A 56,827-nucleotide genomic window follows, 5' to 3' on the forward strand; every position below is an offset into this window, starting at 1 on the left:
CTCCAGATGCTGCTGCACGGTGCGGCTGTCAGTGCAGCCGCAGGCATCGAGTGCCAGGTTGTAGCGCGAATGGTCATCGAGCACGGTCAATGGCGAACAGCGTCGTCCGTCCTGCAGCGCGAACCACCCCTTGAAATCCATCTGCCAGAGTTCGTTGGGCTGCGCATGCTCGAAGCGCTGCCAGGGTGTCGCGGCCGCGGATGCCGCGTCCTCGATCAGGCCGTGGCGATGCAGGATGCCCGTCACCGTGCTAGGGGCGGGCACGTCCATATGACCCTGGTCGCGCAGGCGCCGGCTGCGCCCGAAGTGTTACCCATGTCCCGGCACACCTGTTACCCATGTCTGCGGTCCATACACTGCTGCAAAGAAAGTAGGTGCCGCCCCGCACAGGGGCAACGCCAATAGACCGACAAGACAACAAGGAAAGGCCAACAAGGCCAGAACAACGAAAAAACAGGCCCCGCCAAGGCCCCTCCGTAATAAGAACTTCTCGTGACTGTCACGGCAGAGTCACTCGCGCCTGGCTCAATACGGGCACCGCCACTCGACGCGTGAGCCATGGACCCCAATACGTCCGCGACTTCCCTGTTTCGTCAAACCGGACCGAGCGTCGACCCCGTCGCGTTCCGGCCCGCCCCGGGTTCTACTCATCACGGCCTGCCGCTGCCGGCAACGCCATCACTCGATGCCCACGCCGATCATCCCGATGACGGTCACGACGATCCGCATCGCTATCGCACGATCTGGCTGTCGGATATCCATCTCGGCTCGAGCGGCTGCCAGGCGGGTTATCTGCTCGACTTCCTGCGCCACAACGAATCGGAGTACCTGTACCTCGTCGGCGACATCATCGACGGCTGGCAGTTGAAGAAAGGCTGGTACTGGCCGCAGGCCCACAACGACGTCGTGCAGAAAGTGCTGCGCAAAGCGCGCAAAGGCACCCAGGTGATCTACGTGCCCGGCAATCACGATGAAGCCGCGCGCCAGTTCTGCGACCTCGCGTTCGGCGACATCCACGTGCGCGGCGAAGCGTTCCACACCACGCTCGCCGGCAAACGGCTGTGGATCGTGCACGGCGATCTGTTCGACGGCGTGATCCAGCATGCGAAATGGCTCGCCTATCTCGGCGACACGCTGTACACGATGATCCTGGTGCTGAACCGCTGGTTCAACCGCATTCGCAGCAAGCTCGGCTTCCCGTACTGGTCGCTGTCGCAATACCTGAAGCATCAGGTCAAGAACGCGGTCAACTTCATCTCGTCGTTCGAAACTGTGATGACCGACGAAGCGCGTCGCCGCGGCTGCGACGGTGTCGTCTGCGGGCACATCCACAAGGCCGAGATGCGCGAGATCGACGGCGTGCTCTATTGCAACGACGGCGATTGGGTCGAGAGTCTGTCGGCGCTCGTCGAGACCTATGAAGGCGAACTCAAGGTGATCTTCTGGACCGCGCTGCGCGCCCCCCAGGCGCGCGCGCAAAAAGCCCGCGCCACTGCCTGAGCACTTCCACTGTCCACTTCCACAGGGCCCGCAGCGATGAACAACGCGATGAAGATCATGATCGTCACCGACGCATGGGAGCCGCAGGTCAACGGCGTCGTGCGCACGCTGAAGAACACCCGGCGCGAACTCACCGCGCTCGGCCATCAGGTCGATCTACTGACACCGCTCGAATTCCGCACCATCCCGTGCCCGACCTATCCGGAGATACGCCTGTCGCTGCTGCCGCGCCGCCGGCTGCGCGAGCGCATCGACCGTTTCGCGCCCGATGCGTTGCACATCGCGACCGAAGGTCCGCTCGGCATGGCCGCGCGCGCGTATGCGCTGGAGCACAAGCTGCCGTTCACGACCGCGTATCACACGCGCTTTCCCGAGTACGTGCAGGCGCGCTTTCGCATCCGGCTCTCGGCGACCTACAAGTTTCTGCACTGGTTCCACAAGCCGTCGCTCGCGGTGATGGCGCCGACGCCCGTCGTCAAACACGACCTGGAAAAGTTCGGCTTCACCAACGTCGTGCTGTGGACGCGCGGCGTCGATCTCGAGATCTTCCGTCCGATGGACTCGAAGGTGCTCAATACCGCCCGGCCGATCTTCCTGTACGTGGGACGCGTGGCGGTCGAGAAAAACGTCGAGGCATTCTTGCAGCTCGATCTGCCCGGCTCGAAGTGGGTCGCGGGCGAAGGTCCGGCGCTCGCCGAGTTGAAGTCGCGCTATCCGCAGGTCAACTATCTGGGCGTGCTGTCGCAGGCCGAACTCGCGAAGGTCTACGCGGCCGCCGACGTCTTCGTGTTTCCGAGCCGCACCGACACGTTCGGGCTCGTGCTGCTCGAAGCGCTCGCATGCGGCACGCCGGTCGCCGCCTATCCGGTCACGGGCCCGATCGACGTGCTCGGCGACGGCGGCGCCGGAGCGATGCACGAGGATCTGCGCGAAGCCTGTCTGGAGGCACTGAAGATCGATCGAGCCCATGCGCGCGCATGGGCCGAACGCTTCTCGTGGGCAGCGGCGTCCGCACAATTCGCCGCGCATTTGAAGCCACTGCGCGGCACGGCGTATCGTGAGGAAAGCGCCGCTGCGTGATGCGGCGCGCGGAGCTATCCATGCGAAGCAGTCGATCCAGCGCCGAAGGCCCGTCGAACGGCGCACTGCGCGCCGTCGAGTCCAGCCGCGACACCGCAAGCATCGAACCGTTCGACGATGTCCGCGAGCCCGGTGTCGCCGGGCATGCGGATAGCGTCCATCGGGTGAACGGCGCGAGAATTAAGAGCGGCAGCGCCAACGTCTCGGGCGGCGTACAACACGACGCCACCCACGACACAACTCGCGACTCAAGCCACGACGCCCTCAACGAACCGCTCAGCCCCGACGACCCGCTCGCCCCGCTGCCCTTCAACCCCTACAAGGGCAACCGCGGCCTTACGCGCGCATGGCACGCGATGAAAAACTCGCTGGCCGGTTTTCGCGTCGCGATTCGCGAGGAAAGTGCGTTCCGTCAGGAACTCACGCTGGCCGCGATCCTGATTCCGGGCGGCCTCGTGGTGCCCGTCGATCCCGTGTCCCGCGTGCTGCTGCTCGGCTCGGTACTGCTCGTGCTGATCGTCGAGCTGCTCAATTCGAGCGTCGAAGCGGCAATCGACCGGATCTCGCTCGAACGTCACGAGTTGTCGCGCCGCGCGAAGGATCTTGGCAGCGCCGCCGTGATGGTCGCGCTCGGCATGTGTGTGATGACGTGGGGGGTGATCGTCGGGCCGCTGGTCGTCGGCTGGGTTCGCGCGTGGCTTTGAGTCTCGACGCGGGTTGGAGCGCACGCCTTGCCACGTTCAACAAGACGAATATCCGCGCAGGCGGTTGGGTATTGGAACGCTCGGTTTATAATCGTTTAACGATCTGACAGGAAAGTGCTCGCGCAAACGTATCCGCGCCTCGTTTCATCCTGCCCTTTCGGGGGGCCCGCCGCATGTCGGCGGGTTCGGAAGAGCTCAATATACCAACCGCATCCGGGTGGAACACGCAGCGGCGGCACGCCGCCACGCGCCCAGCCCGGCATAACCAGGGCCGGACGACATGGAAGCCAAACCTCCCCGCCGCACGCGCGAACGGATTCTCGAACTGTCGTTGAAGCTGTTCAACGAAATCGGCGAGCCGAACGTCACGACGACGACGATCGCCGAGGAAATGGAAATCAGCCCAGGCAACCTGTACTACCACTTCCGCAACAAAGACGACATCATCAACAGCATCTTCAGCCAGTTCGAGCAGGAGATCGAGAAGCGTCTGCGTTTCCCCGACGACCATCGCGCGACCATCGACGAAATGTGGTCGTATCTGCAGTACATGGTCGATTTCACGTGGCGCTACCGCTTCCTGTATCGCGACCTGAACGACCTGCTCGCGCGCAACCGCACCCTCGAGACACACTTCAAGCAGATCATCAGCCACAAGGTGCGCTTCGCGAGCCAGTTCTGCGAACAGCTCGTCGCCGACGGCGAAATGGTCGCGACGCCGCAGGAGATGCAGGTGATCGCGACCAACGTCGGCGTGATCGGCACGTACTGGCTGTCATATCAGTTCGTGATGAATCCGCGCAAATACAACGAGCAGGAAGCGATCCGCGAGGAACTGCATCAGGTCAGCGTGCAGATCGTCTCGCTGATGGCGCCCTACCTGCGCGGCCGCTCGCGGCAGCTGTTCGACGACCTCGTATCGGGCACGTTGCCCAAGCGCGAGTTCTACGACTACTTGCCGCCGCGTGAAGGCGCCGCGCCTCGCAACGAATCGAAGGAAAGTTGAGTATGAAGTCGGTGTGTGTCTATTGCGGCTCCTCCATGGGAGCCAACCCGTTGTATGCGCACGCGGCGCGCGCATTCGGGCGCGCCCTCGTCGAGGCCGATCTCGCGCTCGTATTCGGCGGCGGCAAAGTGGGACTGATGGGCGTGATTGCCGATACCGTGATGGCCGAAGGCGGCCGCGCGATCGGCGTGATTCCCGAGCTGCTCGTCAGCAAGGAAGTGGGTCATAACGGCCTGACCGAGCTGCACGTGGTGCCCGACATGCATCATCGCAAGAAGATGATGGCCGAGCTGTCCGATGCGTTCGTCGCGATGCCGGGCGGCGCGGGCACGCTCGAGGAGCTGTTCGAGGTCTTCACGTGGGCGCAGCTCGGCTATCACGGCAAGCCGGTCGCGCTGCTGAACACCGGCGGCTTCTACGAGCCGCTGATCGGCCTGCTCCAGCACACGGTCGACGAAGGCTTCCTGCGCAAGACCTATCTCGACATGCTGCAGATCGACGCCGATCCGCTCGCGTTGATCGGCAAGCTGAAACGTTACGCGCCGCCCGCGCGCGACAAATGGGCGGCGGTGCAAAGCGACGCGATCTGAATCCTGGTCCACCGAAACTCGAACTCGAGCGCGGACCGCCGCGCACGCATCACCCAAACGACGAGGTTGCGATGACGAAAGCTGTTTTGATCACCGGCGGCAGCCGCGGCATTGGCCGAGCCACCGCGCGGCTGCTTGGCGCGCGCGGCTGGTGCGTCGGCGTGAACTACGTGCGTGACCTCGCCGCCGCGCAGCAGACGGTCGCCGAGGTCGAACAAGCGGGCGGCCGCGCGCTGCGGATCGCCGGCGATGTCGCGAACGAAGCGGACGTGACCGGCATGTTCGATACGCTGCAGCAATCCTTCGGCCGTATCGATGCGCTCGTCAACAACGCCGGCATCGTCGCGCCATCGAGCCAACTCGCCGACATGGACTTCGCGCGTCTGAAACGCGTGTTCGATGTCAACGTGCTCGGCGCCTATCTGTGCGCGCGCGAAGCGGCGCGGCGCATGTCGACCCAGCGCGGCGGCATGGGCGGCGCGATCGTCAATGTTTCGTCGGCGGCGGCGCGGCTCGGTTCGCCGAACGAATACGTCGACTACGCGGGGGCGAAAGGCGCAATCGACACGATGACGCTCGGCCTCGCAAAAGAACTCGGCCCGCAGGGCGTGCGCGTGAACGCGGTGCGTCCGGGTCTGATCGACACCGAGATCCACGCGAGCGGCGGCAAGCCCGAACGCGCCGCACAACTGGGCGTGACCACGCCGCTCGGCCGCCCTGGCCGCGCCGACGAAGTCGCCGAAGCCATCGTATGGCTGCTCAGCGACGCGTCGTCATATGTGACGGGCGCGCTGTTCGACGTCGCCGGCGGTCGTTGAGCGAACGTCGCGTGCAGCGCGACATGCAAGCCTCAAGCGCATAGCGCGGTCCGCTACGACCGCGCCTTTTTCAGCACTCCACCCCACCTCTCGTTCCACGAATCGCCATCGATTTTTCGAGGAACCGACATAGCCGCGCATTAAATGCGCGCGCCTTTCCGCACCTGTAATCTTCCGTAATAATGCGGCGCTACAATCGACCGGATCGAATGCATTCGCAGGCGATGTAAGCAAAACATAAGTACGAGGCCGAGGCCGTCACGTACGTTGATAGAGACTTTCATGCAAGACGAGCAGTCCACGCGCTGGCGCGCGCACAATGCGAGCGCGACGGCCGCGACCTCGGCCGCTCCAGCAGGCAGTGCGCAAGAGGCCGCGCTTAGCGCCAGCACCGCCCACCCATCGGGCTCAGCCGTTTCCGCCGACCGCGCGACGCGCGGTCTTCAGCGTTGGCGCGCGCTCGCGGCGATCCGTCCGCTGCTGTGGTTCGTCGCGCTGGCGATCCTGTGCGCGTGGCTCGTCCCCGGCATTCTCGGCCACGAACCGTGGAAGCAGGACGAAACCTACACATTCGGCATCGTCCAGCACATGCTCGATACCGGCGATCTCGTCGTGCCGACCAATGCCGGCCAGCCCTTTGTCGAAAAGCCGCCGATCTACGACTGGGTCGCCACCGGCCTCGCGTGGATGTTCGGCCGCTATCTGCCGCTGCACGATGCGGCGCGGCTCGCGAGCGCGCTATTCGCGGGCCTGACGGTGTACTACACCGCGCGCGTCGCGCGTCGCGCGGTCGCGGCATCGAGCTGGTTCGACCTGCGCGTGATCGGTACGCTCGCGCTGTTCGGCGGCACGCTCGTCGTCGTCAAGCACGTGCACGACATGATGACCGACGTCGCGCTGATGGCCGGCGCCGCGCTCGGCTTTTGCGGACTGTTCGAACTCGTGCTCGTGCATCTGCGTGACGATCCGCGCGCGGCCTCATATTTCGCGATGCATGCTCAGGCCGCCCGGCAGATCAAACCGCTCGATGCCCCCGCGCGGCGTCACGCGATCCTCAGCGGCGCGACGATGTTCGGCGCGGGCGTCGGCGTGTCGCTGCTCGCCAAGGGGCTATTCGTGCCGCTCGTGTTCGGCGCCACCGCCTGCGCGGCGCTGCTGCTCTATCCCGCATGCCGCAGCCGCGGCTTCGCGGGCGCGCTGGGCCTCGCCGCGCTCGTCTGCGCGCCGTTCGCGCTGATCTGGCCGATCTGCTTCTACCTGCGCTCCGAAGCACTTTTCAAGGTGTGGCTGTGGGATAACAACGTCGGGCGCTTCTTCGGTTTTTCGGTCGCCGAACTCGGCTCCGAAAACGAGAGCCATCTGTTCGTGCTGCGCACCGTGCTGAGCGTCGGCTTTCCGGTCGTGCCGCTGGTGCTGGCCGCGCTCGCCGGTGGCGCGTGGCGGCGCTGGCGCGATCCGCGCGTGGCGTTGCCGCTGCTGTTCGCGGGCATCGGTTTCGCGGTACTGCAAAGCTCGGCGACGGTCCGCGAGCTCTACATCCTGCCGTTCATCGCGCCGCTCGCGCTGGTCGCGATGCAGGGCGTCGAGCGCTTGCCCGCGCGCCTGCATACCGGCTGGGATATGACGAGCCGCGTGCTGTTCGGCAGCGCGGCCGCGCTGGTGTGGATCGTCTGGTCGACGATGACGACTCCCGCGAGCACGCATACGTCGCTGCATCTGCTCGGCCGCTGGCTGCCGCTCGACTGGGTGCTGCCGATTTCGCCCGCGCTGATCATCGGCGCGCTGGTGCTGACGATCGGCTGGCTGTGGCTGCTGCCGTCATTCAAGTACGCGGGCAAATGGCGCGGCGCGCTCAGCTGGTGTGCTGGCGCGATGCTCGTTTGGGGGCTCGTCAGCACGCTGCTTCTGCCGTGGCTCGACTACGCGAAAAGCTACCGCTCGGTGTTCCGGGATCTCGGCGCGAAGATGGATATCGAATGGAACGACGGCGACTGCATGGCAAGCTCCGGTCTCGGCGAATCCGAAGCGCCGATGCTCTTCTACTACACGGGCATCGTGCATCAGCCGAGCGAAGATCCTCGCACGACGGCCTGCACGTGGCTGATCGAGGAAAGCCGCCGCAACAACGCGCGGCCGCCGGCCGGCGAATGGAGGCTGTTCTGGTCCGGCGCACGGCCAGGCGATTCGGATGAGCTATTGCGCGTATTCGTGCGCACGCCGGTGGCGGGCAAGATACGCGGCGACGAGTAAAGCCGTGCAATACATTGCGCCGGCCGAGTGCTTCGCGTGCGCGTCCGTGCTGATTCAGAACCTCGAACCGGGTTCGCGCAGAAACGCGATCTCCTCGTCGCTCGATTCGCGTCCGAGCAACACGTTGCGATGTGGAAAGCGGCCAAATCGCTCGATCACTTTCGCGTGGCGCAGCGCGTATCGATAGTAGCCCTCACCGCCCTGCTCCTGCGCAAGCTGTTTGAAGAGGCGCAGCGACTCGTGCTGGCTCGCGAGCGTTTCATCGTGCTCGAACGGCAAATACGCGAACGCGCGATGCTGCACGCTTGGCAACAGCCGATCGGCGCCGCTCGCGACCATCCGTTGCGCGGCTTGCAGCGCCTTGCTGTCGGTCGCAAAGGCGCGCGGCGTCCCACGATGGCAGTTGCGCGAAAACTGGTCCAGCACGATCACGAGCGCCAACGCGCCCAACGGCGTGGCCTGCCATGCGTCAAGCTCACCCGCGTTCGCCGCATCGATCAGGTTGCCGAAACGGTCGCGCAGCATCGCATCGACGGCGTCATTGCGCTTGAACCAGAGCTTGCGCTGCGTGCCGTGCTCCGGCGTGCCCGGTGCGCCGAACCAGCAGTCGAGAACGTCGCGCGCCCGCGGCTCGAGCGCCGCATAGTCGGCGTCGAACGAGTACGGTGCAGAGGCGGCGTGCGGCAGCGTGTCAGCCATTGCGGTTGCGCATCCAGTCGGCGGTTTCGAAGAACGAACCGAGCAGGCGCTCGCGCAGCGGCTCCGGCAAGCCGATATCCTCCATCGCCCACGCCATGCACCTCAACCACTGGTCGCGCTCGCTCGACGCGATCGCAAACGGCAAATGCCGCGCGCGTAGACGGGGATGCCCAAAGCGGCTGATGTAATGATCGGGACCGCCTAGCCAACCGCACAAGAACCAGAACAGCTTGTCGCGCGAGCCGTCGAGCGATGCCGGATGCAGCGCGCGAATCCCGGCGAAATCCGCCTCGAGATCCATCAGGTCGTAAAACCGGTCGACCAGTTCGCGCACACGCGCCTCGCCGCCCACCAGTTCGAAGGCGGTCGGCTTGTCCGAGGACACTTCGTCATTCAAATCGCTCATACCCTGCTCAACAGCAAATAAACATCACAAAGAAAACTCACGCATCACGCAGCGATTGCAGCGCGGGCCGCGCCAACACATGCCGCAGACTCAGCCACCCGCCGACGCCGGCACACGCAATGCCGGCGCCAATGCCCGCCGGCAGCAGCCACGGATCGAAATCCAGATAAAACTCGAACACATGCGTGGCCAGCATCGAGCCGATGACCTGCGCGCCGACCGCCGCCATCAGGCCGGCCAGCGCACCGACCGCGACGAATTCGGCCACCTGCACCGCCCGCACCTGACGATGCGATGCGCCCAGCGCGCGCAGCAGCGCGGATTCTCGCATACGCTCGTCGCGCGTGCCCGCAAGCGCCGCGTACAGCACCAGCACGCCGGCCGCGAGCGTGAACGCGAACAGGAACTGCACCGCGCCGATCACCTGCTGCAACACGCGCTGCACCTGCGCGAGGATCGGGCCGGTATCGATCGCGGTCAGATTGGGATACGCGGCGATCAGGCCGTCGATCGTCGACTGTTTATCCGCGGGCAGATGGAAGCTCGTGATGAATGTCGCCGGGAAGTCCTGCAACGCAGCGGGCGGCATCAGCACGAAGAAGTTGACCTTGAACGACCCCCAGTCGAGCTTGCGCACGCTCGTCACCGGCGCCTCGATGGTCAGTCCCGTCACGTCGAAGCGCAGCACGTCGCCGGGCTTCACGTCGATCAGCTTCGCGAGACCCTGCTCGATCGAAATCTGCGGCTTCGTCGTATCGCCGAACCAGCTGCCGGCGGCGATCCGGTTGTCGTCGGGCAGTTGCGTCGTGTACGACAGGTTGAATTCGCGGTCCACCAGGCGCCGCGCGTCCGCGCCCTTGAACGAGTCCGGGTTGACTGCCGTGCCGTTGATCGCGATGAGCCGCCCGCGCACCATCGGCGACAACTCCACGCCGGCGACGCCGTGCGCGTCCAGATACTGTGTGACCGCGTCGCGCTGATCGGGCTGGATGTCGATGATGAACTCGTTGGGTGCATCGGGCGGCGTCGATTTGCGCCAACCCTGCACGAGATCGTTGCGCGTCATCGCGATCAGCAGCAGGCACATCAGGCCGATGCCGAGCGCGGTGATCTGCAGCGCGCTAGTGCTGCTGCGCCGCTCCAGCGACGCGAGCGCATAGCGCCAGCCGATGCCCGCATTGACCCGCTCGCTGCGCACCACGCGCGCCGCGCCCCACAATGCGAGCCGCGCGATTCCAGCGAACACCAGCAGCCCGCCCGCGAATCCACCCGCGACGATGCCGCCGAGCTTCAATTCACCGGCGGCGAGAATCAGCAGCCCCGCGAACAGCACGATGCCGAACGCGTAGGCGGCCCACGCGGTGCGCCCCTCGTCGCCCCATTCGCGTCGCAGCACGCGCACCGGCGGCACGCGCGTGAGCGGCAATAGCGGCGGCAGCGCGAAACCGAGCAGCAGCACGAGGCCGGCCGCGATTCCTTCGAGCGCGGGCCACAGCGTCGGCTGCGGCAACACCACGTCGATCAGGCCGCCGAGCCACGTCAGCAGCGCGAGATGCCCCAGAAAACCGAGCGCCACGCCGAGCACCCCGCCGACCACGCCGAGCCCGACGAATTCGAGCGTGAATAACGCGCGCAGCGCGGACTGGCTCACGCCCAGACAGCGCATCGCCGCGCAGCCGTCGAGATGCCGGCGCATGAAGCGGTGCGCGGCCATCGCGATCGCGACGGCCGCTAGCAGCGCGGTCAACAGCGACACGAGCGTCAGGAAATGGCCCGCGCGATCGAGCGTCTGACGCACCTGCGGCTGGCCGTCCTGCAGCGACTCGAGCGCGACGCCGCGCATCTTGCCGGCGTCGACGCGGTCATGCGCGAACTGCGCGAAGCGCGCGACCGCATCGTCGGACCCGGCGACCAGCAACCGGTACGTGACCCGGCTGCCATACGTGATCAGCCCGGTCGACTGCACTTCGTCGGCGCGCAGCATCAGGCGCGGCGAAAAGTTGACGAACGAGAAGCCGCGATCGAGCTCGCGCGTGATCAGCGCGCCGACCGTGAAGCTGCGATTGCCGACCTTCACCGCATCGCCGATCTTCAGCTTCAGCGCGTCGAGCAGCTCCTGGTCGACCCACACGGTGCCCGGCGCCGGAATCGACGTCGCCGGATGATCGGCCGCACCCGGCGCCGCCGCGATGCGCACCGCGCCGCGCAACGGATAGCCCGTCGACACCGCCTTGACGGCGGCGAGCCGCGACGCCGGCTGCGCGCCGGTCGAGTTGATCATGCTGGGAAAGATCGCCGTGGTGGCGGTTCGCAGACCGAGCGCGTGCGCCTCGGCGGCGAATTGCGGGTCGACCGGATGATCCGCGCGCACGATGAAGTCGGCGGCGATCATGCGTCGCGCATCGCGCTCGAGCCCCTGATGCAGCCGGTCGCCCAGAAACCCGACGCTCGACAACGCCGAGACCGCCAGCACGAGCGCGAGCAGCAACATCGTCAGTTCGCCCGCGCGCCAGTCGCGCGCCGTCATCCGCATGGCCTGGCGCACCAGATCGATGCCGCCGAGCCGGCGCGCCGGTCTGGTGTCGGCGCGCGTTCTTGAACCCGCCTTAGATCCTGGTAGTGCTTCGCTCAATCGTGCCTGCTCCTCGCCAATCGCGACACCATGTGCGTAGCCATGCCGCGAAAACCGCCCTGCACGCCACGCCACAATCGCGGCAATGCCCACGCCGCGAGTAGCAGAAAGCCTACCATCAAGACCAGAAACGCGAGTGGCACGAATAGCGCCAGCAGTACCCCGCCGACCGCGAGGCCGTCTTCGGCGGTCGACGTGACGACGTTCGACACCGGCTCCGGCGACAGATTGATCAGCGCGCGGGTGCCCGCCTTCGCGAGATGCGCAGTGCCGGCGAGCGTGCCGCCCGCGAGCGCGGCGACGGTCAGCAGCGTCGGATCGGCGTGGCCTAGCGCGCCGGCGGCCAGCACGGCGCCGGCCGGAATGCGGATGAAGGTGTGGATCGCGTCCCACAGCGAATCGAACGCGGGGATCTTGTCGGCGAGGAATTCGGCCAACGTCAGCACGGCCGCCGCGCCGATCACCCATGGCGATGACAGTGCGGACAACGTGTTCGGCAAGTGGATCAGGCCAAGACGTTCTAATACGCCGGCCAAAAGGACCGTTAGATAGAGGCGCAAACCGCTGCCCCATGAAAGGCCCGCTGCAAGCGAAAGTGATTCAAGCATGGCCGCCTCCACGCGCTTTGTGCTTGCCTGAAGCCGCGGCGGGAAACCAGTGGGGGATTCCGCGCCGAAGCCGTCAGGCTTGCCAAGCCGGCCGCGCCAGCCAGGCCGCGGGCAATCTCAACGTCGTTGCTGTCTCATTATAGCTACGATGATTCGCAGAACGTAGAGCGGCGAGGCCGCGCTGTGGCTTGCAGGCCATGGCGGCCGCGCGCCGGCCGGACGTGGCCGAAGAGTCAGTGCCCCGACGACAGCTTCAGGCCGACGAGGCCGATCACGATCAGCGACGCACTGGCGACGCGCGCGACCGTCAACGCCTCGCCCATCATCACGACGCCGAAGATGAACGCGCCGACCGCGCCAATCCCTGTCCACACCGCATAGGCCGTGCCGAGCGGCAACTGGCGCATCGCGAGCGCGAGCAGCGCGAAGCTGCCGAGCGCGGTCACGACCGTGAAGACCGACGGCCACAAGCGGGTGAAACTTTCGGAAGTTTTGAGACCGGCCGCCCACGCGACTTCGAGCAGACCGGCGATCAACAGAAGAAACCAGGACATCGAGCAGCTCCATGAAAAATGGGGCCGTCCCCGATGATTGACAGAAGCGTAAGGTCGTCCTTACGTCGGCAAATTATAACGGAGCGGCATCGCGGACGAACTCACGCCGCGCCCACCAGCCGATACCCGACGCCCGTCTCCGTGACGATATGCTCCGGCTGCGCCGGATCGCGCTCGAGCTTGCCGCGCAGGTGTGCCATGTAGATGCGCAAATAGTGGTGACTCTCGACATGCGACGGGCCCCACACGTCGCGCAGCAACTGCCGGTGCGTGAGCACGCGGCCGGCGTGGCGCACGAGCGTCGCGAGCAGCCGGTATTCGATCGGCGTCAGATGCACCGCGGCGCCGTCGCGCGTGACCTGGCGCAGCGCGAGGTCGACGGTGACCGCGCCGAAGCGCACCTGCGGCGATTCGTTCGCGCCGCCGTGATTGCGCCGCCGCAGATGCGCGCGAATGCGCGCGAGCAACTCGGACACGCCGAACGGCTTGGTCAGGTAGTCGTCGGCGCCGGCGTCGAGCGCGGCGACCTTTTCGCTTTCCTGGGTGCGCGCCGATAGCACAATTACCGGCGACTCGCTCCAGCCACGCAGCTCCCGGATCACGTCGAGGCCGTCGGTGTCGGGCAGGCCCAGATCGACGATCACCAGATCGGGCTTGCGCGTCGCCGCTTCGACGAGCCCTTGCTTGCCGGTCTCGGCGTCGTACACGGCGATTCCCTCGCCTTCGAGCGCCGTGCGCACGAAGCGGCGTATCTGCTTTTCGTCTTCGATCAGAACGACGGTAATGCTCAGGTCACTCATGGGCGGGTCGGGTGAGCGGGTTGAGGTCGGCGGCGGTGTCGGCGGGGGTGTCTTCGTCTTCGAGCGTATCGAACGTCTCGGGGGCCTCGGGCGGCGTCTTGACCGGCAGCGTGAACCAGAAGCGCGCGCCCTCGACATGGCCATCCGCGGCGATCCGGTTGAGCGCGCCGATTGTACCGCCGTGCGCCTCGACGATCGCGCGGCAGATCGCGAGCCCAAGGCCGATGCCCGGTTTCGCCGATTCCTTCTCGCCGCGCGTGAACTTCTCGAACACGCGCGCTTCCATGCCGGCGGGCAGGCCGGCGCCGTTGTCGTCGATCGTCACGCGCACGAACGGCACGCCGTCCGCGTCGATCTGCTGCGCGCCGATCGCGAGCGGCGTGCCCGACGCCGTGTATTTGGCCGCGTTCTCAAACAGGTTCGAGAACAGCCGCTCCATCAATACCGCGTCGAGATGCAGCAGCGGCAGATCGGCGGGAAGCGTGACCTGCACCGGATGATCGGCGAGCACACGCCTGCACGCGCGCAGCGCGGCGCCGACGGTCTCCTCGAGCAGCGTCCATTGCTGATTCAGCTGCAGGCTACCGGCCTGCAGGCGCGCCATGTCGAGCAGGTTAGTGACGATGCCGGTCATGCGCAGCGCTTCTTCGTGGATTGCCTCGACGAGTTCGTCGTTACGATGCGCGGCGGATTGCGGGTCGGTCGGCCCCTGGCCTCCCCGCCCCTGCGCGAGCATCGACGAAAAACCAACGATCGTCGTCAACGGCGTACGCAGATCATGCGAAATCGCCGACAGCAGCGAATTGCGAAGTCGTTCCGACTCCATGTTGACGAGCGCATCGCGCGCGATGTCGACGTAATGCACGCGTTCGAGCGCGAGCGCGATCTGCGCGGCGAACGCATCGAGCATGCGCCGCTGTTCCGGCACGGTCAGCTCGCGCTCGTCACGCACGACCACCGCGAGCACGCCGCGCGTACGCATCGGCGCCTTCAGCGGCAGATACAGCGCCGCGGCGGCCGGCAGCGTGTCGGTGCCGTGGCCGGCCGGCTTCTGCTGATCGTAGACCCACTGGCCGACGTCGAGGTCGAGCGCGTCGCCTTCGAGCGTGATCGCCGGGTCGGGGTCCTCGATTTTCTGTTTGAGCTGATCGGCGCTGTCCGGCAGCAGGATCGCGACTCGCGCGCCGAACACTTCGCTCAAGTGCCGGGTGCCGATGCCGACGATCTGCTCGGTCGCGAGCGCCGCGGCGAGCTCGCGCGCCATCTCGTACATCGCGCCGGTGCGCTGCTCGCGGCGTCGCGCGACGCTCGCCTCACGGCGCAGGCTCGACGTCAGATGGCTGATCACGAGCGATGTCAGCAGCATGCCGAAGAAGGTCAGCAGGTACTGGGTATCGGACACCGACAGCGACATGCGCGGCGGCACGAAGAAAAAATCGAACGCGGCGACGCTCGCGAACGACAGCACGACACCCGGCCCGCGGCCGAGCTTCACCGCGGTGAAGATCACGCCGAGCAGATACAGCATCACCAGATTGGTCAGATCGATGCGGTCGATCAACTGGCTCGACAGCATCGTGATCGCCGCGCCGATCGCAAGCGCGAACGCATACGCGCGCGGCGGCGAGCGACGCTCGCGCGCCGCGCTCAACGCCTCGCGCCACGCGTTCGCGGTCGTGTTCAACAGCTGCCGTTGCTCGCCGCCGTCGCGCTCCGACGCCACGCGAATCAGCGTGAGATCGAGATCGCCGCTCTTCTCGGCGATGCGCTCGCCAAGCGGCCGGCGCAGCCAGCGGCTCACGCCCGTGCGCGACGAGGCGCCCGCCACCAGCTTCGATACGTTGCGCGCCTGCGCGTAACCGATCAGCGCGTCGAGCGCATCGGGGGCGGCGAGTGTCGCGGTTTCGGCGCCGAGTTCGGCGGCGAGCTTCAGCGCGTTCAGCGTGCGTGCGCGGCGCGCGTCGGGCAGACGCTGCAACGCGGGTGTTTCGACATACACCGCGAGCCAGTCGGCCCTCAGGCTCGCGGCGAGGCGCGCCGCCGAACGCACCAGCGCCGGCGCTTCGGGACCAGGACCCACGCACACCAGCAGCCGCTCGCGCGCCTGCCAGATGCGCTGGATCGAACGATCGGCGCGGTACTCGCGCATCTGCGCGTCGACGCGATCGGCGGTGCGGCGCAGCGCGAGTTCGCGCAGCGCGATCAGGTTGCCCTTGCGAAAGAAGTTGCGCACCGCGCGCTCGGCCTGCTGCGCCATGTACACCTTGCCGTCGCGCATGCGGTCGAGCAGTTCCTCGGCCGGCAGATCGACGAGCGTGACTTCGTCGGCATGATCGAACACGCGATCGGGCACGGTCTCCCACACGCGGATGCCGGTGATCTGGCCGACCACGTCGTTCAGGCTCTCCAGGTGCTGCACGTTGACGGTCGTATACACGTCGATGCCGGCGTCGAGCAGTTCGTAGACGTCCTGCCAGCGCTTCAGATGGCGCGCGCCCTGCACGTTCGAATGCGCGAGTTCGTCGACGAGGATCAGCTGCGGCTTGCGCGCGAGCGCGGCGTCGAGATCGAACTCGCCGAGCTTGCGGCCGCGATACTCGATGTGCGCGAGCGGCTGCACGTCGAGACCCGCGAGCAACGCGGCGGTTTCGCTGCGCCCATGCGTTTCGGCGATGCCGACCAGCACGTCGACACCCTCTTCCTTGCGGCGGCGCGCGGCCTGCAGCATCGCATAGGTCTTGCCGACACCTGCCGACGCGCCGAAGAAGATTTTCAGCCTGCCGCGCAGGCGTTTTTCTTCGTCGCGCTGCAGTTTGTCGAGCAGTTCGTCAGGATTGGGGCGGTTCATGCTCAGTGATTGTCATAGTCGTGCGAGCGGCGGTGTCTGCATGGTGGCATGGCCCGCGCCGGCCCGCAAATGGCGCAGCGGCGCCACGCGGACGCCGCTGTCTTATCGATGAACCGCAATGGGGGCTGATGCGTTGTCGTTGCGTTCCGTGTCAACCGCGCGTCATTTCATCGAGCGCCAGGTTGAGCTTCAGCACGTTCACGCGCGGCTCGCCGAGCACGCCGAACTGGCGACCCGTCGTATAGCGCTCGACGAGTGCCTGCACGTCGTTCGGCGCAAGGTGACGGGCCTGCGCGACCCGCTCTATCTGGTACGCGGCCGCGGCCGGACTGATCTCCGGATCGAGCCCGCTGCCCGACGACGTGACCAGATCGACCGGCACCGGCTTCGACATGTCGGTGCCCGCCTCCTTCAGTGCGGCGAGACGGCCCTTGATCTCGTCGAGCAGCACCGGGTTGTTCGGCCCGAGGTTCGAGCCGCCCGAGGCCTGCGGGTTATACGGCATCGGGTTCGTCGCCGACAGCCGGCCCCAGATGTACTGGGGCGCGTCGAACTGCTGGCCGATCAGCTGCGAGCCGACCACCTTGCCGTTCTGCTCGATCAGGCTGCCGTTGGCCTTTTCGTGGAACGCCGCCTGGCCGAACGCGGTCATCACCGCGGGATAAGCGAGTCCGGTGACCGCGGTCAGCACCACGAAGATCACGATCAGCGGACGAAACAGATTATTCATGATGGGTCTCTTTCCCTTTTCATCAATGCTGGTTATTGCGTAGCGACGCGTTGCGCACTCAAACCCAGCCGAACCCGGCGAGCACCATATCGATCAGCTTGATGCCGATGAACGGCACGATGATCCCGCCAAGGCCATAGATCAGCAGATTGCGGCGCAGCAGGATCGCCGCCCCGAGCGCGCGATAGCGCACGCCCTTCAGCGCGAGCGGAATCAGCAGCACGATGATCAGCGCGTTGAAGATCACCGCCGACATGATCGCCGAGGTCGGTGTCGCCAGATGCATCACGTTCAGCGCATTCAACGCCGGATACGTCGATGCGAACGCGGCCGGAATGATTGCGAAGTACTTGGCGACGTCGTTGGCAATGGAGAACGTGGTCAGCGAACCGCGCGTCATCAGCATCTGTTTGCCGATCTCGACGATCTCGATCAGCTTGGTCGGATTCGAATCGAGGTCGACCATATTGCCGGCCTCTTTCGCCGCCTGCGTGCCGGTGTTCATCGCGACCGCGACGTCGGCCTGCGCGAGCGCGGGCGCGTCGTTGGTGCCGTCGCCGGTCATCGCGACCAGACGTCCTTCGGCCTGATGCGCGCGGATCGTCGCGAGCTTCGTTTCGGGTGTCGCTTCGGCGAGAAAGTCGTCGACGCCCGCTTCAGCCGCGATCGCGGCGGCGGTCAGACGGTTGTCGCCCGTCACCATCACGGTCTTGATGCCCATTTTGCGCAACTCGGCGAAGCGCTCCTTGATGCCGCCCTTCACGACGTCCTTCAGCTCGATCACGCCGAGCACGCGCGCGCCCTGCTCGCCCTTCTCGGCGACCACGAGCGGCGTGCTGCCGCGTCGCGCGACCTCGGCGACCGCATTGCTGACTTCGTTCGGGAAACGGCCGCCGTTCGCTTCGACGTAGTGCTTGACCGCATCGGCCGCGCCCTTGCGGATTTCACGGCCGTGCGTTCCGGCGGGCGTCCCTTGCGGCGACAGATCGACGCCGCTCATGCGGGTCTGCGCGGTGAACGCGAGAAACACCGCATGCAGCGAGGCCATGTCGCGCTGACGGATATTGAAGCGCTGCTTCGCGAGCACGACGATGCTGCGGCCTTCCGGCGTTTCATCAGCCAGCGATGACAACTGCGCGGCATCGGCAAGCGCTTCTTCGCTCAGACCCGGCGCGGGCAGGAACTGCGACGCCTGGCGGTTGCCGAGCGTGATCGTGCCGGTCTTGTCGAGCAGCAGCACGTCGACATCGCCGGCCGCTTCGACCGCGCGACCCGAGGTCGCGATCACGTTCGCCTGCATCATGCGGCTCATGCCGGCCACGCCGATCGCCGACAACAGGCCGCCGATCGTCGTCGGGATCAGACACACGAGCAGCGCGACGAGCGCGGTGATCGTCACCACGTGGCCCGCCTTGGCGGCCTCGACGGAAAACATCGAAAACGGCAGCAGCGTCGCGGTGGCGAGCAGCATTACGATCGTCAGCGCGACGAGCAGGATGGTCAGCGCGATTTCGTTCGGCGTCTTCTGACGCTTCGCGCCTTCGACCATCGCGATCATGCGGTCGAGGAACGCCTCGCCCGGGTTCGCCGTGACGCGCACGACGATCCAGTCCGACAGCACGCGCGTGCCGCCCGTCACCGATGAAAAGTCGCCGCCCGACTCGCGGATCACTGGCGCCGATTCACCGGTGATCGCCGATTCGTCGACCGATGCGACGCCGTCGATCACTTCGCCGTCTGCCGGAATCACGTCGCCGGTCTCGACCAGCACGACGTCGCCTTTACGCAGATCGGTCGCGGTCGTGATGCGGATCGGCGACTTCGGATGCGGCTCGTTGAGCTTCTTGGCCATCACGTCTTTCTTCGCGCTGCGCAGCGACGCGGCCTGCGCTTTCGAGCGGCCTTCGGCTAGCGCCTCCGCGAAGTTCGCGAACAGCACCGTGAACCACAGCCACAGCGTGACCGCGAGAATGAAGCCCGCGGGCGCCTCGGCCTGACCGCCGAGCGCGGCGATCCACAGAATGGTCGTCAGAATGCTGCCGACGTACACGCAGAACATCACCGGGTTGCGAAACTGCGTGCGCGGCGTGAGCTTTTTAAAGGAGTCCACGATCGCCGGGCGCATCAGCGCCGGGTCGAACATGGACCGCGTAGCGTTATGTTCAGTCATTGAATCCTCGAATATCCTTGTGCGCTTGCAAGCTTGCTCGTGCAAGCGCCTGTTCGGCCGTTGGGCGTCGTTGATCGCGGCCCCGCGTCACTTCACGCCGATCATCATCAGATGCTCGACACCGGGACCGAGCGCGAGCGCCGGCACATAGGTCAGCGCGCCGACCAGCAGCACCGTGCCGAGCAGCAGCACGACGAACAGCGGGCCGTGCGTCGGCAGCGTGCCGCCGGTGACGCCGATGCGCTTCTTCGCGGCGAGCGAGCCAGCGATCGCGAGCACCGGCACGATGGTGCCGAAGCGGCCGAACCACATCGCGATCGCGGTGAGCCAGTTGTAGAACGGCGTACTCACCGTGAGACCCGCGAACGCGCTGCCGTTGTTGTTCGCGGCCGAGCTGAACGCATAGAGAATTTCGGAGAAGCCGTGCGCGCCGGGGTTCAGGATGCCGGCCTTGCCCGCATCGGTGAGCACCGCGATCGAGGTGCCCACCAGCACCAGCAGCGGCGTGAGCAGCACGACGATCGATACCATCTTCATCTCGTACGCCTCGATCTTCTTGCCGACGTACTCGGGCGTGCGGCCGATCATCAGCCCCGCGACGAACACCGCGAGCAGCGCGAACACGAGCATCCCGTACAGCCCGGAACCGACGCCGCCGAAGATCACTTCGCCGAGTTGCATCAGCAGCATCGGGTACAGGCCGCCGATCGGCGTCAACGAATCGTGCGTATTGGCGACCGCACCGCACGAAGCGGCCGTCGTCGCGACCGTGAAGATGCCCGACTGCGCGATACCGAAGCGCGTTTCCTTGCCCTCCGCGTTGCCGCCCGCCTGCAGCGCGTTCGCCGACTGATCGACGTTGAGCGCCGCGAACGCGGGATTGCCGCTTTGCTCGGCGCTGATCTCGCCGAACACGCACACGCCGAACGCGATCGTCATTGCCGCGAGCACGGCCACGCCCTGCCGGCGATCGCCGATCACGCGGCCGAACACGAGCGCGAGCGCCGCCGGGATGATCAGCATCGAGAAGATCTGCACGAAGTTCGAGAACGGCGTCGGGTTTTCGTACGGATGCGCGGAGTTGCCGTTGAAGAAGCCGCCGCCGTTGGTGCCGAGCATCTTGATCGCTTCCTGCGATGCGACCGGACCCATCGCGATGGTCTGCGTCTTCACGGGCGTGTCGACCGTCACCGGATTGCCCTTCGCGTCCTTCACCGGATTGCCTTGCGCGTCGAGTTTCGGCGCGGCGTAGGTGGTGGTCTGCAGCGTCGGCACGTCCTGATAGGCCTTGAAGTTCTGGATCACGCCCTGGCTCATCAGCAGTGCGGCGATGATCGCGGCCATCGGGATCAGCACGTACATCGTCACGCGCGTGATATCGACCCAGAAGTTGCCGATGGTCTGCGCGGTATGCCGCGCGAAGCCGCGAATCAGCGCCATCACGACGGCGATGCCGGTCGCCGCCGACAGGAAGTTCTGCACGGTCAGGCCGAGCATCTGCGTCAGATAGCTGACCGTTTGCTCGGGCGTGTAGTCCTGCCAGTTGGTGTTCGCCACGAAGCTGACCGCGGTGTTGAACGCACCGTCGACCGACATCGCGCCGAACTGCTGCGGATTGCCGGGCAGCCACCCTTGCACGCGCAGCAGCACGTACAGGAACACCACGCCGAGCACGTTGAACGCGACCGTGGCGATCGCGTAGTGCTTCCAGCCCATTTCCGCCGCAGGATCGACGCCCGCGATACGGTAAAGCAGCCGTTCGAGCGGCGCGCCGAAGCGCACCACCCGTGAACTGCCGTCCATCACGGCGCCCAGGTAGCCCGCCACCGGCACCGCGGCGGCCAGTAGCACGACGATCAAAAGACTCGCCTGCAGGACATCGTTCGTGTTCATTCAATGTCCTCCGCGCGCAGCAGCGCATACACGAGATAAACGAACAGCAGCGCGGTGGACGCGCCGGCCAGCCACAGCATCCAGGTCATTAGCGTGCTCCCTGTCCGCGACGCAACTGCATCAGCTTCTCGCAGCCGCCAATCAGCCCAAAGGTCAGCACGGCAAACAGCGCCAAGCCACCGACATACAGCACATCCATTCTTGTTCCCCATTTACGGATTTTGGTTAGATGGAACGGTATGCCGATCCGCCTAAAGGTCGGGTCAAAGATTGCGGGGTGCGCGTAAAAATCGCGTAAACGGAAAAGGCCGTTTCATCTCGCGATGAAACGGCCTTCGTAGGGGTCGGGTAGCGCGGCCGGAGCCCGCGAAGTTTTTTACGGCAGCAGGATCGTCGACCCCGTCGTGCGGCGCCCTTCGAGGTCCGCATGCGCCTGGCCGACGTCCGGCAGCGCATAGCGCTGATTGATGCTCGTATTGACCTTGCCCGAACTCAGCACGTCGAACAGTTCGGCCGACATCGCCTCGTAATCGGCGCGTTTCGCGATATAGGTGAAGAGCGTCGGTCGCGTAAAGAACAGCGAGCCGCGTCCCGCGAATTCCGACGAATCGATCGGCGGCAGCGGACCCGACGCGTTGCCGAAGCTCACGAACAGGCCGAGCGGCGCGAGGCAGTCGAGCGACTTTTCGAAGGTGTCCTTGCCGATCGAATCGTAGACGACCGGCACGCCCGCGCCGTTGGTGATCTCGCGTACGCGCTTGGTGAAGTTCTCCCGCGTATAGACGATCGCGTGATCGCAGCCGTGCGCTTTCGCGATCTCGGCTTTCTCGTCGGAACCGACCGTGCCGATCACCGTCGCGCCGAGCGCCTTCGCCCACTGGCACGCGAGCAGGCCGACGCCGCCCGCCGCGGCCTGAATCAGGATCGTGTCGCCGGCCTTCACCCGATACGTGCGGCGCAGCAGATACTGCGCGGTCAAGCCTTGCAGCATCACCGACGCGGCCTGCTCGTTGCTGATCGCATCGGGCAGCTTGACGACCTGCGCAGCCGGCAGCACGCGTTCCTGCGCGTACGCGCCGGGGGGCCGCGCGACATACGCGACGCGATCGCCGACCTTCAGACCGGTCACGCCCGAGCCGAGCGCGCTGACCTCGCCGGCCGCCTCCATGCCGAGCCCGCCCGGCAGCGGCAGCGGATACAGCCCGGTGCGGAAGTACACGTCGATATAGTTGAGACCGACCGCCGTCTGGCGGATGCGGATCTCGCCCGCGCCGGGCTCGCTCACCTCGACGTCGACCCATTTCATTACTTCGGGGCCGCCGGTTTTGTCGAATCGGATTGCCTTGGCCATCATGTCTCCTTGATCTGTACGAATGTAGGTGCGGCCACGCGCGCGCTCACGCCTCGCCGGACAGGCGCAGCGTCAGCACGTCGAGCACCATGCGCGCGGTCGAGATGTTCGTCGCGCACGGAATGTTGTGCACGTCGCACGCGCGCACTAGCGCGTTGATGTCCGGCTCGTGCGGCTGCGGCGTCATCGGATCGCGCAGGAAAATCACCATGTCGACGCGCCCTTCGGCGAGCTGCGCGCCGATCTGCAGGTCGCCGCCGTGCGGGCCCGACAACATGCGCTCGACCGTGAGGCCGTGCGCGTCGCTGATGCGGCCGCCGGTTGTGCCGGTCGCCACGATCTCGCAGCGCGCGAGCGTGTCGACGTATTCGCCGGCCAGTTTGACGATGTCGTCCTTCTTGTGATCGTGCGCGATCAGCGCAATGCGGGTGCTCATGACGTAAGACTCCTCAAACCGTTGTGAATATCGTTGTTGTGATGTGGCGGTTCAGTACGTGCCCGGATAAGCGCCGCCGTCGATCAGCCAATTCTGCCCGGTGATGTAGCCGGCATGCGTGCTGCACAGGAACGCGCACGCGCGGCCGAATTCTTCGCGATTGCCGAAGCGCCCGGCGGGGATCGTCTTCATGCGCTGCTTGCGCGCTTCGTCGATGGAAATGTTGTGCGTCTTCGCCTGCGCCTCGAACGTGACCGCGATGCGGTCGGTATCGAACAGACCCGGCAGCAGGTTGTTGATCGTCACGCCGGTCGGCGCGACCTTGCGCGCGAGACCCGCGACGAAACCGGTCAGCCCCGAGCGCGCGCCGTTCGACAGGCCGAGCACGTCGATCGGCGCCTTCACCGCCGAGCTCGTGATGTTGACGATGCGCCCGAAGCCGCGCGCGCTCATCGTGTCGATGGTCTGACGGATCAGCTCGATCGGCGTCAGCATGTTGGCTTCGAGCGCGCGGATCCAGTCGTCGTGCGTGAAGTCGCGGAAATCACCCGGCGGCGGCCCGCCCGCGTTATTGACGAGGATGTCCGGCTGCGGGCAGGCGGCGAGCGCGGCGGCGCGTCCTTCGGGGGTGGTGATGTCGCATGCGACGGTCTTCACCTCGACGCCGCTCTGCTTGCGGATCGCCTCGGCGGTCGCTTCGAGCGTTTCGGCGGTGCGCGCGACGATCGTCAGGTTGACGCCCTCGGCGGCGAGCGCTTCCGCGCAGCCGCGCCCCAGACCCTTGCTCGCCGCGCAAACCAGCGCGGTACGTCCTGCGATTCCCAAATCCATGTGTATGCCCTCGTGGCGAAGTTTCCCCAGATTCTAGAAGAATCGGTGCCGGACTGTGCCGCGCCGCTGCAATCTCAGGTATCGCCGGGCGGTACTCTTTCGGTAAACTTGCGCGGTGGCGCATATTTCCACCGTTCGTCCGAGCTTCGGGCGCGGACGGACGCAACGGATGAGCGCGCCGAACCGATCCACCTTGCCGCCGCGCGCGAGCCCGCCATGACCCAGGACAGCCGTTTCCCCAATCTATTCATCCTCGATCACCCGCTGATCCAGCACAAGCTGTCGCACATGCGCGACCGGGACACGTCGACGCGCACGTTCCGCGAGTTGCTGCGCGAAATCACGCTGCTGATGGGCTACGAAATCACCCGCAACCTGCCGATGACCACGCGCCGCATCACCACGCCGCTCGTCGAGATCGACGCGCCGGTGATCGCCGGCAAGAAGCTCGCGATCGTGCCGGTGCTGCGCGCGGGCGTCGGCATGTCGGACGGCCTGCTAGAGCTGGTGCCGTCGGCGCGCGTCGGCCACATCGGCGTGTATCGCGCGGAGGATCATCGGCCGGTCGAATACCTGGTGCGGCTGCCGGATCTCGAAGACCGCGTGTTCATCCTCTGCGATCCGATGGTCGCGACCGGCTACTCGGCCGTGCACGCGGTCGATGTGCTCAAGCGCCGCAACGTGGCCGCCGAGAACATCCTGTTCCTCGCGCTCGTCGCCGCGCCCGAGGGCGTGCAGGTGTTCCAGGACGCGCACCCGGACGTCAAGCTGTTCGTCGCTTCGCTCGATTCGCATCTGAACGAGCACGCGTACATCGTGCCGGGCCTCGGCGACGCGGGCGACCGCTTGTTCGGTACGAAGAACTGATACGCAGGCGCCGGCGGGGTGGCTCGGCAGTGTCCCTGCCCTGAAGCGGCCCCGCTTTCGACGGCATCCGGCGGTCCCGGCGACACATCGGCGCCGCCTCCGGTCGTTTTCGCTTCGATTTCATTGCATTTGCGGCCGGTTTCGCGCCGCGGCCCCGCTGCCGCACCGTCGCGGCGTGATAAAATTCGAATCCGCTCGACGAGCGGCTCGACCCGCAAGATCACTCGCACCACCGTCTGCAATTTCGACCGGCGCCCCGCGCCTTCGCATCAGGTCATGCGGCGCCTGGCCGCGCAAGCTGCCCCGCTGCCATCGCGCTGCCGCCCTGCGGCCCCGCTTGGGCCGCGGCTCATGTATGAACCGGCTCGAACGCCTACCGGCGGGCAGCGTGGAACGACGCGCGGGAACGGCCAGGCTTAGATCGGCGGCAGGAGTGGCCGCGCCGACGGGCGAACGTGAGCAACGAGCACGAGCGGCCGGCAGCCTTTCACCTGACGGCTTGGGATCGGGACACGACACGCGAGGCGCAACCCGCGAGGCGCCCGACATCGCAACGACAATTGCACTATGCGTGCGCCCCGCTGGCGCGCGCGACGGAGAAAAGTATGGCGGGTCATTCGAAATGGGCCAATATCAAGCATAAGAAAGCAGCGGCCGATGCCAAGCGTGGCAAGGTCTGGACGCGGCTCATCAAGGAAATCCAGGTTGCGGCCCGTCTGGGCGGCGGCGAAATCGACTCGAACCCGCGTCTGCGGCTCGCGGTCGACAAGGCGTACGACGCCAACATGCCGAAAGACAACATCAACCGCGCAATCCAGCGTGGTGTCGGCGGCGCGGACGGCGCGAACTACGAGGAAATCCGCTACGAAGGCTACGGCATCGGCGGCGCGGCGGTGATCGTCGACACGATGACCGACAACCGCACCCGCACGGTCGCGGAAGTGCGTCACGCGTTTTCGAAGAACGGCGGCAATATGGGCACGGACGGCTCGGTGTCGTTCATGTTCGATCACGTCGGCCAGTTCCTGTTCGCGCCCGGCACCGCCGAAGACGCGCTGATGGAAGCCGCTCTCGAAGCGGGCGCCGACGACGTCGTGACGAACGAGGACGGCAGTATCGAAGTGCTGTGCCCGCCGAACGATTTTTCGAAGGTGAAGACAGCGCTCGAAACGGCGGGCTTCAAGGCCGAACTGGCGGAAGTCACGATGAAGCCGCAGACCGAAGTCGAATTCACCGGCGACGACGCCGTGAAAATGCAGAAGCTGCTCGACGCGCTGGAAAATCTGGACGACGTGCAGGAAGTCTATACAAACGCGTCGATCGCCGGCGAGTGATGGCGCGCCGGGCTTTCGCATCGTTTGCCCTTGCTGTTGATGGTTTATTGCACGGCCGAGCACAGCGCTCGGCCGTTTATGGTTTTTAAGTCTCGGGGATTCACATGAAGTTACTCGTCGTCGGTTCCGGCGGTCGCGAACATGCGCTGGCATGGAAGCTCGCGCAATCGCCGCGGGTCCAGCTCGTCTACGTCGCGCCCGGCAACGGCGGCACTGCTCAGGATGAGCGCCTGCTCAACGTCGACATCACCGAGCCGGCCGCGCTCGCTGATTTCGTCGAAAAAGAACAGATCGCGTTCACGCTGGTCGGGCCGGAAGCGCCGCTCGCGGCGGGCATCGTCAACCTGTTCCGCTCGCGCGGTCTGAAGATCTTCGGACCGACTAAAGAAGCCGCTCAGCTCGAAAGCTCGAAAGATTTCGCCAAGGCGTTCATGAAGCGTCACGGCATCCCGACCGCCGAGTACGAAACCTTCGCCGACGTCGCCGCCGCGCACGCGTATCTGGACGCCAAGGGCGCGCCGATCGTGATCAAGGCCGACGGCCTCGCCGCCGGCAAGGGCGTGGTGGTCGCGCAAACGCTGGAAGAAGCGCACGCCGCGGTCGACATGATGCTGTCGGACAACAAGCTCGGCGACGCCGGCGCGCGCGTCGTGATCGAGGAGTTCCTCGCCGGCGAGGAAGCGAGCTTCATCGTGATGGTCGACGGCAAGCACGTGCTCGCGCTCGCGTCGAGCCAGGATCACAAGCGTCTGCTCGACGGCGACCAGGGCCCGAACACGGGCGGCATGGGCGCCTATTCGCCCGCGCCGATCGTCACGCCGCAGCTGCATGCGCGGGTGATGCGCGAAATCATCCTGCCGACCGTGCGCGGCATGGAGAAGGAAGGCATCCGCTACACCGGCTTCCTGTACGCGGGCCTGATGATCGACGCGCAAGGCAACCCGAAGACGCTCGAATTCAACTGCCGGATGGGCGACCCCGAAACGCAGCCGATCATGGCGCGTCTGAAGGGCGACTATTCGAAGGTGGTCGAACACGCGATCGCCGGCACGCTCGACACCGTCGAGCTCGAATGGGATCGCCGAACCGCGCTTGGCGTCGTGCTCGCCGCGCACAACTATCCGGACACGCCGAGGAAGGGCGACCGCATCAACGGCATTCCCGCCGAAACCGCGGATTCGGTCACGTTCCACGCCGGCACCACGCTGACGGACGGCAAGCTGATCACCTCGGGCGGGCGGGTGCTGTGCGTCGTCGGTCTGGCGGATTCGGTGCGCACCGCGCAGGCGGCCGCCTATCACACGATCAACCAGATCGCGTTCGACGGCATGCAGTATCGCCGCGACATTGGCTATCGCGCGCTCAATCGCAAGCACGACGGCAAATAAGCGGTGCCGCCGGGCGCCGTGCGAACGGCGCCCACGCGCGACAGCGCGCCGCGGGCGCGCGGCACGACGCGCGCTACACTGCATTTTTCGCGCTCGTCGCGACAGACGGGCACGGAGCCCGCGGATCGACTGAAGCGGCAAGCCGCCTCGCCCATCCGTCCCCGGCGTCCGCGCAATCCGAATGTGCGGCCCGAGCGTCCGGGCAGTCAACCCGGCGCGAACGCGACCTTCGCCCTCTTTCGAAGAACCCGCGGCATGACGAGCGTGCCGCTCTCAGAACCTGCATTCATGAGCAATTCGAGCTACGACGCACAAGCCGTGCGCAGCTGGCTGCAAGGCCTGCAATCGCATATCGCCGACACGCTGGGCGCCTTCGACGGCACCGCATTCGCGACCGACGCGTGGCAGCGCGGGCCCGGCGAGAAGCTGCGCGGCGGCGGCGTCACGCGGATTCTCGAAGGCGGCCAGTTCTTCGAGCGCGCCGGCATCGGCTTCTCGGACGTCGCCGGCGACGCGCTGCCGGGTTCGGCGAGCGCCGCGCGGCCGCAACTGGCCGGGCGCGGTTTCGAGGCGATGGGCGTGTCGCTCGTGCTGCATCCGCACAACCCGCACTGCCCGACTGTGCACATGAACGTGCGCCTGCTCATTGCGACCAGGGAAGGCGAAGAGCCGGTGTTCTGGTTCGGCGGCGGCATGGATCTGACGCCCTACTACGGCTACGAAGAGGACGCGCGGCATTTCCATCAGGTGTGCCACGACGCGCTCGCGCCGTATGGCGCGGACCTGTACCCGAGCTTCAAGCGCTGGTGCGACGAATATTTCTTCCTGAAGCACCGCAACGAGGCGCGCGGCATCGGCGGGATTTTCTTCGACGATTTCTCGGCGCCGGGCTTCGAGCAATCGTTCGCGATGCTCAAAAGCGTCGGCGAAGGCTTTCTCAAGGCGTACCTGCCGATCATCGAGCGGCGCCGCAACACCCCGTACGGCGAAGCCGAACGCGCGTTCCAGGCCTACCGGCGCGGCCGCTACGTCGAGTTCAATCTGGTCTTCGACCGTGGCACACTATTTGGGCTGCAGAGCGGCGGACGCACCGAATCGATCCTGATGTCGATGCCGCCCGTGGCGAACTGGCGCTACAACTGGCACCCCGAGCCGGGCACGCCGGAAGCTCGCTTGTACAGCGATTTCCTCGTGCCGCGCGAGTGGGTGTGACGCGCTACCCGTGTCGCTTACGGTCACGACAAAGGATCCTCACCTGAAGCCGAACGCTCACCCTGTCGCGCTGCCCCACCGAATCGGTCTTCTGGGCGGCACTTTCGATCCGATCCACGACGGCCACCTTGCGCTCGCGCGGCGGTTCGCCGACGTGCTGCGGCTGACCGAACTGGTGCTGCTGCCGGCCGGCCAGCCCTGGCAGAAAGCCGACGTATCGCCCGCCGAACATCGACTCGCGATGACGCGCGCGGCGGCCGCGTCGCTCGCGATCCCCGGCGTGACGGTGCGCGTCGCGACCGACGAAATCGAGCACGAAGGCGCGACCTACACGGTCGATACGCTGCAACGCTGGCGCGAGCGCGAAGGCGACGACGCCTCGATCACACTGCTGATCGGCGCGGATCAACTGGTGCATCTCGACACGTGGCGCGACTGGCGGCGCCTGTTCGAGCTCGCGCACATCGGCGCGGCCACGCGGCCCGGCTTCGACCTCGCGTCGGTCGCCCCCGCGGTGGCCAGGGAAATCGCCGCGCGCCGCGCCAAAGCCGAGGTGCTGCAGGCCACGCGCTGCGGCCATCTGCTGATCGACACGACGCTCGCGTTCAACGTTTCGGCCACCGACATTCGCGCGCATCTGCGCGAGCAGGTCAACCAGCGGCTGGCCCACGCGGGTACGAGTGACGCAACCCAAAATCAGGCCACGAGTCACGTCCCCGCCGCGGTGTGGGACTATATTCTTCAACATCATCTGTACCACCGGTAACTCCATGGATATTCGCAAACTGCAGCGCGTAATCGTCGACGCTCTCGAAGACGTCAAGGCGCAAGACATCAAAGTGTTCAACACCAGCCACCTGACCTCGCTGTTCGATCGCGTGATCGTCGCGAGCGGCACGTCGAACCGGCAAACCAAAGCGCTCGCCTCCAGCGTGCGCGAAGGCGTGAAGGAAGCCGGCGGCGAGATCGTCAGCACCGAGGGCGAGGACATCGGCGAATGGGTGCTGGTCGATTGCGGCGACGCGATCGTCCACATCCTGCAGCCGGCGCTGCGCCAGTACTACAACCTCGAGGAAATCTGGGGCGACAAGCCGGTGCGTATCAAGCTGTCGACGCCGAGTCCGTTCGGCGGCGCGCGCGCAAGCGAGCCCGACGACGAGGAAGACGAGGAAGCGCCGGCCGCGAAGCCCGCGCGCAAGACCACGGCACGCCGCAAGTAAGCGGGGCGGGTCAGGCGCACCGCTACTTCCTTCGCAATGAAACTGCATATCCTCGCCGTCGGCCACAAGATGCCGGACTGGATCGCGACCGGCTTCGACGAATACGCGAAACGCATGCCGCCCGAGCTGCGCATCGAGCTGCGCGAGATCAAACCGGAGCAGCGCTCGTCGGGCCGTTCGGCCGAAAGCGTGATGGCCGCCGAGCGGCAGAAGATCGAAGCCGCGTTGCCGAAGAACGCACGCATCGTTGCGCTCGACGAACGTGGCAAGGACTGGACCACGATGCAACTCGCGGGCGCGTTGCCGGGCTGGCAGCAGGACGGCCGCGACGTGGCCTTTCTGATCGGCGGCGCGGACGGTCTCGATCCCGAGCTGAAGGCACGCGCCGATATGATGCTGCGCGTGTCGAGCCTCACGCTGCCGCACGCGATGGTGCGCGTGCTGCTGGCCGAACAGCTGTACCGTGCGTGGACCATCACGCAAAATCACCCGTATCATCGCGCGTGAGTGCCGGAGCCAGTGCGGCGTCGTCTGGCGATCGATCGTTGTCGATGACAGGCCACGGGTGCTCCGCTCCCTACGCTTAAGCGTATTGCAACCACTTCATGCGATGATGCGCCCGACGCGCGGTGCATCGTTGCCGTGAATGGATGCCGTGCGTCGATCGCGTCGCCGAATCAAACTGGCCCAGCCCACTCTTCCACGCCCACCCGCGCTCACCGCCTCCACGCCATCCGTTTCCCGCTCCATCGAGACCCGTTCATGCCCACGCCCACCGCTTCGCTGCATCCGTTCGTCTACCTAGCCTCGCAAAGCCCGCGCCGCCAGGAGCTGCTGCAACAGCTCGGCGTGCGTTTCGAATTGCTGCTGCCGCGCCCCGATGAAGACGCCGAAGCGCTCGAAGCCGAACGGGCCGGCGAACACGCGCGCGACTACGTGCGGCGCGTATGCATCGCGAAGGCGCATGCGGCGCGCGCGCGGCTCGTGGCGGGTGGTCACGCGGTGCGGCCGATCCTCGTCGCCGACACCACCGTCACGATCGACGACGCGATTCTCGGCAAGCCCATCGACGCCGACGATGCGGTCGCGATGCTCACACGCCTCGCGGGCCGCACGCACGAAGTGCTGACCGCGCTCGCCGTGATCGATGCCGACGGCACGCTGCTGCCCGCGGCGTTGTCGGTGTCGAAGGTGCGTTTTGCTGCAGTGCACGCAGACGCGTTGCGTCGCTACGCGGCGAGCGGCGAGCCGCTCGGCAAGGCAGGTGCGTATGGCGTGCAGGGACGCGCGGCGGAGTTTATCGAGCATATAGACGGGTCCTATTCGGGTATCATGGGTTTGCCGCTTTTTGAAACCGCTGCCCTCCTGCGTGCAGCGCGCATCGACTTCTAGAACAACACCATGAATGAAGAAATCCTGATCAATGTCACGCCGCAGGAAACGCGCGTCGCGCTCGTTCAACAGGGCGCCGTCCAGGAACTTCATGTCGAACGAACGCTGTCGCGCGGGCGCGTCGGCAATGTCTATCTCGGCAAGGTCGTGCGCGTGCTGCCGGGCATGCAATCGGCGTTCATCGACATCGGCCTCGAACGCGCGGCCTTCCTTCACGTTGCCGACATCTGGCATCCGCGTATTGCCGGCGAAGCGCAACACCAGGCACCGCATCAGCCGATCGAAAAAATCGTCTTCGAAGGTCAGACGCTGATGGTGCAGGTCGTCAAGGACCCGATCGGCACGAAGGGCGCGCGGCTGTCCACGCAAGTGAGCATCGCCGGGCGCACGCTCGTTTATCTGCCGCAGGAACCGCACATCGGCATTTCGCAGAAGATCGAAAGCGAGGCCGAACGCGAGGCCGTGCGCGCGCGCCTTACCGCCGTGCTGCCCGCCGACGAGAAAGGCGGCTACATCGTGCGCACGATCGCCGAAGATGCGACGAGCGAAGAACTTGCCGCCGACGTCGCGTATCTGCGCAAGACGTGGGCGACGATTCTGTCGCAGGCGCAGCGCATGCCGCCGACCAGCCTGCTCTACCAGGATCTGAATCTCGCGCAGCGTGTGCTGCGCGATTTCGTCAACGATGAAACGTCGCGCATCCAGGTCGATTCGCGCGAGACGCATCAGATGCTCGCCGATTTCGCGGCCGAGTTCACGCCGGCGGTATCGTCGAAGCTGCATCACTACACCGGCGAGCGGCCGCTATTCGATCTGTACAACATCGAGGCCGAGATTCAGCGCGCGCTGTCGCGTCGCGTGGACCTGAAGTCCGGCGGCTACCTCGTGATCGACCAGACCGAGGCGATGACGACGATCGATGTGAACACCGGCGGTTACGTCGGCGCGCGCAACTTCGACGACACGATCTTCAAGACCAACCTCGAGGCCGCGCATACGATCGCGCGGCAACTGCGGCTGCGCAACCTGGGCGGCGTGATCATCATCGATTTCATCGATATGGAGAACGCCGAGCATCGCGACCAGGTGCTGGGCGAATTGAAGAAGGCGTTGTCGCGCGATCGCACGCGGGTGACCGTCAATGGCTTCTCGCAGCTCGGGCTCGTCGAGATGACGCGCAAGCGTACGCGTGAGTCGCTCGCGCATGTGCTGTGCGAACCGTGCCCGGTTTGCCAGGGCAAGGGGCAAGTGAAGACTGCGCGCACCGTTTGCTATGACGTGTTGCGCGAGATTCTGCGCGAGTCACGACAGTTCAATCCGCGCGAGTTTCGCGTGATCGCTTCGCAGCAGGTGATCGATCTGTTTCTCGAGGAAGAGTCGCAGCATCTGGCGATGCTGATCGATTTCATCGGCAAGCCGGTATCGTTGCAGGTGGAGTCGAATTTGAGTCAGGAGCAGTACGATATTGTGCTGATGTAGGTATTGCCCGAATCGGGCGGATCATTAATACCGCGCAGAGCATCAATCGCGACCGGGCCGCCCATTGCGTCGGGCGGCTCGTCATTGTCACCACCACCGGAGAGAAAATCGAAAGGTGGTCTGGGCGCAATGCCTGGACCACCTTTTTTGATTTTGTTGTCGTATCGATGGTCATTCGGATCGAGGTGGGCATGGTCGGGCCTCGTCGCTGCTCGTGTTGCCACGATATTCGTGGCGCGTGTAAAGCTTGCAGCTTCGGTTGGCCCCAGCTTTGAAGTCAATCGCCATCGGTCTGCAACCCCATCAACATACGTCACCCGCCAGATCGATTTGAAGCGGGTATACGTAGCAGAAGGCTGGAGACAGCGCGATAGAACAAAAACAATCGATGACATTCTTGTTTGCTGGTCGACCGCGCGGAACCAATAAAGCATCGCCATGCGCGCGTCGAAGCGCCCGGGAGTCCAGACAGATTCGGCATGAGCCGGCCAGCCGCTGATGGAAGAAGACCTTGGCGATTGAGTGCGGAAATGCCTGCTGCAACGAGTCGAACGTATAAACTCAGCGCAACTTCCAGAGGGAGACATCTGATGCAGCTTCTCGATCACGTATCGATCGGCGTTCCCGACATCGAGGCAGCCCGCCCTTTCTACGACGCCATCATGACAGCTCTCGGCGCGAGCAAAGTCTTCGATCGCCCCACCGCCTTAGGCTACGGCGAGCGTTGCACGATCGACGACACCTCATCGACCTATCTGGCCGTGTATCTCGATCCAAATGAAATAACAGAAAGCAAACGTCACTGGTGCTTCAAAGCGCCGTCCCGCGCGCACGTCGATGCATTCTTCAAAGCGGGACTCTCGGGTGGCGGCAAATCCGACGGCCAACCTGGCTCGAGGCCCCACTATCACCCCGCCTACTACGCGGCATTTCTGATCGACCCGGCCGGCAATCGCGTCGAGGCCGTATGCCATACCGCGAAACCCTAACCTCTCCAGGCCTAAGCCGCTACCTCACACCCCGCCTGCTCCAACACGGCCTGCGCCCGGTCATGCAGATCACCGCCAGCCAACGACGCATCCGGCGACCTGACCCACGCGGCGATCCTTAACGTCGCGCCGCCATCCGCCGGATAATCGGCAACCGACACCACCGGTGCAAGTGTCGAACCGCTCAGCACACGCGGCTCGTCGGCCACGAGTTTCTGCAGTTGCCCGATCGCCGCATCCACGTCCTTGCGCTGCGCGAGTTCAACGTCGACCTCGATGCGCTGCGTGCCGCCGCAACTGTAGTTGATCACCGGATTGCTCCAGATCTGGCTATTCGGCACGAACACGATGTTGCCGTCGCCGCGTTCGATCCGCGTAGTGAACAGCCCCACCTCGCGCACGATGCCAGCCGCCGCGCCGCTGCCCTCGATCACGTCGCCGACGCGAAACGGTCGCAGCAACAGCAGCATCATGCCGGCCGCGATGTTCTGCAGCGTACCTTGCAGCGCGAGGCCGATCGCAAGGCCAGCCGCGCCGAGCACGGCCAATACGCTCGCAGTCGCGATGCCGACTTCACCGAGCGCCGCGATGAAGGCGAGCACGCGCACGGCCCACGTGCCCATCGCGGCGAGCATCGGCGCGAGGGTCGGGTCCGCATGCGTGCGTTCGAGCGCCCTCGCGAACATCGCGCCGACGCGGTTCGACAACCACCAGCCGACCACGAGGATCAGCACGGCAATCGCGATATGAACGACGTCGTGCGTCAGCGTGACCAGCAGTGACGGCTGAAGATGAAAGAAACGGTAGAGGGAGTCGTTCATCGTCGGCTTGATTCGCTTGATCGATACCGATGCAGAGCGAGCACGACGCGTTCCTGTCCATCCGTCGCAAGATGCGGTACGCGACTTGCTAACCGCACGTCGATCTCGACGGCATCATGGAGATGCGCTCGTGCGTCTCAAAGATTGAGATGAACAGTCCGCGCTTCAGTACTGCGCGTCGCGCCAGGCGCGCTTCGCGAACTACACGCCGCGCGGCAGCGCTGCTTCGATGAACACCGCGCACAACGCTTCCATGCCCTTCGCGTCGTCCTCGTCGAAGCGCGCGACGACGGGGCTATCGACGTCCCACACGCCGATCAGCGTACCGTCGGGCGCGACGAGCGGCACGACGATTTCCGACTGTGACGCCGAATCGCACGCGATATGACCGGGAAACTCGTGCACGTCGCGCACGACCTGGGTCTGACGGGTTTGCGCGGCCGTACCGCAGACGCCCTTGCCGAGCGCAATGCGCACGCACGCGGGCTTGCCCTGGAACGGGCCGACCACCAGTTCGCGGCCGTCATGAAAGTAAAAGCCGGCCCAGTTCAGATCGCTCAGCGAATGAAAGACGAACGACGCAAAGTTCGCGGCGTTGGCGATCCAGTCCGTTTCGCCGGCCAGGAGCGCGCGCGCCTGCGCAACCAGTTCTTCATATTGCGCGGCTTTCGGCAGATGCGAGGTGGAGGAAACTTCGAACATGACGGTGTCCGTGATCAGAGCGGGATGATAAACGGCAAAGTTTAAAGCAAGCGCAATCCCCGCGCGCGGATGTCGACCGCGGTGACGCGCGCCGCTCGTCTACGGTCGCGCCCCTTCCGTTCTCAATTTGCCCTTTTTAGTTTCTATCTTAATATTATAAATAACTCATTTCGCATTATTTTAACTCGAACTGATTTTCGCGAGTTCTATTTTGTTATATTACCCACCCCATTCGATCGGCCTTTTTAAGATAATCGATGCCAAATGCAAATTCAGATAAATCCATGAGTGAAGCAGGCTATAGCGCCCTTCGTATAAATGAAGGCGTCGTTATGCGCTACTACAACGATGCACCAAAGAATGGTAATTGCACCTGGGGCATCGGCGCATTAGCCCACTTCGGTCCGTGTACGGCGGAAGAACTAGCGCGAACGGTTGTTCCCGAAGAGGCAAACACTATCATGCGAAATCGGGTTCGTGAGGCAGAGGCAGCAGTTAAAACCGTGGTCACGCAGTACGAATTGACTCAGGCACAGTTCGATGCTGCCTTGTCTTTTGCTTATAACTCGTCACGCCAGAACACACGTGACGCGCCAGGTCCCGCAAACACCGGAGACATGACAGCCGTTGCAGAAAAAATGATGCTCAATGTGATGATTACCCCGCGAGATCGCAATGACCGAAAGATCGGTCCTGCGAAGAAAAGCCGGGGACTAACGAGCCGCCGCCAACGAGAATCCGCGCCTTTCCGGCAGACCGCGCAATGACAGGCCACAAGATTTCTGCATATGTGGCTCTCACACTGACCGCCTCGGCGAGCGTGTGCGCGGCACAAACATCGCACGCGACGATTAATGACTTCATCGGCAATTGGGTCGTGACCGATGTAGTCGACTACGCCGATATCTCTGGTGGCATCCCCGAAGCAAAACGGATTCTCGGCATGACGATGACAATTACGCCGCAATCCATGAGTTTCGACAGTGAAACCTGCAAGCCGAACACAGGTTTTACCGTCAAACGAATCGACACGCTTTCGGCGTTGAAGAATCAGTTCGGGCTTCGCGTGAATGCAACCGGATTGCCCGCTACAACCGTTGTCGTGGATAGCGACAATTGTTTTGCGGTTTTCCGGATGGACGCTCACAGGATTGTGTTTGGATGGGACGGCATCATCGTTCGCGCGCTACGGGATCGGTGAGAGTTCGCTGAGTACCCGTCCCAGAGCAAGGGGCCTGCTACTGATCGACCCCGATGATCACGCTCGACGCCTTGAAAATCGCCGTCGCCGTCTTGCCGCTCGCGAGACCCAGACGCTCGACACTGTCGTTCGTGATGATCGCCGCGATCTGTGCGCCGCCTGCACTGATCGTCACTTCCGAATTGACCGCGCCCTTGGTCACGGCCGCAACGGTCCCTTCGATGCAGTTGCGCGCCGACACCTGGTGCTTCGCGACATCGACCATCACGATCACCGACGATGCCTTCACGAGAGCAAACGCCTGCTTGCCAGCCGCGAGCCCGAGCGATTTCGCACTGCCGTGCGTGATGATCGCGACGATCTCGAGACCGTCCGACGTGCGCAGCGTGACTTCGTCGTTGACGGCACCGTGCGTGACATCGGTGATTTCGCCGCTGAACTGATTGCGTGCGCTGGTTTTCATCGCGTGCTCCCTGTCGATTGAAGCGCGTGGCAACGCGCCGGTGGACGGACAAAGCGAGTGTAGCGGATGCCGCGCGCGCCGCCACTGAACATCCGATGCGCCGCGGATATTGCCTACACCGTATCATCGTGGCCTTGCACCTCATACGCCGAATCTTTATGTCAGTCGCCGTTCTCTCCCGTCGTGCCTGCCGCACCGCCATGCTATGCGCCGTCGTCACGACGCTCGTCGCGTGCGGCACACCAACGCCGCCGCATGGCACGCACGCGTTCGCCGACAACGTCACGCTGTTTCCGCTCGCCCATTACGACCAGAACGTCGATCACTGGCTCGATCCGAACAGCCCCGACTACGACCGGCCGTTTCTCAGCGCGGCTGAGCAGCGCGCACATTTCGACGCGCTGTTCGCGCGCTACTTCGGCACCGGCGAGAATGCGCCGTCGCCATGGAATCCCACGTGGATCACGACGCGCGTGTTTCGCGAACAGGGAGAGGACATTGCCGCACTGCAACAGCGGCGCATCGACAAGTTCGACAACGCCGGCAAACATGGCAGCGTCATCGGTTACGGCGAAAACTTCCGGCCGCACGACAAGGCGTGGATCGACGCGATCGCGCGCAACATCGACGTCGCGCAGTTCACGCAAGCGCCGGGGTATCAGCCCGAGCGGCGCGCGATCGCGACCGGCAACCTGATGGTGCGCGAGCTGCCGACCACCGATCCGTCGTTCTACGACCGTCAGCTGGCCGGCGAAGGCTATCCGTTCGACAACCTGCAGATCTCGGCGGTGCGGCCGGGTACGCCGCTCTATGTGCTCGGCAGCAGCGTCGACGGCGCATGGCATTACGTGCAGACGCCCGACGTGCAGGGCTGGGTGCGCAGCGACGGCGTCGCGTTTGCCGACGATCGTTTCATCGATCGATGGCGCGCGGCGGCCGGCAACTCGCTGGGGGCGGTGATCGTCGCGTCGGCGGCGGTCAGCGACAGCCGCGGCGTATTCCGCTTCAACGCACCGGCCGGAACGATGCTGCCGCTGGTGACGGGTGCCTCGGCATCGCCAGCGGCGACCACCGCCAACGCAGCCGCGCTCCAGCTCCTCGTTCCCGCGCGCGACGTCGACGGCCGCGCTCTGATCCGCACCGCGTCGCTCGAGGCCACGCAGATCACGCCGATGCCGCTCACCGCGACGCCACGCCATCTCGCGATGCTAATGAAGGCGCTGATCGGCCGGCCGTACGGCTGGGGCAACAGCGGCCTCTACAACGACTGTTCGTCGGAACTGCAAAGCATCTTCGCCGCGTTCGGCGTGTGGCTGCCGCGCCATTCGTCGACGCAGATGAGCGCCGGCCGCATCATCGATCTGTCGGACTCGACGCCTGCCGAGCGGCTCGACTATCTGGCGCGGCATGGGGTGCCGCTGCGCACGCTGATCTACATCGGCGGCCACGTGATGCTGTACCTCGGCAACGCGACGCGCAACGGCGCCACGGTCCCCGTCGTCTATCAGGACGTGTGGGGCCTGCGTCCGGCCGACAACAGCCGGCGCGCGGTGATCGGCGGCTCGGTGATCCTGCCGCTCGACGAGCGCATCCCCGAAGATGCGACGCTGCAGTCGCTCGCCGCGACGCGCACGTTCCAGATCAGCATCCTCGGCGCACCGGGCGGCAGCGCGGCGCCGTCGTCCGCGCCGCCAGCGGACGAGGACAATCCGGCGGGGTGAATGGCGAGGGCGACTCACCCTCGCAAGGGCCCAAAATATTTTTCTCGGGGTGTCGATCCAGCGGTCACAAACTCGTCGTAACGTTGAAGACCCAGCTCACGCAGCCGGTCTTTCCACTGAGGAACCGTTACTTCAAGGAGTCACCGTCATGTCCAGCGCCGCAGTCAAACCGATCCCGGAAGGGATGCACTCGCTCACGCCGTACCTGATCTGCAAGAACGCCGCCGAAGCGATCGCGTTCTACACGAAAGCCTTCAACGCCGTCGAACAGGTCCGTCTGCCGGGCCCCGACGGCAAGGTGATGCACGCGACCCTGAAAATCGGCGACTCGATGCTGATGCTGACCGACGAATGGCCCGAGCACCAAACCTTCGGCCCGAACACGCTGAAGGGCACGCCGGTCACGATTCATCACTACGTACCGGACGTCGACGCGAGTTTCAAACAGGCGGTCGACGCAGGCGCGACCGTCACGATGCCCGTCACTGACATGTTCTGGGGCGACCGCTACGGCCAGGTGAAGGACCCGTTCGGCCACAGCTGGTCGCTCGCGACGCACAAGCGCGACCTGAGCACCGACGAAATCCAGAAGGCGATGGCCGCGATGGATTGTTCGTCCCAGGAGAAGAAGTGAGCTGAAGGTGGGCGTCGGGCGAACGCACGCCCGGCCCCGCCGACACCCGTCCCGAAGGAGCAACGTCATGCAGAAAATCGCGCCGTGCCTGTGGTTCGACGGCAATGCGGAAGAAGCCGCGGCGTTCTACACGTCGGTGTTTTCGGCTTCGCGAATCGCCACTACGCTGCACTCCACGGACGCCGGCCCCGGACCGGCGGGCGAGGTCGTCGCCATCACCTTCGAAATCGAAGGCCAGGAGTTCATGGTGCTCAACGGTGGCCCGCAATATAAATTCACGCCGGCCATCTCGCTGATGGTTCACTGCGACTCGCAGGAAGAACTCGACCGCTACTGGTCGAAGCTGCTCGACGGCGGCGAGCCGGTGGCCTGCGGCTGGCTGCGGGACCGCTTCGGCGTGTCGTGGCAGATCACGCCGAACGTGCTGCTGCAGATGCTGCGCGACCCGGATCGCGCAAAGGCAAGCCGCGTGATGGCGCAGATGATGAAGATGGTCAAGCTCGATATCGCGCCGCTGGAACAGGCGTATCGCGGCGAGTAGCACGGTGTCAGGCGCGGGGCGCCCCGCCTCGCCTCACGCGATCTTTTGATAGGATCGGTCTCGACCCAACTCGGCGAGACAACCACGGTGCGCGTCAACCATCAGGCGTTTTTCTGCTCGCTGTTCATCGCGCGTCTCGCCGATCAGATCCTGCTTTTTCTGGTGCCGCTCGTCGTGTATCAAACGACGCGCCAGGTCTCGTGGTCGGGCCTCGCGTTCTTCATCGAAACGCTGCCGCGCTACCTCGTGTTCCCATTCTTTGGCGCGCTCTGCGACCGCTTCCCGCCGCTGCGTCTGATGCGGCTGAGCCAGGCAGCGCGCGCGCTCGCGTGCTTCGGCGGGATCGCCGCATATGCGCTGTTCGGCGGCATCGGCTGGCTGATCGCGCTGTCGGCCGCGTGCGGGGTAATGACGAGCCAGGGGCTCGTCGCGCGCGAGGTGATGCTGCCGCAGATCTTCAGCACGCAGCAGATTCAGAAGGTGCTCGCGTACTCGCAACTGGCCGATCAGCTCGGCTTCGTGCTCGGACCGATGCTCGCCGCGCTGCTGCTCGGTGTGTGGCGTTGGGAATCGGTGGTCGCCGCGACCGGCGTGTTGTTTCTGTGCGCCGACGCGGCGCTGTTCGTCTGGCAGCGACTCAGCGGTTTTCGCGCGCCCTCGTCCGGGTCCGCTCAATCGCTCGCGCGCGCCGCTCACTGGAGCACGCCGCTGCGCATCGCGCTCAAGCACGTGTGGACGCTGCCGGGCCTGAAGAAGCTCATCATGCTCGCGGCCGCGGAGAACCTCGTCATCGGCGTCACGCTCGCGACATCGGCGGCGATGGTGACGGGCTTGCATGCGCAATCCAACCGCTACTACGCAGCTTTGCAAACGGCCGGCGCGATCGCCACGGTGCTGGTGCTGCTGACGGTGGCGCGCGCCGGTTGGCCCGCGCGCGTGCTCGGTCTCGTCGCGTTCGTGACGATCTGCGTGGGTGGCGTGATCGCGGGCGCGAGCGCGTCGCCGTGGGGCTATGCGCTCGGCTTTCTGCTGATCGTCGGCTTCGACAAGATGTTCAACGTCTACATTCGCAGCGCCCGTTTGCAGATCATTCCGCCCGAGGACTACGGCAAGACGATCGGCGTCGCGATTTTGCTGAACAATCTGACGCAGCCGCTCGCCGGCCTGCTGGTCGGCGTGTTCTCCGCTCGTACGCAAACGGGCCCACTGATCGTCGCGATGTCGCTGACGATGGGCGGCATTGGCGCCGCGGTATCGATCGGCTCGGCGCTGTTGCGCCGCAAGCGCGCGTGGGCGCTCGAAGACTGACAGCGCTTCGACGGCGGGACGAGACGCGCAAAGTTACCCACAGTTTTTGTTGGCAAATCTGTGCATAACTTCCCTGAAAAAAGCCGCAAGCCTTTGATACGGCTGTCGTTTTTTCCTCTGCATCGAAGGTGCGGCAGCGCACGGAGTTTTACCTGGGTTCATGCGCGAACGGAAAGTCGTGATGCACGACAGGTTCAAACGCAACCGGGAACTCGCCTGCACCCAGGCCGGCGATGATCCGCGTGACCCAGCGAATAGTTTCAGCTTCACACCCCGGTCAGCTAAACCCGCCACACTTTAATTCATGACGAAAAAGCTGCGTTCCCTTGCGGCGCAATTAGCCGTATTTCAGGTCAATCATTCATGAAAAAGTGAAATCACATGCATAGCCTGGTTTTTTTGTATCGATGACAGTGTGTCTGCCCGACCCGAAATGACCGGGTGTGCACGCGAAATTCCTATGTGAACTCAGATTCACATTCAACCGCAAATAGCCAATTCAAGAGACATAAATTGTTAAATACGATTTGCTAAATTCAATTGGTAAATCACATCTGTCAATTGCGTTCAGAATGCAGCACATTTAATCAAAATGCTTCGCGAGTCGGATACGGAAAGCGCCGGCAGCAGGCGAGGCGATGTGGACGCGCGGCCTGCTCTATGCGAACGACATGCGTATCGCGGACCTCGTCGACGAACTCGCGCGCTATCACGCCGGCGTTGCGCTGTGCCGCCGACGTCGCCGATCTGCGCGTGTCGGGCATTTATCAGCTCACCGATACCGACGCGACGCTCGCGCTGCTGCAGCGGACCTACCCGATCCGTCTGCGTTCGATCACGCCTTACTGGCCCCTCGTCGAAGCGATCGACAGCGCGAGAATCTGACGCTCAAGCCGCCACGGCCTGCGGCAACGCGAACCCTTGCTCGCCCTGCTCGCCGCCCAGCGCATCGATCAGATCGCGCAGCATGCGGTCGAGTTCGGCCGTCATCAGCGCGACGTCGGAATTGAAGCGTTCGTCGTCGTTCTGCGCGGTCGGGTCGCTCGCTTCCTTGAGCACGTCGAGCGGCGCGATGCGCTTGATCGTCAGCGACGGCGTCAGCACGAACGACACGCGATCGTTCCACGTCATCGCAAGCCGCATGCATTGCTTGCCCGCCTCGATGTGACGGCGCATATCTTCGGCGTCCAGCGCGTGTCCGACATAGCGCACCGTCGCGTTGCCCTCGGCGGGCGAACGCAGCTCGGTGTCCTGATCGAGCGTGAAACCCGCCGGCGCGTCGCCGTCGAGCAGCCAGCCGGTCATTGCCGCGACCGGCGACTGCGCGACGCGCACCGTCATCAGCGGCAACTGGTCGATCGACTTGACGAGCAGACCGCGCACATCGTCGGCGACCGCCTGCGACGCCGCGTCGATCACGAGCCAGCCGTTCGTGCAATCGATCCACACGCGCGTATCGCGGCGGATGCTGAACGCGCGCGGCCGCAACTCGTCGGTGACCTGCTCCTTCAGGTCGCGCATCTGTTTGCGGCCCGGCTTGAAGCCCTGCTGTTCCTCGAGCTCGGCCGCGCGCTCGCGCGTGATCTGAGTGACCACCGACGCGGGCAGCAGCTTCTTCTCGGCACGGAACGTCAGCAACATCTGACCATTCATGGCGTAGACGAGCGAGTCGCCGTCGCGCGGCGGCGCCCAGCCTTGGGCCTGCATCTCGACGCTCTGGCCGGGCGCGAACGCGTACGGCGCGAGCCACTTCTGCATCTGTTCAGGGGTAACGGACCACGGAGCGGGCAGACGGTGCAGCTGAAGGTTTTTGAACCACATGAGCGAAGTCGGATTTAGGCAAAGCGCAGCATTTTATCCGACGAGAACCAGCCGGGGCGTTCTGGCCGACGCGATCCTGGACAAAGCTATTTTCAAAAATAAAGCGAAAATCCTTCCAGCTACAGGCCAATTATCAAACGTCATCGATGTCAGCAGAATGCGCTTCATCAACTGACTTCGGAGGAGCGCAACATGAGCAACACAACGATTTCCCATCTTGTCCGTCAGGCTCTCGTCGCTGTCAGTCTGGCTGGGGCGCTCGGCGCACACGCCGCGGATTCCGCGGCAAGCGCGAACGACGCCACGTTGCCCACGCCGCACCATCTCGCACTCGACCGTACCTCCGCGCAAAGCGCCGCGGTCGTGCTCGCCGCGCGCCGCTACGCTGGTTTCTGGAACACCGGTGACGAAGCGTACGCGCGGCTCGCGCTGTCGCCCGAGTTCATCGACCGGACGCTGCCGGACGGCCGCCCGCAAGGCCCGAACGGTCCGCTGCAGGCGTCGAAGGGATTTCGCGCGGCCGTGCCCGACCTGCACGCGGACATCGACGATCTCGTCGTGGCCGGCGACCGCGCGTCGGTGCATCTGCACTTTCGTGGCCACTTCACGGGCGAGTTTCAGAACCGGAAGGGCAACGGCCAGGCCGTCGATTTCCAGGCGTTCGATCTGTATCGCGTGCGGGACGGCCGGATCGTCGAAAACTGGCACCTCGAGGACAATCTGACGGTGCTGAAACAGCTCGGCGCGATCCAACCGTAGGCGCAGCCGTCATGGTTTTGCCGTAGCCGCGTGTCCGCGCGTTTTGGCGGCAAATCACCTAGACTTTTGGACAGGACAGACCCAGACGGAGGCGGTCATGGCCGACCAAACCGCAAGTTGGCAGACGGTGCAATACGAGGGCTTCGAGATACACGTATCACCTGTTCCGAAGGACCCGCCCGACCCGGCGCATGCCGCCGACGCGGCCGCGCAAAACAGCCGCTACACGTATCTCGGCTACGTCTGCCATCCGGGCGCCAATCCCCAGCTTCCCGGCCATGCGGTGCCATTTCACGCGGATGGCGAGGAGAGCTTCGCGAGCGTCGACGACGCGCTCTACGAAGCGGTGCACGTGGGACGCAGCATCGTCGACGGCACGCATCCGGATTTGACGGTGCTGCCGCTCGTGACGGGCGGCGTTTGATACCCGCAGCGCGGCGAGCAGCCGTTTTCGGCTCGACGCCGGTCAGCCCAACGCGCGCTTGATGCGCGACTTCAGCAGCGCACGACGCAGCCGGCCGCTGCGCTCCGGCTCGCTGACCGCGAGCGCGCCGTCGATGGCAGTGCCGCGGCGCAGGTAATAGCGGTCGAACGTCGCCTGCGTCATCCCCCACTTGTTGAGGAACTGGCGGCGCCCGTCGTTCTTCACGATCTTGCCGGTGCTCTTCTGCTGGAAGTGATAGACGAGACTGTCGCCGACGCCGACGAACACGCGGCAGCCCGCGTCCCACAGCTTCATCGAGAAATCGTTGTCGCTGCTCATGCCGGGGCTCAGCTCGCTGCTGTAGCCGCCCACCTTGAACCACCAGTCGCGATGCACGAGCGTCGGCGGCCACGTCGCGCCGCGCCAGTCGGCACGCACGAGGCTGGGCGCGGCAGCGACCAGTTCGTCGGCGCGAAACACCTGCGCATCGCGTCCGAAGTCGCGCACGACCACGCACGGATTGCCCGAATCGACCGGCTCGATCATCGTGCCCGACAGCATGAACAGCCCGTCGGCCGGCATCTGCGCGAGACGCTTGACGAGCGCTTCATCCCAGCCGGGACAGCAGTACATGTCGTCGTTCATGTAGACGATGTAGTCCTGCGTCGCGCGCGCCGCCGCGATATTGACCGCGTGGCAGATGCCGATATTGCCGGGCGACGCCGTGTGCTCGATGCCCTCGTCGCGCACCCACGCGAGCGTGCCGTCCGAGCCGTCGTTGACGTGGACGATGATCTGGTGCGGATACGTCGAATGACGGCGCAGGCTTTTGATCACGAGGCGCAGATAAGGCAGGTTGTTCCAGGTCGGGATGATGATTGAGAACATCGAGTCGGTCCGTTGAGCTGGGCGCGGGGCGCGGCATGCGCCGCGCGCCGGCCATGAATGTCGCGCGATTGTACCGCCCCCCGCCTGCGCGCACGACACGCGCCGCCCGCCGCCGCCACGCCGCGTACCGCGGGCCGACGGAACCTTACCGCGTGCGGCAGCAAGCATTTCGCAAGGAAGCGCATGGTTATAATCCGGATCGCTCTACCGTCTTGAAAACCTCAAATGGTCCGGCGTCCCCTGCAATTTCACCACCGGAACGGTAGTGTGCTCATCGATAACTTAGACCTATGATTTTTGCTTCCAGTCTGGTCTGGCTCACGTCGGCTCTGCTGTTTCTCGCGCCCGCGGTCAATCTGATGTGGCGCGGCGGCACCGGCTACTGCTTTTTCGCACTCGTCGCGCTCGCGCTCGGCGCAGCCATCGTCAACCGGCGCATGCCGGGCTATTTCTCCGCGTTGCGAACCTATCGCTGGTACACGATCGGCATGCTCGCGTTCGTCGTCGGGATCGGCGCGCAGCAGCTGGCGCTCGGCTACTGGCTGCCACGCGAATTCGACTCGGTCGCCCGCTTCGTGTTCGCGCTGCTGGTGTTCCTGCTGCTGCGCCAATTGCCGTCGCGCAATCTGCGCATGATCGGCTGGGGCTGCGCCGCCGGCGCGCTCGCAGTCGGCGCATGGGCGATCCTCAATCCGCCGCCCGGCGGCTGGACCGACGCGAACCGCCTGAACAACTCGTACACGAACGCGATTCCGTTCGGCGATACCGCGCTGCTGCTCGCGTTCCTGTCCGTGTTCACGCTCGGCTGGGACAATCCGCGCGACTGGCGCGTGCTCGTGCCGCGCGTGCTCGCGCTGGTGTCGGGCGGCTATGCGTCGTTTCTGTCGGGCTCGCGCGGCGGCTGGCTCGCGGTGCCGGTGTTCGTCGTGCTACTCGGTATGCAGTACCACTGGTTCACGCGGAAAAAGCGACTGCTGGTCGCGACGCTCGTGATCGTGATCGGCGCGGGCGGGGTGTTGTCGACCGAACGGGTTCAGAAGCGCTTCGCCGAAGTGCCGAACGATGTATCGATGATGCACAAGGGCGAAGACTTCACGGCCACCGGTCTGCGCCTGCAACTGTGGAACGCGTCGCGGATGATCGTCGAGCGGCATCCGGTGTGGGGCGTCGGCAAGGGCCATCTGGTCAACGAGCTCGGCGCGATGGCCAAGCGCGGCGAGGTGAAGGCCGAGATCGTCAACGAACGCGCGCATAGCGACTTCTTCTCGACGCTCGCCGAGATGGGCGCGGTCGGCGTGATTTGTCTGCTGCTGTTCTACTACGGCATGACGGTGTATTTCTGGCGACACCGGCATGCGAGCGACCCGGCGATTCGCGCCGCGTCGTATTCGGGTCTCGCGGTCGCGTCGAGCACGGTGATCTTCGGGCTCACGATCGACGTGCTCGTGCCGGTCATGGTGACGGTGCTGCTCGCGCTGCTGGTCGCGACGCTGCTGGCGATGATCGATGCACGCAAGCGCGAGTTGCGAAGCGAAACGCGGGCCGACCCGACGCCCGCCGCAGTCGTGCGCGAGACGCAGCCGCGCGATTGATTTTAATTCGACGAGAAGTGGCGGCCCGAGCACAAAGCGCCGCCCTCATCCTCGCGTGAACACTTCGTAAAGCGCCGCGACGTGCGCGTCGACGCTCGGGTCGTACACGAGGCTGTCGCGCGGTGCCGCGATGCGCGCGGCGCCGCTCTTCACGCGTTCGACCGCCTGCCCGATCGCGCGCTCGAAACTGCCCTCGGACTGCCGCGAAAACCCGATCTTCGCGGCGCCGGTGACGGTCTCCGCCGAGCCGACGTTGTCGGCGATCACGAGCGGCGTGCCGCACATCACCGACTCGACACCGACGAGCCCGAACGGCTCGTACGCCGACGCAACGACCGTGAAATCGGCGGCCGCGAACAACTTTTCGATCTCTTTGCTGTAACCCGCGTAACGAATCGTGTCGCCGGTTTTCGGCACCGGGCGGCCCGCGACGACGAGGCAGACCGGCAGCGTCGTGCGCGAGAAAAACGCTTCGAGCAACGGATAGCCCTTGCGCTCGTGACTCGTCGACGAGAACACGAACATCACGCGATCGTCGGGCACCCCGAGCTGGCGGCGCACGGCCGCGCGCGCGGCGGCGTCGAGCGGCCTGAAGCGTTCGGTATCGACGGGCGGATAGAGCACGTCGATGCGCTCGGCCGGGACGTCATAGAAACGCTGCAACTCGCGGCTCATCAATTGCGAATGCGCGACGATCGCGCGCGCCCGCGTATAGACGCGCCGCTCGAGCTCGATCTGCCATTCGTCGCTGCGGCGCGCGGTGCGGCCCGCGGCTTCGAGCGAACCCGGATGCGTGCCGCCGCACAACGCGACGTCGGCATGCGTCGAGTGATTGATCGAGAACACGCACGCCGGACGATGCCGCTTCAAACGCTGCTTCAGACGCCAGTCGAACGCGAGGTTGCGAAGCTTGCGCGGCGCCCAGCGCACGTTGAGCGGCTGCGCATCGATCCACGCGGCCTCGGGGAGCGCCTGGTCGATCTCGCGCGCGAATAGCGTCGGGCGCAGACCAAGCCGATGCAGGCCGGCGATCACGTCGCGCGTGTAGCGCTCGGCGCCGCCGCTGTTCTTCAGCGCCTGGGCGGTCAGTGCGATGTCGGTGAGGGGCCGGCGGTTCGGGTCGAGGGTCGGCTCTGACAAGGATCGGTCTCGGTGAGGCGCACGCGCGGACGAGTCCGTGGGTGCGCAGTTTCGGGGCAGCGGCAATTGTAAAGGATGGCTTTCGACGGGTTCAGCTCGGGGGTTCGGGATTGCCGTGTGCGTCGCGCGGCGCGGCCGTCAGCGGCTAGAATCTAGGCCAATCGCCTTCGCCCCGACTCCATGACCGATAGCCTGCCGCACCTCGCAAGCCCTGCAACGGCCGACACCACCCGCCCTCTCGTCTCGATGCTCGTGATCGCCTACAACCAGGCAGAGCAGATCGGCGACGCTGTGCGCAGCGCGCTCGCGCAAACCTACGAACCGCTCGAAATCATCGTCTCCGACGACGCGTCCAGCGACGCCACCTACGCCGCAATCGAAGCGGCGCTCGCCGGCTACAGCGGGCCGCATCGCGTGATCGCGCGGCGCAATACCGTGAACCAGGGCATCAGCGCGCACCTGTCGCAACTCGCGCAGCTCGCACAGGGAGAGTTGCTGTTCGTCGCCGCCGGCGACGACATGTCGGCGCCTGAGCGCTGCGAGCGCGTCGTCGACTGCTGGCTCGCGCACGGGCGCCGCCCCGACCTGATCGCGACGGATCTCGCCGACATGGACGAATCGGGTCACGTGCACGAGCGCGTGAGCCCGACCGAGCTAGACCGCTATCACAGCTTCGACGACTGGCTCGTCGAGCGTCCGTGGCTGATCGGCGCCGCGCATACGTGGTCGCGACGCCTGATCGAGCGCTTCGGACCGATGCTGCCGGGCGCGGCGGCCGAGGACCAGATCATGGTGCTGCGTGCGATCCTGTCGGGCGGCGCGATCAGTCTGCGCGAGCCGCTGGTGCGCTACCGGCGCGGCGGGCTGTCGCGCAAGCGCCGCTACCAGTCGGTCGACGAACTGGTCGCGCGGATGCGGCAGAGCAATCGCTACGGACTCGCGGAACTCGCGCAATTGCAACGCGACGCTCAGATCGCCGGTGTCGGCGAACGCATGCGCGCAGCGATGGCGCCGAAGCTCGCGCGCGAGCAGTTCATTCACGCGATGTTCGAAGCGCGCACCCTCGGCGAACGCATCGGCCTCGTGACGCGCAGCGCCGGCGTGAAGCTCGGGCTGCGGATTCGGATGTTTCTGTATGCGAGTTGCCCCGTGGTCTATGCACCGGGCATCTGGCTCAAGCGAGTCGTGCGGCGCACCAAGGCCTGAGAACGACGGTATGGTCTGACAGCGCTTTGCGACTCGACGGGAGGCGGCTCACGAAAGTCGGCGCGACTCGCCCCGCCTCTGCCGCAAGCGTCGAGTGAGACTCGGCCGTCGCACCTCGACGCCGAAGCTCGGCACACTCGCGCGCAAGCGCCGCAGCATCTTCACCGAGCGCACGAAGGTCTCGCCGGTGTGGCTGATCATCACGAACTCGAGCGCGCCGCGCCAGCTCGCGACACCACGCGAAAACGCATACATGTCATGGCGCGCATCGACGGGCAGCTCGGCGCCGAAGCGGCGCGCGAACACCCGCACCTGATCCGCGATGGCCTCGATCTGCCGCCGCCGGCTCGCGCCGCGCCGCCGTGCCGCGTCGGCGCCGCATTCATCACGCACCGCGCGCTCGTTGGTCGCGCTCGCGCCGACCGCGTTGCCGTCATGCTGCCGATACTTCAGATGCGGCGCCGCGACGTGACGAATCTCGCCGAACGACGCGACCACCATCGCGAGCCACCAGTCGTGCATCACGATGCCGGGCGGGAACGGCAGCGCGCGTTCGAGCGCCGCGCGATTGACGAGCATCGCGCAGCCGGGCACATGGTTGCTGAGCAGAAAATCGCGCAAGCGCGTCGCGCAGCGCGACTTCGCGGTGATATCGAACAGCGAGCGCGACAGGCGGCACAGCGTCGAGTCGACGAGCTCGATGTCGCAGAACGCGAGCGCCGGCGTCGCGGCACCGTCGCCCGCGCTTTCCGCGCGCCGCACCTCCCGCATCAGGTCGGCGACTTTCTCGGGCGCCCAGACGTCGTCCTGGTCGGCAAGCGCGATGTAGTCGCCGCGGCAGCCGGCGAGCGCGCGCTCGAAATTGCCGACGATGCCGGCCCGCGTGCCATCGCCGACGAGCCGCACCGGCACGCGTCCCGTATAGGACGCGAGCAGTTCGCGGGTGCCGTCGCGGGAGGCGTCGTCGGATACCACGACTTCGAGATGCGGCCAGCTCTGCGCTTCGAGCGAAGCCAGCAGCTCGGGCAGATAGGTGCGGCCGTTGTACGTCGCGAGCGCGATGGAGACGAGCGGCTTGCTCGGATCGTCGTCAAACATGGGCAGTCGATTTCCGCCAGGCGGACCGTGATTGCCCGCCAGCATGCGATTAGCGCCGAAAAAGCGCAATAAATTGAGACTTAAACACAACACCGGCCCAGACAAGGGGCCGGATCGGCGAATCAGCGGTTGGGTGCCGCAATGTGCCGGATCAAACCGGGCTTTGCTGGAACTGGATGCGATGCAGATGCGCGTACAAGCCGTCCTGCTCGAGCAGCTCGCGATGGCTGCCACGCTCGACGATCCGCCCCGCTTCCATCACGAGGATGCGGTCGGCGCGCTCGATGGTTGACAGCCGGTGCGCGATCACGAGCGTCGTGCGGCCCTTCATCAGCGTTTCGAGCGCCGCCTGCACGTGGCGCTCGGACTCGGAATCGAGCGCCGACGTCGCTTCGTCGAGAATCAGGATCGGCGCGTCCTTGTAGATCGCGCGCGCGATGGCGAGACGCTGGCGCTGGCCGCCGGAAAGCATCATGCCGTTGTCGCCGACGAGCGTCTCGATGCCCTGCGGCATCGCCTGCACGGTGTCCCACAGGTTCGCCGCGCGCAGCGCCGCCTTCACCTTCTCCGCATCGACCTCCTGGCCGTACGCGACGTTGTGCGCGATGGTGTCGTTGAACAGCACGACGTCCTGGCTCACCATCGCGATCTGGCTGCGCAGCCCATGCAGGTCGTACTCGGGCAGCGCGACGCCGTCGACCAGAATCGCGCCGCCGGTAGGATCGAAGAAGCGCGGCAGCAGGTTCACGAGTGTGGTCTTGCCGCTGCCCGACGGACCCGCAAGCGCGACCATCTCGCCAGGGGCGACCTTGAACGACACCTGATCGAGCGTATGACGGTTGTGCGTCGAGCTGGTGCCGTAGGTGAACGACACGTCGCGGAACTCGACCTCGCCGCGTGCGCGAGCGAGCGGCTTGCCGCCGCCTTTCGGCTCGGCGGGCTCGTCGATCAGACCGAAGATCAGCTCGGCCGCCGTCATGCCGCGCTGCAACGGCTGGTTCACGTCCATCAGATGCTTGAGCGGCGAGATGATCAGCAGCATCGACGTGACGAACGCGACGAAGCCACCAACCGTCGTCTGATCCGACGACGACTGCACCACCGCGATCGTGATCACGACCGCGAGCGCGATCGACGCGAGGAACTGCGTCAACGGCTGCGCGAGGCCGCCGGACACCGTCATGCGCATCGCGTAGCCGCGCAGGCGCCGGCTCATCGAGTTGAAGCGGTCCATCTCGTACTGCTCGCCGTTATGCACCTTGACGACCTTGTAGCCGCCCACCGTCTCTTCGACGATGTACGACAGCTCGTTCGTGAGCAACTGATGCTCGCGGTTCAGGCGCCGCAGCCGGCGATTGATCTTGCCGACCAGCCAGCCGATGCCCGGCAGCAGCACCGCGACGATCAACGTCAGGCGCCAGTTCAGATAGAACAGATAGCCGAGCAGGAAGATCACCGTCAGCGAGTCGCGCACGAGCGTGACCATCACGCTCAGCAGCACGTTCAGAATCTGGTTGACCTCGAAGACGATCGCGTTGATCACCGTGCTCGCGGTTTCGCGCTGGAAGAACGCGACGCTCGTGTGGATCATGCGGTCGAACATCTTCAGACGCAGTTCCAGCAGGATCTTGTTCGACACGTACGCGAGCAGATAGCCGGATGCGTACTGCGACACGCCGCGAATCAGCGCGAGACCGATCACCGCGATCGGCACGAGCCACTTGGTCTTGTCGACCGCGTGCGAGCCGAAGCCCTTGTCGAGCAGTGGCTTGAGCAGTGCGGGAATGGCGGCGTCGGTGCCGGCGCTCACCGCCATCGCGACGATCGCGCCGAGCACGACCCACAGTAGCGGCTTGATGAATGGCCACAGGCGCCGCAGGACGACGGCCGGCGACGACGCATCGCCTGAACCCATGGGTTTGCTTAACGTTGGCTTCGCGCTCAAGGAATCCTCTGGAAATGCGGAACGGCGAGCACGCGGCGCAGGGTTGGGCGCCCGCGTGGAATATCAAAAAAGAGCATTGTAATCGGTTGCAGATGACGGCCGGCGCTCGGCGCGCGACGGCATGCGCGCAGCACCTTGGCGGATCGGCGCTGTGGTCTAGGGCCGGATGGGATGTGTATACTCGCTGCTCGATTGCCGGGTCGCGGGGCCCGCTCCGTCACTTCGTCCTCCACGCAGCTCAGGTATGCAAGAAACCACTCTCGGCGTTGCCATCATCACCCGGAACGCGGCGGCGCGGCTCGCCGAATGCCTGCAAGCCGTGGCCTTCGCCGACCAGATCGTCGTGATCGACGGCGGCAGCACCGACGGCACCGCCGACATCGCCCGCGCGCACGGCGCACGCGTGATCGAACAAACGGACTGGCCGGGCTTCGGCCCGCAAAAGAACCGTGCGGTCGACGCACTGACCACCAGTTGGGTCCTGTCGCTCGACGCCGACGAAATCGTCACGCCGGAACTTGCTGCCTCGATCCGCGCGGCGCTCGCCGCGCCCACCGCCGACGTCTACGCGGTGGACCGTCTGTCGAGCTTCTGCGGCCAATGGGTCCATCACAGCGGCTGGTATCCGGACTGGATTCCGCGCCTTTTCAAACGCGGCACCGCGCGCTTCTCCGACGATCTCGTGCACGAGCGCCTCGTGTTCGATACGCCCGCGCAACGCCTGACCGGCAAGCTGATGCACTACTCGTACGAGGACTTCGAGGGCGTGCTGCGCAAGCTCGACGCGTATTCGACGGCCGGCGCGCGGCAGCGCTACGAGGCCGGGCAGAAAGGCAGCATTCGTCTTGCGATCGGGCGCGGGCTATGGGCGTTCGTACGGACTTATCTGCTGCGGCGCGGTTTTCTGGACGGCCGCGCCGGGCTGATGATCGCGCTGTTCAATGCTGAGACGGTGTATTACCGGTTTCTGAAGCTGGCGCGGCTGGAAAAAACGGGCGGGCGATAAGCTGGGCTCAGGTTAGCCGGTACCCGCGGCACCGGCCGATCCACACCGCCGATCTCGCTCAATACACGATCTCGATCGAACTTCCCGCAAACTCGCCGCGCAGCGCGGCGAGCAGTTCGTCGGTCGGCTTCACGCGCCACGCGTCGCCCAGACGCATTTCGCCTTGCGCGTGTTCGCTGCGATACACCACCTGCACCGCAAGCCCATTCGGAATCTGCACCGCCTGACGCTGACGGCCGCCGTCGCCGCCGAAGCCGCCACGCCCGCCGCCGTTGCCACCGCCGTTGCCACGAGTGGCGGCCGCCGGCGCGGCTGCCGCGGCCGGCTCGTCCTTGCCGGCGGTGTGCGCTTCGAGCACCCGGCGCAATGCCTGTGCGTCCGCGTTGCCGTTCATCTGCACCTTCAGCGAGTCCGCGTAGCGGCAGCGCGCGCGGCCGAGATCCATCACCGTTTCGACGGTGAAGCGGATGCCGCCGGTGAACGCGTCGTTACGCGCCTGGCCCTGCACGATCAGCAGTTCGTCTTCCTTGAACAGCTGCTTGTGCTCTTCGAAGACCTCGTTGAAGACCGTCACTTCGCACTGGCCGGTGCCGTCGTCGAGCAGCGCGATCAGCATCTTGCCGCGCTGGGTCATCTGCGTGCGCAGCGACACGATCACGCCCGCGACCAGCTTGTCGCGCCCTTCCTTCAGCTCGCCGATCTTCTGACGCACGAAGCGGCGCACTTCGTCCTTGTACGCATCGAACAGATGGCCCGACAGGTAGAAACCGAGCGCGGCCTTTTCTTCCTGCAGCTTGCGCTTTTCCGGCCACTCGGGTTCGTCGACGAGTTCGTGGCCTTGCGACGGCGCGTCGCCCATGTCGAACAGACCCGCCTGCAGCGCATTGGCCGCCGCCTGCTCGGCCGCTTCCATCGCCAGCGACACCGAAGCGATCAGCTGCGCGCGGTTCGGATGCAATGTGTCGAACGCGCCGGCGCGAATCAGCGCCTCGATCGTGCGTCGATTGACGATGCGCCGGTCGACGCGATTGCAGAAATCGAAGATGTCGATGAAGCGGCCGTCCTCGCGCGCGCGCAGGATTTCTTCGATCGCGTTCTGGCCGCTGCCCTTGATCGCGCCGAGACCATAGCGGATCGTGCGCGAGCGCTTGCCATCGGCTTCGGCGACCGGCTCGAAACGATAGGCGGACAGGTTCACGTCCGGCGGCAACACGGCCATCTTGTTCGCGAGACAGTCTTCGAACAGGATCTTGACCTTGTCCGTGTCGTCCATCGCGAGCGACATGTTGGCCGCCATGAATTCGGCCGGATGGTGCGCCTTTAGCCACGCGGTGTAGTACGCGAGCAGCGCGTAGGCAGCCGCGTGCGACTTGTTGAAGCCGTAGCCCGCGAATTTCTCCATCAGGTCGAAGATTTCGTCGGACTTCTCGCGCGTGAGGCCGTTCCTGGCCGCGCCTTCCGCGAAAATCTCGCGGTGCTGGGCCATCTCCTCGGGCTTTTTCTTACCCATCGCGCGACGCAGCAGGTCGGCGCCGCCCAGCGAGTAGCCGCCGATGATCTGCGCCATCTGCATCACCTGCTCCTGGTAGACCATGATCCCGTAGGTCTCTTTCAGAACAGGTTCGACGCGCGGGTCCGGGTACTCGACCACTTCGCGGCCGTGCTTACGCGCGCAGAAGCTCGGAATCAGGTCCATCGGACCCGGGCGGTACAACGCGACGAGCGCGATGATGTCCTCGAAGCGGTCGGGCTGCGCGTCCTTCAGCATGCCCTGCATGCCGCGGCTTTCCAGCTGGAACACGGCGACCGTATTCGCTTTCTTCAGGATCGAGAACGACGCGGGGTCGTCGAGCGGCACCTGGCCTAGCGACCAGTCCTGCTTCGACGGATCGAGGCGGCGGATATAGCGCTCGGCCCAATCGAGAATGGTCAGCGTGGTCAGGCCCAGAAAGTCGAACTTCACGAGGCCGACCGCTTCGACGTCGTCCTTGTCGTACTGGCTGACGACGCCGCTGTCGTCGCCCTGCGTATAGAGCGGGCAGAAATCGGTCAGTTTGCCGGGCGCGATCAGCACGCCGCCCGCATGCATACCGACGTTACGCGTCAAGCCTTCGACGCGCTGCGCGAGTTCGAGCAGCTGATGCACTTCGTCTTCGTTGTCGAAGCGCTCCTGCAACAGCGGCTCTTCCTTCATCGCGTCGGCGATCGTCACGTGCTTGCCCGGCTTGAACGGGATCAGCTTCGCGACGCCGTCCGTGAACATGTAGCCGAGATCGAGCACGCGGCCGATGTCGCGCACCGCCGCCTTCGCCGCCATCGTGCCGAACGTCGCGATCTGCGACACCGCGTTCGCGCCGTACTTCTCCTTCACGTACTGGATCACGCGATCGCGGCCGTGCTGGCAGAAGTCGATGTCGAAGTCGGGCATCGACACCCGCTCCGGATTCAGGAAACGCTCGAACAGCAGGTTGTAGCGCAGCGGATCGAGATCGGTCACGCCGAGCGCATAGGCGACCAGCGAACCGGCGCCCGAACCGCGGCCAGGGCCAACCGGCACGCCGTTGTTCTTTGCCCAGTTGATGAAGTCCGCAACGATCAGGAAGTAGCCCGGAAAGCCCATCTTGATGATCGTGCCGCACTCGAATTCGAGGCGCTGGTGGTAGGTCGGGCGTTGCGCGTCGCGCTCGGCCTCGTCTGGATACAGCTGTTCGAGCCGCTTTTCGAGGCCTTCTTTCGACAGCTGCACCAGGTAGTCGTCGAGCGACATGCCGTCGGGCGTCGGAAAGAGCGGCAGCTTCGGCTTGCCGAGTTCGAGCGTCAGATTGCAGCGCTTGGCGATCTGTACCGTGTTCGCGAGCGCCGACGGAATGTCGGCGAACAGCGTGGCCATTTCCTGTTGCGTGCGGAAATACTGCTCGGACGTGAAGCGCTTCTGGCGACGCGGATTCGCCAGAATATCGCCTTCGGAAATACACACGCGCGCTTCGTGCGCGGTGAAGTCGTCCGGCGTCATGAACTGCATCGGGTGCGTCGCGACGACCGGCAGTTTCAGCGATGCCGCGAGCGCAACCGCCTGCTGCACGTACTGCTCGCCGCCAGGCTGACCATAGCGCTGCAACTCGATATAAAAGCCGCCCGGAAACACCTTCGCCCAATGCCGTGCATTGCGCTTCGCCGCCTCTTCATTGCCCGCTGCCAACGCAAGACCGATGTCGCCCTGCTGCGCGCCCGACAGCGCGAGCAGCCCTTCGCCCAAACCGGTTTCGAGCCAGCCGGCTTCGATTTCCGCGCGGCCGCGATACTGGTTCGTCAGCGAGGCCTTGCTGAGCAATTCGCAGAGGTTCAGGTAGCCGCGGCGGTCCTTGACCAGCAGCAGCAGACGGGAAGGCTTGTCGCGGTCGTCCGGATTGGTGATCCAGACGTCGCAGCCGGCAATGGGTTTGACCCCTTTGCCACGCGCTTCCTTGTAGAAACGGACGAGGCCGAACGCGTTGCCGAGGTCGGTGAGCGCGAGCGCGCCCTGACCGTCTTTGGCCGCCGCCGCGACGATGTCGTCGAGACGCACGATGCCGTCGGCAATCGAGAATTCGGAGTGAACGCGGAGATGGACGAAGCGGGGATCTGACATGGGCGACATTGTAACCCCACCCTTCCGCAGATTTCAGGTCTAAACGGCGCGTTGGCCATCCGGCCAGGACGAGGTCGGCGAGAGCCTTGTTTGCGCTAGCGCAACCCGTTAGCCATTCGGCCAGGTCGGGGAAAATCGCGGG

Annotated in this window: 55 protein-coding genes and 1 pseudogene; 30 read left to right on the forward strand and 26 right to left on the reverse strand. The window is 65.2% G+C overall.

Annotation, left to right across the window (positions count from 1 at the left end):
* Positions 1–297, reverse strand: a pseudogene (locus tag GCT19_RS00005) (IS481 family transposase); the annotation flags it as partial.
* A gap of 261 nt (positions 298–558) precedes the next feature.
* Between GCT19_RS00005 and GCT19_RS00010 the strand changes: the two are divergent.
* The 7 genes from GCT19_RS00010 (at position 559) to GCT19_RS00040 (ending at position 7,948) form a co-directional block, all read left to right on the forward strand.
* The gene (locus GCT19_RS00010; protein WP_152850709.1) at positions 559–1,500 is read left to right on the forward strand and encodes a UDP-2,3-diacylglucosamine diphosphatase; all 942 of its coding nucleotides are present in this window, start codon (positions 559–561) and stop codon (positions 1,498–1,500) included.
* A gap of 48 nt (positions 1,501–1,548) precedes the next feature.
* Positions 1,549–2,580 (forward strand): glycosyltransferase family 4 protein, encoded by a 1,032-nt coding sequence (locus GCT19_RS00015; RefSeq protein ID WP_152850904.1) that lies wholly within the window; start codon positions 1,549–1,551, stop codon positions 2,578–2,580.
* Between the two features lie 20 nt (positions 2,581–2,600).
* Positions 2,601–3,284 (forward strand): diacylglycerol kinase, encoded by a 684-nt coding sequence (locus tag GCT19_RS00020; RefSeq protein ID WP_152850710.1) that lies wholly within the window; start codon positions 2,601–2,603, stop codon positions 3,282–3,284.
* Between the two features lie 280 nt (positions 3,285–3,564).
* Positions 3,565–4,290: a TetR/AcrR family transcriptional regulator gene (locus GCT19_RS00025; protein WP_013088915.1), complete on the forward strand. Its 726-nt coding sequence runs from the start codon at positions 3,565–3,567 to the stop codon at positions 4,288–4,290.
* A 2-nt stretch (positions 4,291–4,292) separates the two neighbouring features.
* The gene (locus GCT19_RS00030; protein ID WP_152850711.1) at positions 4,293–4,880 is read left to right on the forward strand and encodes an LOG family protein; all 588 of its coding nucleotides are present in this window, start codon (positions 4,293–4,295) and stop codon (positions 4,878–4,880) included.
* Between the two features lie 71 nt (positions 4,881–4,951).
* The gene (locus tag GCT19_RS00035; RefSeq protein WP_152850712.1) at positions 4,952–5,698 is read left to right on the forward strand and encodes an SDR family oxidoreductase; all 747 of its coding nucleotides are present in this window, start codon (positions 4,952–4,954) and stop codon (positions 5,696–5,698) included.
* Positions 5,699–5,980: 282 nt separating this feature from the next.
* A complete protein-coding gene (locus tag GCT19_RS00040; RefSeq protein ID WP_152850713.1) occupies positions 5,981–7,948 on the forward strand; it encodes an ArnT family glycosyltransferase in 1,968 nt (655 codons plus the stop codon).
* A gap of 54 nt (positions 7,949–8,002) precedes the next feature.
* Here GCT19_RS00040 and GCT19_RS00045 read toward each other — a convergent pair whose 3' ends face one another.
* From GCT19_RS00045 to GCT19_RS00115, 15 genes are all read right to left on the reverse strand, one after another.
* Positions 8,003–8,647, reverse strand: a complete 645-nt coding sequence (locus GCT19_RS00045; protein ID WP_152850714.1) for a DUF924 family protein — start codon at positions 8,645–8,647, stop codon at positions 8,003–8,005.
* The gene (locus GCT19_RS00050) at positions 8,640–9,053 is read right to left on the reverse strand and encodes a group II truncated hemoglobin (protein WP_013088910.1); all 414 of its coding nucleotides are present in this window, start codon (positions 9,051–9,053) and stop codon (positions 8,640–8,642) included. The genes GCT19_RS00045 and GCT19_RS00050 overlap by 8 nt, the downstream gene beginning before the upstream one ends.
* A gap of 37 nt (positions 9,054–9,090) precedes the next feature.
* Positions 9,091–11,580 carry an ABC transporter permease gene (locus GCT19_RS00055; RefSeq protein WP_152850905.1) on the reverse strand — a complete coding sequence of 830 codons (2,490 nt, stop codon included), beginning with the start codon at positions 11,578–11,580 and terminating at the stop codon, positions 9,091–9,093.
* 101 nt (positions 11,581–11,681) lie between these two features.
* Complete coding sequence (locus GCT19_RS00060; RefSeq protein WP_026227931.1) at positions 11,682–12,293, reverse strand: DUF4126 domain-containing protein; 612 nt, start codon at positions 12,291–12,293, stop codon at positions 11,682–11,684.
* A 233-nt stretch (positions 12,294–12,526) separates the two neighbouring features.
* Entirely contained in the window at positions 12,527–12,847 is a 321-nt protein-coding gene (gene sugE, locus GCT19_RS00065; protein WP_018431535.1) for a quaternary ammonium compound efflux SMR transporter SugE, read from the reverse strand.
* Positions 12,848–12,948: 101 nt separating this feature from the next.
* Positions 12,949–13,647 carry a two-component system response regulator KdpE gene (gene kdpE, locus GCT19_RS00070; RefSeq protein ID WP_152850715.1) on the reverse strand — a complete coding sequence of 233 codons (699 nt, stop codon included), beginning with the start codon at positions 13,645–13,647 and terminating at the stop codon, positions 12,949–12,951.
* A complete protein-coding gene (locus GCT19_RS00075; RefSeq protein ID WP_152850716.1) occupies positions 13,640–16,495 on the reverse strand; it encodes a DUF4118 domain-containing protein in 2,856 nt (951 codons plus the stop codon). The genes kdpE and GCT19_RS00075 overlap by 8 nt, the downstream gene beginning before the upstream one ends.
* 151 nt (positions 16,496–16,646) lie before the next feature.
* Positions 16,647–17,225 (reverse strand): potassium-transporting ATPase subunit KdpC, encoded by a 579-nt coding sequence (gene kdpC, locus GCT19_RS00080; protein ID WP_152850717.1) that lies wholly within the window; start codon positions 17,223–17,225, stop codon positions 16,647–16,649.
* A 58-nt stretch (positions 17,226–17,283) separates the two neighbouring features.
* Positions 17,284–19,395: a potassium-transporting ATPase subunit KdpB gene (gene kdpB, locus GCT19_RS00085; RefSeq protein ID WP_152850718.1), complete on the reverse strand. Its 2,112-nt coding sequence runs from the start codon at positions 19,393–19,395 to the stop codon at positions 17,284–17,286.
* Between the two features lie 87 nt (positions 19,396–19,482).
* A complete protein-coding gene (kdpA, locus tag GCT19_RS00090; protein ID WP_152850719.1) occupies positions 19,483–21,288 on the reverse strand; it encodes a potassium-transporting ATPase subunit KdpA in 1,806 nt (601 codons plus the stop codon).
* On the reverse strand, positions 21,285–21,377 hold the full coding sequence (gene kdpF / locus GCT19_RS00095; RefSeq protein ID WP_013088901.1) for a K(+)-transporting ATPase subunit F: 93 nt from the start codon (positions 21,375–21,377) through the stop codon (positions 21,285–21,287). The genes kdpA and kdpF overlap by 4 nt, the downstream gene beginning before the upstream one ends.
* Entirely contained in the window at positions 21,377–21,487 is a 111-nt protein-coding gene (locus GCT19_RS00100) for a hypothetical protein (RefSeq protein WP_018431541.1), read from the reverse strand. Before GCT19_RS00100 ends, kdpF begins: the two co-directional genes overlap by 1 nt.
* A gap of 177 nt (positions 21,488–21,664) precedes the next feature.
* Positions 21,665–22,639, reverse strand: a complete 975-nt coding sequence (locus GCT19_RS00105) for a quinone oxidoreductase family protein (RefSeq protein ID WP_152850720.1) — start codon at positions 22,637–22,639, stop codon at positions 21,665–21,667.
* A gap of 46 nt (positions 22,640–22,685) precedes the next feature.
* Positions 22,686–23,075, reverse strand: coding sequence for a methylglyoxal synthase (locus GCT19_RS00110; protein ID WP_013088898.1), 390 nt, complete (start codon positions 23,073–23,075; stop codon positions 22,686–22,688).
* A gap of 51 nt (positions 23,076–23,126) precedes the next feature.
* Positions 23,127–23,906: an SDR family oxidoreductase gene (locus tag GCT19_RS00115; RefSeq protein WP_018431542.1), complete on the reverse strand. Its 780-nt coding sequence runs from the start codon at positions 23,904–23,906 to the stop codon at positions 23,127–23,129.
* A gap of 216 nt (positions 23,907–24,122) precedes the next feature.
* On the opposite strand from GCT19_RS00115, the gene upp reads away from it, so the two are divergent.
* The 9 genes from upp to rng all read left to right on the forward strand — a co-directional run bounded on the left by upp (position 24,123) and on the right by rng (position 32,798).
* Positions 24,123–24,773: a uracil phosphoribosyltransferase gene (gene upp / locus GCT19_RS00120; protein WP_013088896.1), complete on the forward strand. Its 651-nt coding sequence runs from the start codon at positions 24,123–24,125 to the stop codon at positions 24,771–24,773.
* 605 nt (positions 24,774–25,378) lie between these two features.
* Positions 25,379–26,107, forward strand: coding sequence for a YebC/PmpR family DNA-binding transcriptional regulator (locus tag GCT19_RS00125; protein WP_013088894.1), 729 nt, complete (start codon positions 25,379–25,381; stop codon positions 26,105–26,107).
* A 104-nt stretch (positions 26,108–26,211) separates the two neighbouring features.
* Positions 26,212–27,495 carry a phosphoribosylamine--glycine ligase gene (gene purD / locus GCT19_RS00130; RefSeq protein WP_152850721.1) on the forward strand — a complete coding sequence of 428 codons (1,284 nt, stop codon included), beginning with the start codon at positions 26,212–26,214 and terminating at the stop codon, positions 27,493–27,495.
* A gap of 288 nt (positions 27,496–27,783) precedes the next feature.
* Positions 27,784–28,707, forward strand: coding sequence for an oxygen-dependent coproporphyrinogen oxidase (gene hemF / locus GCT19_RS00135; protein WP_026227933.1), 924 nt, complete (start codon positions 27,784–27,786; stop codon positions 28,705–28,707).
* 10 nt (positions 28,708–28,717) lie between these two features.
* Positions 28,718–29,473, forward strand: coding sequence for a nicotinate-nucleotide adenylyltransferase (locus tag GCT19_RS00140; RefSeq protein WP_176135232.1), 756 nt, complete (start codon positions 28,718–28,720; stop codon positions 29,471–29,473).
* 4 nt (positions 29,474–29,477) lie between these two features.
* Positions 29,478–29,927: a ribosome silencing factor gene (gene rsfS, locus GCT19_RS00145; protein WP_013088890.1), complete on the forward strand. Its 450-nt coding sequence runs from the start codon at positions 29,478–29,480 to the stop codon at positions 29,925–29,927.
* Positions 29,928–29,963: 36 nt separating this feature from the next.
* Positions 29,964–30,434 carry a 23S rRNA (pseudouridine(1915)-N(3))-methyltransferase RlmH gene (rlmH, locus tag GCT19_RS00150; RefSeq protein WP_008919684.1) on the forward strand — a complete coding sequence of 157 codons (471 nt, stop codon included), beginning with the start codon at positions 29,964–29,966 and terminating at the stop codon, positions 30,432–30,434.
* A 255-nt stretch (positions 30,435–30,689) separates the two neighbouring features.
* Positions 30,690–31,319 carry a Maf family protein gene (locus tag GCT19_RS00155; protein ID WP_152850722.1) on the forward strand — a complete coding sequence of 210 codons (630 nt, stop codon included), beginning with the start codon at positions 30,690–30,692 and terminating at the stop codon, positions 31,317–31,319.
* Between the two features lie 9 nt (positions 31,320–31,328).
* Entirely contained in the window at positions 31,329–32,798 is a 1,470-nt protein-coding gene (rng, locus tag GCT19_RS00160) for a ribonuclease G (protein ID WP_018431548.1), read from the forward strand.
* On the opposite strand, the gene GCT19_RS00165 is transcribed toward rng, so the two are convergent.
* On the reverse strand, positions 32,768–33,238 hold the full coding sequence (locus GCT19_RS00165) for a hypothetical protein (RefSeq protein ID WP_152850723.1): 471 nt from the start codon (positions 33,236–33,238) through the stop codon (positions 32,768–32,770). The two genes, rng and GCT19_RS00165, sit on opposite strands and share 31 nt — an antisense overlap.
* Positions 33,239–33,388: 150 nt before the next feature.
* On the opposite strand from GCT19_RS00165, the gene GCT19_RS00170 reads away from it, so the two are divergent.
* Complete coding sequence (locus tag GCT19_RS00170; RefSeq protein WP_152850724.1) at positions 33,389–33,787, forward strand: VOC family protein; 399 nt, start codon at positions 33,389–33,391, stop codon at positions 33,785–33,787.
* 11 nt (positions 33,788–33,798) lie between these two features.
* Here the strand turns inward: GCT19_RS00170 and GCT19_RS00175 are convergent, their stop codons facing one another.
* Positions 33,799–34,608, reverse strand: coding sequence for a mechanosensitive ion channel family protein (locus GCT19_RS00175; protein WP_018431550.1), 810 nt, complete (start codon positions 34,606–34,608; stop codon positions 33,799–33,801).
* A 201-nt stretch (positions 34,609–34,809) separates the two neighbouring features.
* Complete coding sequence (locus GCT19_RS00180; RefSeq protein ID WP_152850725.1) at positions 34,810–35,310, reverse strand: GAF domain-containing protein; 501 nt, start codon at positions 35,308–35,310, stop codon at positions 34,810–34,812.
* A gap of 257 nt (positions 35,311–35,567) precedes the next feature.
* Between GCT19_RS00180 and GCT19_RS00185 the strand changes: the two genes are divergently transcribed.
* On the forward strand, positions 35,568–36,077 hold the full coding sequence (locus GCT19_RS00185; RefSeq protein ID WP_084598206.1) for a lysozyme: 510 nt from the start codon (positions 35,568–35,570) through the stop codon (positions 36,075–36,077).
* Positions 36,074–36,511 (forward strand): hypothetical protein, encoded by a 438-nt coding sequence (locus GCT19_RS00190; protein WP_152850726.1) that lies wholly within the window; start codon positions 36,074–36,076, stop codon positions 36,509–36,511. Before GCT19_RS00185 ends, GCT19_RS00190 begins: the two co-directional genes overlap by 4 nt.
* Positions 36,512–36,548: 37 nt before the next feature.
* On the opposite strand, the gene GCT19_RS00195 is transcribed toward GCT19_RS00190, so the two are convergent.
* Positions 36,549–36,974, reverse strand: a complete 426-nt coding sequence (locus GCT19_RS00195) for a TOBE domain-containing protein (protein ID WP_018431553.1) — start codon at positions 36,972–36,974, stop codon at positions 36,549–36,551.
* Between the two features lie 158 nt (positions 36,975–37,132).
* On the opposite strand from GCT19_RS00195, the gene GCT19_RS00200 reads away from it, so the two are divergent.
* From GCT19_RS00200 to GCT19_RS00220, 5 genes are all read left to right on the forward strand, one after another.
* Complete coding sequence (locus tag GCT19_RS00200) at positions 37,133–38,695, forward strand: SH3 domain-containing C40 family peptidase (RefSeq protein WP_227749151.1); 1,563 nt, start codon at positions 37,133–37,135, stop codon at positions 38,693–38,695.
* 148 nt (positions 38,696–38,843) lie between these two features.
* The gene (locus GCT19_RS00205) at positions 38,844–39,329 is read left to right on the forward strand and encodes a VOC family protein (RefSeq protein WP_013088879.1); all 486 of its coding nucleotides are present in this window, start codon (positions 38,844–38,846) and stop codon (positions 39,327–39,329) included.
* Positions 39,330–39,396: 67 nt separating this feature from the next.
* On the forward strand, positions 39,397–39,870 hold the full coding sequence (locus GCT19_RS00210; protein WP_152850727.1) for a VOC family protein: 474 nt from the start codon (positions 39,397–39,399) through the stop codon (positions 39,868–39,870).
* 87 nt (positions 39,871–39,957) lie between these two features.
* Positions 39,958–41,178: an MFS transporter gene (locus GCT19_RS00215; RefSeq protein ID WP_321576724.1), complete on the forward strand. Its 1,221-nt coding sequence runs from the start codon at positions 39,958–39,960 to the stop codon at positions 41,176–41,178.
* Positions 41,179–41,838: 660 nt separating this feature from the next.
* Positions 41,839–42,063 (forward strand): hypothetical protein, encoded by a 225-nt coding sequence (locus tag GCT19_RS00220; RefSeq protein WP_227749152.1) that lies wholly within the window; start codon positions 41,839–41,841, stop codon positions 42,061–42,063.
* Positions 42,064–42,066: 3 nt separating this feature from the next.
* Here the strand turns inward: GCT19_RS00220 and GCT19_RS00225 are convergent, their stop codons facing one another.
* Positions 42,067–42,999 (reverse strand): recombination-associated protein RdgC, encoded by a 933-nt coding sequence (locus GCT19_RS00225; protein ID WP_152850729.1) that lies wholly within the window; start codon positions 42,997–42,999, stop codon positions 42,067–42,069.
* Here GCT19_RS00225 and GCT19_RS42525 point away from each other — a divergent pair.
* From GCT19_RS42525 to GCT19_RS00235, 3 genes are all read left to right on the forward strand, one after another.
* Positions 42,998–43,174 carry a hypothetical protein gene (locus tag GCT19_RS42525; protein ID WP_184131240.1) on the forward strand — a complete coding sequence of 59 codons (177 nt, stop codon included), beginning with the start codon at positions 42,998–43,000 and terminating at the stop codon, positions 43,172–43,174. The genes GCT19_RS00225 and GCT19_RS42525 overlap by 2 nt on opposite strands.
* Positions 43,175–43,191: 17 nt before the next feature.
* The gene (locus tag GCT19_RS00230; protein WP_152850730.1) at positions 43,192–43,758 is read left to right on the forward strand and encodes an ester cyclase; all 567 of its coding nucleotides are present in this window, start codon (positions 43,192–43,194) and stop codon (positions 43,756–43,758) included.
* Positions 43,759–43,855: 97 nt separating this feature from the next.
* Entirely contained in the window at positions 43,856–44,182 is a 327-nt protein-coding gene (locus tag GCT19_RS00235) for a hypothetical protein (protein WP_013088873.1), read from the forward strand.
* 42 nt (positions 44,183–44,224) lie between these two features.
* Here the strand turns inward: GCT19_RS00235 and GCT19_RS00240 are convergent, their stop codons facing one another.
* Positions 44,225–45,070, reverse strand: a complete 846-nt coding sequence (locus GCT19_RS00240; RefSeq protein WP_018431559.1) for a glycosyltransferase family 2 protein — start codon at positions 45,068–45,070, stop codon at positions 44,225–44,227.
* A gap of 290 nt (positions 45,071–45,360) precedes the next feature.
* Here GCT19_RS00240 and GCT19_RS00245 point away from each other — a divergent pair, with 290 nt between their 5' ends.
* Positions 45,361–46,662, forward strand: coding sequence for an O-antigen ligase family protein (locus tag GCT19_RS00245; RefSeq protein WP_152850731.1), 1,302 nt, complete (start codon positions 45,361–45,363; stop codon positions 46,660–46,662).
* A gap of 45 nt (positions 46,663–46,707) precedes the next feature.
* Here the strand turns inward: GCT19_RS00245 and GCT19_RS00250 are convergent, their stop codons facing one another.
* Positions 46,708–47,802: a glycosyltransferase family 4 protein gene (locus GCT19_RS00250; protein WP_152850732.1), complete on the reverse strand. Its 1,095-nt coding sequence runs from the start codon at positions 47,800–47,802 to the stop codon at positions 46,708–46,710.
* Positions 47,803–47,982: 180 nt separating this feature from the next.
* Here GCT19_RS00250 and GCT19_RS00255 point away from each other — a divergent pair, with 180 nt between their 5' ends.
* A complete protein-coding gene (locus tag GCT19_RS00255; RefSeq protein WP_152850733.1) occupies positions 47,983–49,008 on the forward strand; it encodes a glycosyltransferase family 2 protein in 1,026 nt (341 codons plus the stop codon).
* Positions 49,009–49,056: 48 nt separating this feature from the next.
* On the opposite strand, the gene GCT19_RS00260 is transcribed toward GCT19_RS00255, so the two are convergent.
* Positions 49,057–50,106 carry a glycosyltransferase family 2 protein gene (locus tag GCT19_RS00260; RefSeq protein ID WP_152850734.1) on the reverse strand — a complete coding sequence of 350 codons (1,050 nt, stop codon included), beginning with the start codon at positions 50,104–50,106 and terminating at the stop codon, positions 49,057–49,059.
* A 151-nt stretch (positions 50,107–50,257) separates the two neighbouring features.
* Positions 50,258–52,051: a lipid A export permease/ATP-binding protein MsbA gene (msbA, locus tag GCT19_RS00265; RefSeq protein ID WP_041734305.1), complete on the reverse strand. Its 1,794-nt coding sequence runs from the start codon at positions 52,049–52,051 to the stop codon at positions 50,258–50,260.
* Positions 52,052–52,295: 244 nt separating this feature from the next.
* Here msbA and GCT19_RS00270 point away from each other — a divergent pair, with 244 nt between their 5' ends.
* Positions 52,296–53,057: a glycosyltransferase family 2 protein gene (locus tag GCT19_RS00270; protein WP_018431565.1), complete on the forward strand. Its 762-nt coding sequence runs from the start codon at positions 52,296–52,298 to the stop codon at positions 53,055–53,057.
* 58 nt (positions 53,058–53,115) lie between these two features.
* On the opposite strand, the gene dnaE is transcribed toward GCT19_RS00270, so the two are convergent.
* Positions 53,116–56,694 carry a DNA polymerase III subunit alpha gene (dnaE, locus tag GCT19_RS00275; protein WP_152850735.1) on the reverse strand — a complete coding sequence of 1,193 codons (3,579 nt, stop codon included), beginning with the start codon at positions 56,692–56,694 and terminating at the stop codon, positions 53,116–53,118.
* Positions 56,695–56,827 lie beyond the last annotated feature (133 nt).

The sequence above is a fragment of the Paraburkholderia atlantica genome (assembly GCF_009362785.1).
Taxonomy (GTDB): Bacteria; Pseudomonadota; Gammaproteobacteria; order Burkholderiales; family Burkholderiaceae; genus Paraburkholderia; species Paraburkholderia atlantica.

Coding starts and splice junctions, on each gene's coding strand:
- GCT19_RS00010 (WP_152850709.1), top strand. CDS start 559: ATGGACCCCAATACGTCCGCGACTTCCCTGTTTCGTCAAACCGGACCG.
- GCT19_RS00015 (WP_152850904.1), top strand. CDS start 1,549: ATGAAGATCATGATCGTCACCGACGCATGGGAGCCGCAGGTCAACGGC.
- GCT19_RS00020 (WP_152850710.1), top strand. CDS start 2,601: ATGCGAAGCAGTCGATCCAGCGCCGAAGGCCCGTCGAACGGCGCACTG.
- GCT19_RS00025 (WP_013088915.1), top strand. CDS start 3,565: ATGGAAGCCAAACCTCCCCGCCGCACGCGCGAACGGATTCTCGAACTG.
- GCT19_RS00030 (WP_152850711.1), top strand. CDS start 4,293: ATGAAGTCGGTGTGTGTCTATTGCGGCTCCTCCATGGGAGCCAACCCG.
- GCT19_RS00035 (WP_152850712.1), top strand. CDS start 4,952: ATGACGAAAGCTGTTTTGATCACCGGCGGCAGCCGCGGCATTGGCCGA.
- GCT19_RS00040 (WP_152850713.1), top strand. CDS start 5,981: ATGCAAGACGAGCAGTCCACGCGCTGGCGCGCGCACAATGCGAGCGCG.
- GCT19_RS00045 (WP_152850714.1), bottom strand. CDS start 8,647: ATGGCTGACACGCTGCCGCACGCCGCCTCTGCACCGTACTCGTTCGAC.
- GCT19_RS00050 (WP_013088910.1), bottom strand. CDS start 9,053: ATGAGCGATTTGAATGACGAAGTGTCCTCGGACAAGCCGACCGCCTTC.
- GCT19_RS00055 (WP_152850905.1), bottom strand. CDS start 11,580: ATGACGGCGCGCGACTGGCGCGCGGGCGAACTGACGATGTTGCTGCTC.
- GCT19_RS00060 (WP_026227931.1), bottom strand. CDS start 12,293: ATGCTTGAATCACTTTCGCTTGCAGCGGGCCTTTCATGGGGCAGCGGT.
- sugE (WP_018431535.1), bottom strand. CDS start 12,847: ATGTCCTGGTTTCTTCTGTTGATCGCCGGTCTGCTCGAAGTCGCGTGG.
- kdpE (WP_152850715.1), bottom strand. CDS start 13,647: ATGAGTGACCTGAGCATTACCGTCGTTCTGATCGAAGACGAAAAGCAG.
- GCT19_RS00075 (WP_152850716.1), bottom strand. CDS start 16,495: ATGAACCGCCCCAATCCTGACGAACTGCTCGACAAACTGCAGCGCGAC.
- kdpC (WP_152850717.1), bottom strand. CDS start 17,225: ATGAATAATCTGTTTCGTCCGCTGATCGTGATCTTCGTGGTGCTGACC.
- kdpB (WP_152850718.1), bottom strand. CDS start 19,395: ATGACTGAACATAACGCTACGCGGTCCATGTTCGACCCGGCGCTGATG.
- kdpA (WP_152850719.1), bottom strand. CDS start 21,288: ATGAACACGAACGATGTCCTGCAGGCGAGTCTTTTGATCGTCGTGCTA.
- kdpF (WP_013088901.1), bottom strand. CDS start 21,377: ATGACCTGGATGCTGTGGCTGGCCGGCGCGTCCACCGCGCTGCTGTTC.
- GCT19_RS00100 (WP_018431541.1), bottom strand. CDS start 21,487: ATGGATGTGCTGTATGTCGGTGGCTTGGCGCTGTTTGCCGTGCTGACC.
- GCT19_RS00105 (WP_152850720.1), bottom strand. CDS start 22,639: ATGGCCAAGGCAATCCGATTCGACAAAACCGGCGGCCCCGAAGTAATG.
- GCT19_RS00110 (WP_013088898.1), bottom strand. CDS start 23,075: ATGAGCACCCGCATTGCGCTGATCGCGCACGATCACAAGAAGGACGAC.
- GCT19_RS00115 (WP_018431542.1), bottom strand. CDS start 23,906: ATGGATTTGGGAATCGCAGGACGTACCGCGCTGGTTTGCGCGGCGAGC.
- upp (WP_013088896.1), top strand. CDS start 24,123: ATGACCCAGGACAGCCGTTTCCCCAATCTATTCATCCTCGATCACCCG.
- GCT19_RS00125 (WP_013088894.1), top strand. CDS start 25,379: ATGGCGGGTCATTCGAAATGGGCCAATATCAAGCATAAGAAAGCAGCG.
- purD (WP_152850721.1), top strand. CDS start 26,212: ATGAAGTTACTCGTCGTCGGTTCCGGCGGTCGCGAACATGCGCTGGCA.
- hemF (WP_026227933.1), top strand. CDS start 27,784: ATGAGCAATTCGAGCTACGACGCACAAGCCGTGCGCAGCTGGCTGCAA.
- rsfS (WP_013088890.1), top strand. CDS start 29,478: ATGGATATTCGCAAACTGCAGCGCGTAATCGTCGACGCTCTCGAAGAC.
- rlmH (WP_008919684.1), top strand. CDS start 29,964: ATGAAACTGCATATCCTCGCCGTCGGCCACAAGATGCCGGACTGGATC.
- GCT19_RS00155 (WP_152850722.1), top strand. CDS start 30,690: ATGCCCACGCCCACCGCTTCGCTGCATCCGTTCGTCTACCTAGCCTCG.
- rng (WP_018431548.1), top strand. CDS start 31,329: ATGAATGAAGAAATCCTGATCAATGTCACGCCGCAGGAAACGCGCGTC.
- GCT19_RS00165 (WP_152850723.1), bottom strand. CDS start 33,238: ATGGCGATGCTTTATTGGTTCCGCGCGGTCGACCAGCAAACAAGAATG.
- GCT19_RS00170 (WP_152850724.1), top strand. CDS start 33,389: ATGCAGCTTCTCGATCACGTATCGATCGGCGTTCCCGACATCGAGGCA.
- GCT19_RS00175 (WP_018431550.1), bottom strand. CDS start 34,608: ATGAACGACTCCCTCTACCGTTTCTTTCATCTTCAGCCGTCACTGCTG.
- GCT19_RS00180 (WP_152850725.1), bottom strand. CDS start 35,310: ATGTTCGAAGTTTCCTCCACCTCGCATCTGCCGAAAGCCGCGCAATAT.
- GCT19_RS00185 (WP_084598206.1), top strand. CDS start 35,568: ATGCCAAATGCAAATTCAGATAAATCCATGAGTGAAGCAGGCTATAGC.
- GCT19_RS00190 (WP_152850726.1), top strand. CDS start 36,074: ATGACAGGCCACAAGATTTCTGCATATGTGGCTCTCACACTGACCGCC.
- GCT19_RS00195 (WP_018431553.1), bottom strand. CDS start 36,974: ATGAAAACCAGCGCACGCAATCAGTTCAGCGGCGAAATCACCGATGTC.
- GCT19_RS00200 (WP_227749151.1), top strand. CDS start 37,133: ATGTCAGTCGCCGTTCTCTCCCGTCGTGCCTGCCGCACCGCCATGCTA.
- GCT19_RS00205 (WP_013088879.1), top strand. CDS start 38,844: ATGTCCAGCGCCGCAGTCAAACCGATCCCGGAAGGGATGCACTCGCTC.
- GCT19_RS00210 (WP_152850727.1), top strand. CDS start 39,397: ATGCAGAAAATCGCGCCGTGCCTGTGGTTCGACGGCAATGCGGAAGAA.
- GCT19_RS00220 (WP_227749152.1), top strand. CDS start 41,839: ATGCGAACGACATGCGTATCGCGGACCTCGTCGACGAACTCGCGCGCT.
- GCT19_RS42525 (WP_184131240.1), top strand. CDS start 42,998: ATGAGCGAAGTCGGATTTAGGCAAAGCGCAGCATTTTATCCGACGAGA.
- GCT19_RS00225 (WP_152850729.1), bottom strand. CDS start 42,999: ATGTGGTTCAAAAACCTTCAGCTGCACCGTCTGCCCGCTCCGTGGTCC.
- GCT19_RS00230 (WP_152850730.1), top strand. CDS start 43,192: ATGAGCAACACAACGATTTCCCATCTTGTCCGTCAGGCTCTCGTCGCT.
- GCT19_RS00235 (WP_013088873.1), top strand. CDS start 43,856: ATGGCCGACCAAACCGCAAGTTGGCAGACGGTGCAATACGAGGGCTTC.
- GCT19_RS00240 (WP_018431559.1), bottom strand. CDS start 45,070: ATGTTCTCAATCATCATCCCGACCTGGAACAACCTGCCTTATCTGCGC.
- GCT19_RS00245 (WP_152850731.1), top strand. CDS start 45,361: ATGATTTTTGCTTCCAGTCTGGTCTGGCTCACGTCGGCTCTGCTGTTT.
- GCT19_RS00255 (WP_152850733.1), top strand. CDS start 47,983: ATGACCGATAGCCTGCCGCACCTCGCAAGCCCTGCAACGGCCGACACC.
- GCT19_RS00260 (WP_152850734.1), bottom strand. CDS start 50,106: ATGTTTGACGACGATCCGAGCAAGCCGCTCGTCTCCATCGCGCTCGCG.
- GCT19_RS00270 (WP_018431565.1), top strand. CDS start 52,296: ATGCAAGAAACCACTCTCGGCGTTGCCATCATCACCCGGAACGCGGCG.
- dnaE (WP_152850735.1), bottom strand. CDS start 56,694: ATGTCGCCCATGTCAGATCCCCGCTTCGTCCATCTCCGCGTTCACTCC.